The sequence below is a fragment of the Arthrobacter glycogeni genome (assembly GCF_054511155.1).
The window spans coordinates 54,984-112,103 of record NZ_JBTNDE010000009.1 but is presented as its reverse complement, the minus strand read 5'-3'; the positions used below and the strand labels follow the sequence as shown (position 1 = coordinate 112,103).

Annotated in this window: 51 protein-coding genes and 2 pseudogenes (2 of these 53 running past the window's edge); 25 read left to right on the top strand and 28 right to left on the bottom strand. The window is 65.3% G+C overall.

Translation table 11 applies throughout. The features are described from left to right. Positions 1-512 (bottom strand): annotated as a pseudogene (locus ACX80O_RS08200) (short-chain fatty acid transporter) (it extends 875 nt beyond the left edge of the window). Positions 513-663: 151 nt separating this feature from the next. Between ACX80O_RS08200 and ACX80O_RS08195 the strand changes: the two are divergent. Next, entirely contained in the window at positions 664-1,620 is a 957-nt protein-coding gene (locus tag ACX80O_RS08195) for a ribose-phosphate diphosphokinase (protein WP_459306663.1), read from the top strand. A gap of 42 nt (positions 1,621-1,662) precedes the next feature. Here ACX80O_RS08195 and ACX80O_RS08190 read toward each other — a convergent pair whose 3' ends face one another. After that, positions 1,663-2,403 carry a maleylpyruvate isomerase family mycothiol-dependent enzyme gene (locus ACX80O_RS08190; protein WP_459333138.1) on the bottom strand — a complete coding sequence of 247 codons (741 nt, stop codon included), beginning with the start codon at positions 2,401-2,403 and terminating at the stop codon, positions 1,663-1,665. 236 nt (positions 2,404-2,639) lie between these two features. On the opposite strand from ACX80O_RS08190, the gene ACX80O_RS08185 reads away from it, so the two are divergent. Continuing rightward, entirely contained in the window at positions 2,640-3,188 is a 549-nt protein-coding gene (locus tag ACX80O_RS08185; protein ID WP_459333137.1) for an acyl-CoA thioesterase, read from the top strand. 51 nt (positions 3,189-3,239) lie between these two features. Here the strand turns inward: ACX80O_RS08185 and ACX80O_RS08180 are convergent, their stop codons facing one another. After that, positions 3,240-5,216 carry an acyl-CoA dehydrogenase family protein gene (locus tag ACX80O_RS08180; RefSeq protein ID WP_459333136.1) on the bottom strand — a complete coding sequence of 659 codons (1,977 nt, stop codon included), beginning with the start codon at positions 5,214-5,216 and terminating at the stop codon, positions 3,240-3,242. An 80-nt stretch (positions 5,217-5,296) separates the two neighbouring features. Next, a complete protein-coding gene (locus ACX80O_RS08175) occupies positions 5,297-5,581 on the bottom strand; it encodes an acylphosphatase (protein WP_459306567.1) in 285 nt (94 codons plus the stop codon). A gap of 46 nt (positions 5,582-5,627) precedes the next feature. Between ACX80O_RS08175 and malQ the strand changes: the two genes are divergently transcribed. The 6 genes from malQ to ACX80O_RS08145 all read left to right on the top strand — a co-directional run bounded on the left by malQ (position 5,628) and on the right by ACX80O_RS08145 (position 10,874). Next, complete coding sequence (gene malQ, locus ACX80O_RS08170; protein ID WP_459333135.1) at positions 5,628-7,769, top strand: 4-alpha-glucanotransferase; 2,142 nt, start codon at positions 5,628-5,630, stop codon at positions 7,767-7,769. Between the two features lie 118 nt (positions 7,770-7,887). After that, complete coding sequence (locus tag ACX80O_RS08165) at positions 7,888-8,256, top strand: DUF7793 family protein (protein ID WP_459333134.1); 369 nt, start codon at positions 7,888-7,890, stop codon at positions 8,254-8,256. Beyond that, positions 8,257-8,400, top strand: coding sequence for a hypothetical protein (locus ACX80O_RS08160; RefSeq protein WP_459333133.1), 144 nt, complete (start codon positions 8,257-8,259; stop codon positions 8,398-8,400). It abuts the gene before it with no gap. A 3-nt stretch (positions 8,401-8,403) separates the two neighbouring features. Further along, a complete protein-coding gene (locus tag ACX80O_RS08155; protein WP_459306559.1) occupies positions 8,404-9,195 on the top strand; it encodes a class I SAM-dependent methyltransferase in 792 nt (263 codons plus the stop codon). A gap of 169 nt (positions 9,196-9,364) precedes the next feature. Beyond that, positions 9,365-10,768 (top strand): OFA family MFS transporter, encoded by a 1,404-nt coding sequence (locus ACX80O_RS08150; RefSeq protein ID WP_459306557.1) that lies wholly within the window; start codon positions 9,365-9,367, stop codon positions 10,766-10,768. A 1-nt stretch (position 10,769) separates the two neighbouring features. After that, positions 10,770-10,874 carry an MFS transporter small subunit gene (locus ACX80O_RS08145; RefSeq protein WP_459306555.1) on the top strand — a complete coding sequence of 35 codons (105 nt, stop codon included), beginning with the start codon at positions 10,770-10,772 and terminating at the stop codon, positions 10,872-10,874. Between the two features lie 112 nt (positions 10,875-10,986). Here ACX80O_RS08145 and ACX80O_RS08140 read toward each other — a convergent pair whose 3' ends face one another. Beyond that, a complete protein-coding gene (locus tag ACX80O_RS08140; RefSeq protein ID WP_459333132.1) occupies positions 10,987-11,970 on the bottom strand; it encodes an aldo/keto reductase in 984 nt (327 codons plus the stop codon). Between the two features lie 81 nt (positions 11,971-12,051). Here ACX80O_RS08140 and ACX80O_RS08135 point away from each other — a divergent pair, with 81 nt between their 5' ends. After that, positions 12,052-12,840 carry an SDR family oxidoreductase gene (locus ACX80O_RS08135; protein ID WP_459333131.1) on the top strand — a complete coding sequence of 263 codons (789 nt, stop codon included), beginning with the start codon at positions 12,052-12,054 and terminating at the stop codon, positions 12,838-12,840. Between the two features lie 21 nt (positions 12,841-12,861). Here the strand turns inward: ACX80O_RS08135 and ACX80O_RS08130 are convergent, their stop codons facing one another. Then, entirely contained in the window at positions 12,862-14,343 is a 1,482-nt protein-coding gene (locus tag ACX80O_RS08130; protein WP_459306549.1) for a glyceraldehyde-3-phosphate dehydrogenase, read from the bottom strand. A gap of 265 nt (positions 14,344-14,608) precedes the next feature. On the opposite strand from ACX80O_RS08130, the pseudogene ACX80O_RS08125 reads away from it, so the two are divergent. Both ACX80O_RS08125 and ACX80O_RS08120 read left to right on the top strand, forming a co-directional pair. Further along, a pseudogene (locus ACX80O_RS08125) lies at positions 14,609-14,710 on the top strand (amino acid-binding protein); the annotation flags it as partial. Between the two features lie 66 nt (positions 14,711-14,776). Then, a complete protein-coding gene (locus ACX80O_RS08120) occupies positions 14,777-15,733 on the top strand; it encodes an acyl-CoA thioesterase (RefSeq protein ID WP_459333130.1) in 957 nt (318 codons plus the stop codon). Here the strand turns inward: ACX80O_RS08120 and ACX80O_RS08115 are convergent. From ACX80O_RS08115 to nirD, 5 genes are all read right to left on the bottom strand, one after another. Then, on the bottom strand, positions 15,730-16,794 hold the full coding sequence (locus tag ACX80O_RS08115; RefSeq protein ID WP_459333129.1) for a thermonuclease family protein: 1,065 nt from the start codon (positions 16,792-16,794) through the stop codon (positions 15,730-15,732). The two genes, ACX80O_RS08120 and ACX80O_RS08115, sit on opposite strands and share 4 nt — an antisense overlap. A gap of 197 nt (positions 16,795-16,991) precedes the next feature. Beyond that, positions 16,992-18,182 (bottom strand): MFS transporter, encoded by a 1,191-nt coding sequence (locus ACX80O_RS08110; protein ID WP_459333128.1) that lies wholly within the window; start codon positions 18,180-18,182, stop codon positions 16,992-16,994. After that, positions 18,172-18,906 carry a GntR family transcriptional regulator gene (locus ACX80O_RS08105; RefSeq protein ID WP_459306541.1) on the bottom strand — a complete coding sequence of 245 codons (735 nt, stop codon included), beginning with the start codon at positions 18,904-18,906 and terminating at the stop codon, positions 18,172-18,174. The genes ACX80O_RS08110 and ACX80O_RS08105 overlap by 11 nt, the downstream gene beginning before the upstream one ends. A 46-nt stretch (positions 18,907-18,952) precedes the next feature. Beyond that, positions 18,953-19,765 carry a sirohydrochlorin chelatase gene (locus ACX80O_RS08100; RefSeq protein ID WP_459306539.1) on the bottom strand — a complete coding sequence of 271 codons (813 nt, stop codon included), beginning with the start codon at positions 19,763-19,765 and terminating at the stop codon, positions 18,953-18,955. Between the two features lie 42 nt (positions 19,766-19,807). Next, positions 19,808-20,200 carry a nitrite reductase small subunit NirD gene (nirD, locus tag ACX80O_RS08095; RefSeq protein ID WP_459333127.1) on the bottom strand — a complete coding sequence of 131 codons (393 nt, stop codon included), beginning with the start codon at positions 20,198-20,200 and terminating at the stop codon, positions 19,808-19,810. Between the two features lie 227 nt (positions 20,201-20,427). Here nirD and nirB point away from each other — a divergent pair, with 227 nt between their 5' ends. Genes nirB through ACX80O_RS08080 form a run of 3 tightly spaced genes read left to right on the top strand, consistent with a single transcriptional unit; the run spans position 20,428 to position 25,274 of the window. After that, entirely contained in the window at positions 20,428-23,097 is a 2,670-nt protein-coding gene (gene nirB / locus ACX80O_RS08090; protein WP_459333126.1) for a nitrite reductase large subunit NirB, read from the top strand. Between the two features lie 3 nt (positions 23,098-23,100). Continuing rightward, entirely contained in the window at positions 23,101-24,156 is a 1,056-nt protein-coding gene (gene cobA / locus ACX80O_RS08085; protein WP_459333125.1) for a uroporphyrinogen-III C-methyltransferase, read from the top strand. Beyond that, a complete protein-coding gene (locus ACX80O_RS08080) occupies positions 24,153-25,274 on the top strand; it encodes a uroporphyrinogen-III synthase (RefSeq protein ID WP_459333124.1) in 1,122 nt (373 codons plus the stop codon). The genes cobA and ACX80O_RS08080 overlap by 4 nt, the downstream gene beginning before the upstream one ends. Positions 25,275-25,286: 12 nt before the next feature. On the opposite strand, the gene ACX80O_RS08075 is transcribed toward ACX80O_RS08080, so the two are convergent. Genes ACX80O_RS08075 through ACX80O_RS08065 form a run of 3 tightly spaced genes read right to left on the bottom strand, consistent with a single transcriptional unit; the run spans position 25,287 to position 30,372 of the window. Beyond that, a complete protein-coding gene (locus ACX80O_RS08075; RefSeq protein WP_459333123.1) occupies positions 25,287-26,804 on the bottom strand; it encodes an FAD-dependent oxidoreductase in 1,518 nt (505 codons plus the stop codon). Continuing rightward, complete coding sequence (locus tag ACX80O_RS08070; RefSeq protein ID WP_459333122.1) at positions 26,801-28,960, bottom strand: molybdopterin oxidoreductase family protein; 2,160 nt, start codon at positions 28,958-28,960, stop codon at positions 26,801-26,803. Before ACX80O_RS08070 ends, ACX80O_RS08075 begins: the two co-directional genes overlap by 4 nt. Positions 28,961-28,965: 5 nt before the next feature. Beyond that, complete coding sequence (locus ACX80O_RS08065) at positions 28,966-30,372, bottom strand: MFS transporter (RefSeq protein ID WP_459333121.1); 1,407 nt, start codon at positions 30,370-30,372, stop codon at positions 28,966-28,968. A gap of 174 nt (positions 30,373-30,546) precedes the next feature. Between ACX80O_RS08065 and ACX80O_RS08060 the strand changes: the two genes are divergently transcribed. Then, positions 30,547-33,405 carry an FAD-binding and (Fe-S)-binding domain-containing protein gene (locus tag ACX80O_RS08060; RefSeq protein WP_459333120.1) on the top strand — a complete coding sequence of 953 codons (2,859 nt, stop codon included), beginning with the start codon at positions 30,547-30,549 and terminating at the stop codon, positions 33,403-33,405. On the opposite strand, the gene ACX80O_RS08055 is transcribed toward ACX80O_RS08060, so the two are convergent. The 4 genes from ACX80O_RS08055 to ACX80O_RS08040 all read right to left on the bottom strand — a co-directional run bounded on the left by ACX80O_RS08055 (position 33,402) and on the right by ACX80O_RS08040 (position 36,228). Next, positions 33,402-33,812, bottom strand: coding sequence for a pyridoxamine 5'-phosphate oxidase family protein (locus ACX80O_RS08055; RefSeq protein WP_459333119.1), 411 nt, complete (start codon positions 33,810-33,812; stop codon positions 33,402-33,404). The genes ACX80O_RS08060 and ACX80O_RS08055 overlap by 4 nt on opposite strands. Next, positions 33,802-35,397 carry a SulP family inorganic anion transporter gene (locus ACX80O_RS08050; protein ID WP_459333154.1) on the bottom strand — a complete coding sequence of 532 codons (1,596 nt, stop codon included), beginning with the start codon at positions 35,395-35,397 and terminating at the stop codon, positions 33,802-33,804. Before ACX80O_RS08050 ends, ACX80O_RS08055 begins: the two co-directional genes overlap by 11 nt. Positions 35,398-35,432: 35 nt before the next feature. Further along, entirely contained in the window at positions 35,433-35,828 is a 396-nt protein-coding gene (locus ACX80O_RS08045; protein ID WP_459333118.1) for an ArsR/SmtB family transcription factor, read from the bottom strand. 163 nt (positions 35,829-35,991) lie between these two features. Continuing rightward, positions 35,992-36,228, bottom strand: a complete 237-nt coding sequence (locus ACX80O_RS08040; RefSeq protein ID WP_459333117.1) for a PLDc N-terminal domain-containing protein — start codon at positions 36,226-36,228, stop codon at positions 35,992-35,994. Between the two features lie 85 nt (positions 36,229-36,313). Between ACX80O_RS08040 and ACX80O_RS08035 the strand changes: the two genes are divergently transcribed. Further along, the gene (locus ACX80O_RS08035) at positions 36,314-38,680 is read left to right on the top strand and encodes a phosphoketolase family protein (RefSeq protein ID WP_459333116.1); all 2,367 of its coding nucleotides are present in this window, start codon (positions 36,314-36,316) and stop codon (positions 38,678-38,680) included. Between the two features lie 16 nt (positions 38,681-38,696). Here the strand turns inward: ACX80O_RS08035 and ACX80O_RS08030 are convergent, their stop codons facing one another. The 4 genes from ACX80O_RS08030 to ACX80O_RS08015 all read right to left on the bottom strand — a co-directional run bounded on the left by ACX80O_RS08030 (position 38,697) and on the right by ACX80O_RS08015 (position 41,817). Further along, on the bottom strand, positions 38,697-39,542 hold the full coding sequence (locus ACX80O_RS08030) for a universal stress protein (protein WP_459333115.1): 846 nt from the start codon (positions 39,540-39,542) through the stop codon (positions 38,697-38,699). Next, entirely contained in the window at positions 39,539-39,991 is a 453-nt protein-coding gene (locus ACX80O_RS08025; RefSeq protein WP_459306516.1) for a universal stress protein, read from the bottom strand. Before ACX80O_RS08025 ends, ACX80O_RS08030 begins: the two co-directional genes overlap by 4 nt. A 110-nt stretch (positions 39,992-40,101) precedes the next feature. After that, positions 40,102-41,268, bottom strand: a complete 1,167-nt coding sequence (locus ACX80O_RS08020) for a globin domain-containing protein (protein WP_459306514.1) — start codon at positions 41,266-41,268, stop codon at positions 40,102-40,104. A gap of 84 nt (positions 41,269-41,352) precedes the next feature. Further along, on the bottom strand, positions 41,353-41,817 hold the full coding sequence (locus tag ACX80O_RS08015; protein WP_459333114.1) for an RrF2 family transcriptional regulator: 465 nt from the start codon (positions 41,815-41,817) through the stop codon (positions 41,353-41,355). A 204-nt stretch (positions 41,818-42,021) separates the two neighbouring features. On the opposite strand from ACX80O_RS08015, the gene ACX80O_RS08010 reads away from it, so the two are divergent. The 5 genes from ACX80O_RS08010 to ACX80O_RS07990 all read left to right on the top strand — a co-directional run bounded on the left by ACX80O_RS08010 (position 42,022) and on the right by ACX80O_RS07990 (position 47,477). Next, positions 42,022-44,493 carry an HAD-IC family P-type ATPase gene (locus ACX80O_RS08010; protein ID WP_459333113.1) on the top strand — a complete coding sequence of 824 codons (2,472 nt, stop codon included), beginning with the start codon at positions 42,022-42,024 and terminating at the stop codon, positions 44,491-44,493. Next, complete coding sequence (locus ACX80O_RS08005; RefSeq protein ID WP_459306511.1) at positions 44,490-44,936, top strand: DUF1003 domain-containing protein; 447 nt, start codon at positions 44,490-44,492, stop codon at positions 44,934-44,936. Before ACX80O_RS08010 ends, ACX80O_RS08005 begins: the two co-directional genes overlap by 4 nt. 102 nt (positions 44,937-45,038) lie before the next feature. Further along, positions 45,039-45,497 carry a universal stress protein gene (locus ACX80O_RS08000; RefSeq protein WP_459306509.1) on the top strand — a complete coding sequence of 153 codons (459 nt, stop codon included), beginning with the start codon at positions 45,039-45,041 and terminating at the stop codon, positions 45,495-45,497. Beyond that, positions 45,494-46,615 (top strand): NAD(P)-dependent alcohol dehydrogenase, encoded by a 1,122-nt coding sequence (locus tag ACX80O_RS07995; RefSeq protein WP_459333112.1) that lies wholly within the window; start codon positions 45,494-45,496, stop codon positions 46,613-46,615. Before ACX80O_RS08000 ends, ACX80O_RS07995 begins: the two co-directional genes overlap by 4 nt. Then, on the top strand, positions 46,554-47,477 hold the full coding sequence (locus ACX80O_RS07990) for a universal stress protein (protein ID WP_459333111.1): 924 nt from the start codon (positions 46,554-46,556) through the stop codon (positions 47,475-47,477). Before ACX80O_RS07995 ends, ACX80O_RS07990 begins: the two co-directional genes overlap by 62 nt. On the opposite strand, the gene ACX80O_RS07985 is transcribed toward ACX80O_RS07990, so the two are convergent. Then, entirely contained in the window at positions 47,428-47,877 is a 450-nt protein-coding gene (locus ACX80O_RS07985; RefSeq protein ID WP_459306503.1) for a pyridoxamine 5'-phosphate oxidase family protein, read from the bottom strand. The genes ACX80O_RS07990 and ACX80O_RS07985 overlap by 50 nt on opposite strands. Positions 47,878-48,014: 137 nt before the next feature. Between ACX80O_RS07985 and ACX80O_RS07980 the strand changes: the two genes are divergently transcribed. Next, the gene (locus ACX80O_RS07980) at positions 48,015-49,685 is read left to right on the top strand and encodes a GAF domain-containing sensor histidine kinase (protein ID WP_459333110.1); all 1,671 of its coding nucleotides are present in this window, start codon (positions 48,015-48,017) and stop codon (positions 49,683-49,685) included. A gap of 248 nt (positions 49,686-49,933) precedes the next feature. On the opposite strand, the gene ACX80O_RS07975 is transcribed toward ACX80O_RS07980, so the two are convergent. Then, entirely contained in the window at positions 49,934-50,599 is a 666-nt protein-coding gene (locus ACX80O_RS07975; protein WP_459333109.1) for a response regulator, read from the bottom strand. A gap of 196 nt (positions 50,600-50,795) precedes the next feature. On the opposite strand from ACX80O_RS07975, the gene ACX80O_RS07970 reads away from it, so the two are divergent. Then, the gene (locus ACX80O_RS07970; protein WP_459333108.1) at positions 50,796-51,896 is read left to right on the top strand and encodes an SDR family oxidoreductase; all 1,101 of its coding nucleotides are present in this window, start codon (positions 50,796-50,798) and stop codon (positions 51,894-51,896) included. A 36-nt stretch (positions 51,897-51,932) separates the two neighbouring features. On the opposite strand, the gene ACX80O_RS07965 is transcribed toward ACX80O_RS07970, so the two are convergent. The 4 genes from ACX80O_RS07965 to ACX80O_RS07950 form a co-directional block, all read right to left on the bottom strand. Continuing rightward, complete coding sequence (locus tag ACX80O_RS07965; protein WP_459333107.1) at positions 51,933-53,828, bottom strand: alpha-amylase family glycosyl hydrolase; 1,896 nt, start codon at positions 53,826-53,828, stop codon at positions 51,933-51,935. A gap of 183 nt (positions 53,829-54,011) precedes the next feature. Further along, complete coding sequence (locus ACX80O_RS07960) at positions 54,012-54,677, bottom strand: SDR family NAD(P)-dependent oxidoreductase (protein ID WP_459333106.1); 666 nt, start codon at positions 54,675-54,677, stop codon at positions 54,012-54,014. A gap of 42 nt (positions 54,678-54,719) precedes the next feature. Beyond that, positions 54,720-54,971 (bottom strand): hypothetical protein, encoded by a 252-nt coding sequence (locus tag ACX80O_RS07955; protein WP_459306493.1) that lies wholly within the window; start codon positions 54,969-54,971, stop codon positions 54,720-54,722. Between the two features lie 117 nt (positions 54,972-55,088). Then, positions 55,089-55,550, bottom strand: a complete 462-nt coding sequence (locus ACX80O_RS07950; protein WP_459333105.1) for a Fur family transcriptional regulator — start codon at positions 55,548-55,550, stop codon at positions 55,089-55,091. 143 nt (positions 55,551-55,693) lie between these two features. Here ACX80O_RS07950 and ACX80O_RS07945 point away from each other — a divergent pair, with 143 nt between their 5' ends. Continuing rightward, complete coding sequence (locus ACX80O_RS07945) at positions 55,694-56,761, top strand: glycerophosphodiester phosphodiesterase family protein (protein ID WP_459333104.1); 1,068 nt, start codon at positions 55,694-55,696, stop codon at positions 56,759-56,761. A gap of 32 nt (positions 56,762-56,793) precedes the next feature. Next, on the top strand, positions 56,794-57,120 hold the 5' portion of the coding sequence (locus tag ACX80O_RS07940) for an MOSC domain-containing protein (RefSeq protein WP_459333103.1). 246 nt of this gene lie beyond the right edge of the window; only the first 327 of its 573 coding nucleotides appear in the window; it begins with the start codon at positions 56,794-56,796; its stop codon lies off the right edge, out of view.

Below are 57,120 nucleotides of genomic sequence, written 5' to 3'. Positions count from 1 at the left end.
TAGCCCATGTGCCACACCACGAACCCGGAGAATCCAGCCGCCACCAGCATGGGGAAGTGCAGGGCCATGCCCCGTTCGCGCGCTTGCGCGGCAACTTCTTTGGCGAGCAGGCCACCGACGACGAGGCCGAGGCCCCACGTGATCAGCGAGGCGATCGCGGCGACCACAAACACAAAGACGTAGGCCTGCATGGGGCTCCTCGGGATGCCGCCGAGGCGGGCAAGGAGTTTCCTGACCGGCCCGGTGTGGGCGAGCGCGTGCCCCAGCAGGAGGATCAGGGCCATCTGGGTCATGAAGGCGAGCAGCCCGGCCAGGCCATCGCCCCACCCGTTGAGAACGTCGGCTGGCCCGGCGTCGGTGAAAATCAGGGCGGCCCCGGCGACCACGAGGCTGAGGACGACGGCGAACACCAGTGCGCTGGGCAGGAAGCGTTCCACGACCGCGTTAATCGGGCGCATCGCTGCTGACACCACCGACGTCTTCTGTTGTGTTGTGGGACGGGACGTTGGCATGGGTCTGTTCTCCTGGGACAGACGTCGTTGTCGGTTCGGAGGACCCCGATCCGGCATCCACGTTACTTCACGGGGATCCGCGAAGTGCCAATCTGTACGACAATGGGAGCAGCACGATCCCCACCAACTGCCGTGGAAAGGTAAGCCGTTGATCAAAGAGATCGCCGTTTTCAGTGGACAAGCAAGTGGGGGGTTCGCCAAGGAGATCTGCGGGCATTTGGGTGTCCCGCTGCTCCCCTCCCGGTTGCAGCGCTTCGCCAACGACTGCCTTGAGGTGCAACTCCTTGAGAACTGTCGGGAACGTGACGTCTTCATCGTGCAGCCGCTGGTCAAGCCCGTCCAGGAGAACCTGATGGAGCTGCTCATGATGATCGACGCCGCCCGCGGTGCCTCAGCCGGCCGGATCACCGCGGTGATGCCGCACTATTCCTATGCGCGCTCCGACAAGAAGGATGCGCCGCGGATCTCCATTGGCGGCAAGCTCGTGGCCGACCTCCTCACCACCGCCGGAGCCTCGCGGGTCCTCACCATGACCCTTCACTCACCGCAGGTTCAGGCATTCTTCGGGGTCCCGGTGGATCAGCTGCACGCGCTCCGCGAACTAGCCGCCCACTTCCAGGGCCTTGACTTGAGCAACACCATCGTGGTCTCCCCGGACCTCGGCAACGCGAAGGCCGCGACGGCGTTCTCTCGCCTGCTGGGTACCCCGGTGGCGGCGGGAGCGAAGGAACGCTTCGAGAATGACCGGGTGCAGATCACATCGATCATTGGCGATGTCCGGGATAAGGACATCGTGGTGCTCGACGACGAGATCGCCAACGGCAGCACCGTCCTTGAACTCCTCAATCACCTGGCCAAAATGGGGGCGCGGAAGGCGCGGGTGGTGTGCACCCACGGCATTTTCTCCAATGGGGCTGTTGAGCGGATTACCGAGCGCGACGACGTCATCGAGGTGCTGTGCACCGATACCGTCCCGATCGGTGCCGAAAAGGCCCATCCGAAGCTGAAGGTCATCTCGGTGGCCAGCGCCTTTGCCGAAGCGATCCGCCGCATCCACACCGGCGAGTCAGTGAGCGCGCTGTTCCAGGCGGAGGGCGTCCGGGTCTGACGGCGTTTGCTTTTCGGTGGAACCCTACGCGGTTTGTGATCGCTAGGTCGCGGAGGCCAGACGGCGCCGCAATTCATCGGCAACAGCGCTCGGCTGCGTTCCCGCCGGCAGCGGACCCCGACCCCACAGCCAGAGCAGTAGTTCTGACGGTCGGCCGCTGACCTGGGCACCCGCGCGGTCGCTGACCTGGCGCTCCAGGATGACGACATCCCTGCTGATGGCGAGGGTCCAGGCGAGTCCAGCACTGCGCAGGGTGACAGTGGCGCCGGTGGCGTCGTCGTCGGGTTTGCTCCGGACAAGCATTACGGTGAGGATCTCGTCGATGCCGTCCGTGGCGAGGTCGGGGTCGATCGGCACCGGGTCGCCAAGCGCCGATTCGAGGTCGTAGCGGTGCATCGACGTTTCGTGGGCTAGCCTGCGGATCCAGAAGCCCACACTCTGATCATCCTTGACCCACGTGAACGTTGGATCCTCCGGTGCATGGGCGTCAAACTGCTCGATCAGTCGCCCGTAGCATTGCCGCAGCGCGTGCACCGGCTCCATGTGGGCGAGCTCGGCCGGTGGCCAGATGCCGGTGGGCTTAGCTCCGGTGCGAATGGATTCGGCTTTGTGGAGATAGACCATCGCCAAATGCCGCAGCAGATCCTCGACGGTCCAGCCGGGACAGGCGGGCACCACAGCAGCAAGGGAGGACGGGGCCAGTTCGACCATGCGGGTGTAGTCGCGGGTCAGGCGTTCACGGTACCGGTCGAAGGTCAGGGCGTACGGGTATGGAGCTGTCATCACCCGAGTCTAGGCATATCTCGTGGGGAAGACCGCGAGGTCGGCTGTGGTGACCGGCTCGGGGTCCAGTCCGGTCACCACCGCTGCCCCTACGGTTATCAATTCGGACACCGGGGGTGAAAGTGGACATTCGGGTGCGACATTTCCGTCCCAGGGGTCCAGAGTGACCACCATCTGGGCTCAAAGACCCTGGATCCGCTTGCCCACCGGATGTTACTCGCCGGTAATATGGAGGCATGCATCTTCTGTTCCGGACCCTGCTAACCCTTTTCCTTTCCCGGCGACGCCCGGCGCTGAGCATCTGGGGTGAGTCATCGTTGCCGCTACGGGTGCTCCCCACGGATATTGATATTGCCATGCATGTCAATAACGGCATGTATTTTTCGCTCATGGATCTGGGGCGGTTTGACCTAATGATCCGCAGCGGTACCTGGTCCCTGATGCGCCGTCGGGGGTGGGGGCCGGTGGCCAACGGGGAGACAATCAGCTTCCGCAAGTCCCTGACGCTCGGTCAGCAGTACTCCATCGAGACCCGTATCATCGGGTTCGACGAGCGGGCAATCTACTTCGAGCAGCGCATGGTCAGCGACGGAGAGATCTATGCCAAGGCCGTGATCGCCACTCGGCTGGTCTTCAAGAAGGGGCCCGTCAGCAACGAGGACATTTTCGTCGCGCTCGGCCAACCCCCTGCTGACCTGATCCTGCCGGAATGGATCCACGAATGGCGGCTGAATAACTCCCTCCCCAGCACCCGGCGGCCCGCCCCTCACGTCTGGGCCCGCTAACCGCGTCAGCGCTGTGACAGGAACGTGCGCTGACCCAGGCGGGAGCAGGCGTCAGCGGTAGTTGCGGTGCAGATTCTCCCGCGTGGAGGGACCGTGCGGAGGGGGTGCGATCCAGGGTCCGGTTCCTTCTGACGGGTCGAGGATTCCTTCTTCCACCCAGGTGTAGCGGCCGTCGAGGAGACGTTTCGACAGACTCCGGTCGGATGAGTCGGTGTTGCTCCACAACGCGGTGAAGAGCTGATCGATCCGCCCCCTCGACTGCAGGCAGAAGGCCTCAGCCAGTTCGTAGGCGGGGGGCCCTGCGTCGGGCTCCGTGGTCCTCAACAGCTCGGCGCGGCTGCACACCGCAGCCATAGCGAAGAGCTCGGCCCCAATGTCCACCATCCGGCCGAGGAACACCTGCTTGTACTCAAGGTTCGCCTGCCACCGCCCCATCCCCAGGAACGTGTTGCGGGCCAGCCGCCGGGAGGACCGCTCGATGAACCGCAGGTGCCGGGCCAGCCTCCCGAATTCGCTGTACGCCGCAGGATTCATGCCCTGGCCAGCCATCAGTTTCGGCAGCCAGCGGGCGTAGAACCCGCTCGCGCCGAGTGCGGCCTTCGCCTTGGCCGCCAGGTCAGCGTCGGACGATGCCAGATCCCCGGCCGCTGAAAGGTGCGCGTCTACCGCCTCCCGGGCGATGAGGAGGTGCATGATCTCGGTGGACCCCTCGAAAATCCGGTTGATCCGGAGGTCGCGTAGCAACTGCTCGGCGGCGACTGCCCGTTCGCCCCGGGCGGCGAGCGAGGCTGCGGTCTCATAGCCGCGGCCGCCCCGGACCTGCACTAGTTCGTCCGCCACCCGGCACGCCATTTCGCTGGACCAGAGCTTCGCCAGGGCCGCTTCAATGCGGACGTCCTTCTGGCCGCTGTCAGCCAGCCCGGCGGACAGCTCAAACACCGCCTCAAGCGCAAACGCGGTGGCCCCAATGAACGCGATTTTCTGTCCGACGGCTTCGTGCTGGCCCACCGGGTGACCCCACTGGACCCGCGCGTTGGACCATTCACGGGAGATTTTCATTGACCATTTGCCGGCAGCGGCGCAGATGGCGGGGATGGACAACCTGCCGGTGTTCAGGGTGGTCAGGGCAATCTTCAGGCCCTGTCCCTCGCGGCCCAGCCGGTTGGCCGCCGGCACTCTGACGTTGTCGAAACGGGTGACGCCATTCTCGATACCGCGCAGCCCCATGAACGTATTCCGGTTCTCGACGGTGATGCCCGGTGAGTCGGCTTCCACCACGAACGCCGAAATGCCGCCCTTGCCGCCCGCATGAGCGGGCACCCTCGCCATCACCACCACGAGTTCGGCGATCACCCCGTTGGTAGTCCAGAGCTTGCTGCCGTTGATGGTGTAGTCGGCGCCGTCGTCGTCAAGCGTTGCCGTCACCCCCATGCGCGCCGGATCCGAACCGACGTCGGCCTCGGTGAGGAGGAACGCTGTGACCGCACCCGCAGCACACCGGGGGAGGTACCGCTGTTTCTGTTCAGGGGTGCCGAAGACTCTCACCGGTTCGGGGACGCCGATGGACTGGTGCGCCGAGATGAGGGCGCCGATGCTGGGATGAACTGAGCTCAGGAGCATCAGCGCCCGGCCATAGTAGGTCAGGGACAGGCCGAGGCCGCCAAACTCTTCCGGGATCTTCATGCCGAACACGCCGAGGGCGGCGAACCCGCTGAGGTATTCGTCGGGGATCTGCGCGTCGCGTTCAATCCTGCTGCCGTCAAGGGTGGCGGCGTAGGTGGTCAGGTCCCTGATGAACGCGTCGCCCTTCTCCTGCTCCGCCGGGAGGGGGCGCGGGTGCGGATGCACTAGCCCCAGGTCGAAGCTGCCAAGGTACAGGCCTTTGGCGAAGCTGGGGCGCGTCCATTCGGTTTCGCGGGCCGCCTCGGCGACCTCGCGGGCTCGGCGCTGGGTAACCGGCGGCTCGGCTCCCAAAGCGGTTGACGCAGCACGGGTTTCCTCGGACTGTGACTGTGGTTCGGCACTCATGGCTGCCCCCTTGTAACACGGGGCCGCCGCGGGCCGGTGACCCTGATGAAACTGTGCCCTCATGCTACTCCCCGGCCGGTTTACCCGGTTCTGAAGTCCGAAAAATTCCCGGTCGGCTCGCCGTAGGACGCATCGACGTCGTCCACCCACCCCGGGGCCGCCGCCGAAGCGAGCCACCGGGCCAGCGCTCGAACGGCACTGTCAGCACCCTCCGCAATGACCAGGACAGACCCGTCCGCCCGGTTTGTGGCGATGCCGGTCAGGGCCAACCCGCGGGCATGTTCGCGGGTGTAGTAGCGGAAACCCACGCCCTGCACGGTCCCGGTCACCGTTGCCGTGAGCCGGACCTGCGGTAGTTCGTCCATCATCCCAGCGTAGCGAAGCACTCCCAGACCCCCTAGGTTGGTGGGTATGCCAGCAACCGATACACCGCGACCACCCGAGCCTGAACTGCTGCTCCGACTCGCCGAAGCCCATCATGTGGGCACAACCTTCCGCGGTTGGGACGGCCGGGAGAAGAGCGTCAGTCCGCTGACGCTGACGAAGGTGCTCACCGCGCTGGGTGTGGCCTGCGAGACGGACGACGACGCCGCCCAGTCCCTGCACGACGTCGGGACCGCATCGTGGCGGCGGACGCTGCCGCCCGTGATCGTCGGGCGTGAGACGATCGCCCAGGACGTCCCCATCACCATGCCGGCCGGGAGCCGTCTCCGGATCCGCCTGATGCTGGAAGATGGCGGGTGGCGTGACCTCGAGATCGCGGGATCGCCGGTGGAGCGCTCGGAAATTGACGGCGTCCCGCTCGAGCGGCTGCGCCTCACCCTTCCGGAGGACATCCCGCTCGGCTGGCACACGCTGCACGCCGGATCACCCGACGGTGACGACGCCCAGTGCACGCTCGTCGTCACCCCGCAGCGACTGGATACCACTGCACGACTGACCCGGACCTGGGGGCTCATGGCTCAGCTGTACTCGGTGCGGTCCGCTGACTCGTGGGGAATCGGGGACATTGCCGACCTCGGGCAACTCGCCGAATTCTCGGCCAACAGGGGCGCCGGTTTCATCCTCATCAACCCACTCCACGCAGCCGAGCCCACCCCGCCGGTGGAACCGTCGCCCTACCTCCCATCGACCCGGCGCTTCTTCAATCCGCTGTACCTCCGGGTGGAGGACGTGCCGGAGTTCGCCGACCTGTCCGGACCCGCGAGGGCGGCCGTGGAGCTGGACGCAGCCATCCTCCGGGAGGTCAACCACCACGCGGACATCCTGGACCGGGACAGCAGCTACGCCGCGAAGCTCAGCGCGTTGGAAGCCATCCACCGGGTGCCCCTGAACGCCGGCCGGCAACGTCGTTTCGAGGAGTTCTGCAGCCACGAAGGAGCCGGGCTGGAGAACTTCGCCCTGTGGTGTGCGCTCGCCGAAATCCTCGCCCCGGGCGCCCCCGAGTGGGACGACGCCTCCTACGTCGACGCGAGGCGCGTCGAGCTGACGGACCGGATCGGATTCCATCTCTGGCTGCAATGGCTCTGCGACGAGCAACTCGCCGCCGCGCAGCAGGGTGCAGTGGACGCCGGGATGACCATCGGGATCATCCATGATCTGGCCGTGGGCGTGCACGCTCACGGCTCCGACGCCTGGTCGCTGCGTGGTGTCCTGACCGACGGAATCAGCGTCGGCGCGCCACCGGACATGTTCAACCAGCAGGGCCAGAACTGGAGTCAGCCGCCGTGGCATCCGGGCCGACTCGCCGAATCCGGGTACACGGCGTACCGCGACATGCTGCGCACCGTCCTCAAACACGCCGGCGGCATCCGGGTGGACCACATCCTTGGACTGTTCCGCCTCTGGTGGATCCCCGCGGGCGGCGGATCCGGCGACGGTACCTACGTCTACTACGATCACGAGGCCCTGATCGGCATACTGGCCCTCGAAGCGCAGCGGGCTGGCGCCGTTGTCATCGGAGAGGATCTCGGCGTGTTTGAGCCGGGGGTGCAGGATTACCTCGCCGAACGCGGCATCCTCGGCACCTCGATTCTGTGGTTTGAGCACGACGACGGCGGCCCGCGCCGCCCCGAAAACTACCGTCAGGGATGCCTGACCAGCGTCACCACCCACGATCTGCCGCCCTCCGCCGGGTATCTGGCCGGCGAACACGTTGACCTGCGGGAATCCCTCGGGCTCCTCAACCGTCAGGTGGAGGAGGAGCGGGCTGCCGACGCCGCCGCCCAGGAGTCGGTGTTGTCGCTGGTCCGGTCGGTGACCGGGCCAGCGGCTGGGGGAGCCCCCGAAAGTGTTGAGGCAACGGTCATGGCGCTCCATGAGTTCATCGTGAGAACTCCGTCGGTGCTGCTCGGCGTTGCGTTGACCGACGCGGTGGGGGAGCGGCGCACCCAGAACCAGCCGGGGACCAAGGACGAGTACCCTAACTGGCGGATCCCGCTGGCCGGTCCGGAGGGCCGAGCTGTGCTGATCGGGGACCTGCCAGGCAACGAGCGGTTTGCTGTGCTGGCCCGGGTGATGAGCACCCGAATCCCCGGTGACGCCGACCTATAGCGGGCGGCGCGCGCCGGGGTCCTATGCTGTATTCATGGTCTCAGCCGGATTGACTTCCATCGCATACCCGCGCCGCCGGGCATTCGGTGCTACGCGGTGATCCCCGGTGGGTGAGGCGGTGCCGGACCGGATCGACGGGATCGACGCCACACTGGTTCTCGGCTCCGACAACATCCTGCGGTTGCGGTGGGCCCGCGGGATCTCCATCGTCGAAGAAGACGCTCGCCTGGCGATGGGCCGGGTGAACGAATTATGCGCTGGTACCAGTCGCCCGATGCTCGTCGACATGGCCACGACAGAGGCGGTCAGCCGGGGAGCGCGGACCGTGTTTGGTTTGCCTTGCTCAGCGTCGAGGATTGCCCTGCTCGGCTCGTCGCAGGTGGATAAGGTGATCGCCAACTTCATTTTAGGGGTGAGTACGCTCCCGTGCCCCACCCGATTTTTCACCACCGAATCGGTCGCGCTCGACTGGTTACGGGAGGGGTAGATGGCCGAAAAAACAGGGTTCCTTCCGAGCGGCTATGGGCAGGGATACCGACTCGGCGGGCCAACCGAGGCGACGACGATGGGGGATCTGCTCTGTGCGGAACAGGTCGCGCCTCGCGTCGACCGGCTCAGAGACGAGCGTTGACCGGTGCCATCGCCCCTGAAGAAGTATCTATTGCTCCCAGCGATCATCAGGCTCTCCTCAGGGGTACCCAGAGATAGGAATGCTGCCTGGGAAGGCTATTGGGGTCGGATCGAGAGCACCGGGGCCGACGGCGATGTGCTGTGGGATGCTGGCAGTGACCGCGAGTTCAACAGCTACCTCCCGGCCCTGCTCCGCACCCTGAACCCGGCGCTGCCGGTGGTCGACGTCGGGTCGGGTCACGGGAGCTTCACCCGGTTGCTGGCGACCCGCTTCCCGCGGGCCATCGGAGTGGACGTTGCGCCGAGCGCCACTTCGCACGCCCTGGCCGAGTCGACGACCGAGCACCGGGTGGATTTCCGCACTGTCGACTGCACAGTGGTTGGTGCGGGGGAGCTGCTCGCAGCCGAGCTGGGGGATTCCAACGTTTTTGTCCGCGGTGTGTTCCACGTTTTGGCCCCGGCGTCCCGGGCCGCCCTCGCAGCCAATCTGCGATCTCTGGTGGGCGCTGAGGGGCGGGTGTTCCTGGTCGAAACCAACTATCGGGGCGACTCCCTGGGCTACATCTCCCGCCTGGGTGCAACCCCAAGCCAGATTCCCAAACCCCTGAAGCTGGCGATCGAAGGGTTACCCAAGCCGGGTCACTTCGGTCCGGGCGAGCGGCGAACCGCGTTCGACGACGCCGGGTGGGCTGTTCTTGAGGACGGCCCGGTGACCATCGATGCCGTCGCCATGCGTGAGAAGGACCAGCCGGAGCAGATCCCGGGATACTACGCGGCCCTCGCGCCCCGCCGCTGACCCAGACCCAAAAGACCCGACCGCTTATCGCATCGCAACTACCGTTCATCGCCGGCTGTGATCTTCGTCTAGCATAGGGAGGTTGAGTACTGAAAACTAAATTCCACGTAGCGTTAGTAGCCGCCGTCCTGGCTGCTCCCCCACGCTCTTCGTGACGAAGGAGTTATTGATGAGTTGGCTTGCCCGAGAACACACCATCGCGCCGCCGGGGTACAACCGCTGGCTGATTCCTCCGGCTGCGTTGGCGGTACACCTGTGTATTGGCCAGGCGTACGCTACCAGCGTCTACAAGACCGCTCTGGTTGAGCACTTTGATGCCAGCCTGACCCAGATCGGCGTGATCTTCTCCATCGCCATCGTGATGCTGGGTTTGTCCGCCGCCGTGATGGGTACCTGGGTGGACCGGAACGGCCCCCGGATGGCGATGTTCACCTCGGCGCTGTTCTGGACGGGGGGCTTCCTGGTTGGTTCACTCGGGATCTTCACCAACCAGTTGTGGCTCGTCTATGTGGGCTACGGTTTCATCGGTGGTATTGGCCTGGGCATCGGCTACATTTCGCCGGTCTCCACCCTGATCAAGTGGTTCCCGGACAGGCCAGGACTGGCCACCGGTATGGCCATCATGGGCTTCGGCGGCGGCGCGTTGATCGCCAGCCCGCTATCCACCCAGCTGCTTCGCATGTATGACCCCAGCTCCGGCGCAGCTGACTGGGTGGCCAGCGGCGAAGCGGTAGGCATGCTTTTCCTCACCCTCGCAGCGGTCTACCTCGTCTACATGATGTTCGGTGCGTTCACCATCAAGGTTCCGGCCGCGGACTGGAAGCCCAAGGGCTTCGACCCGTCGACGCTGAAGGCCAAGCCTCTCGTCACCTCCGACAACGTTTCGGCGAAAAACGCGATCAAGACCAAGCAGTTCTGGCTGGTCTGGATTGTGCTCTTCTGCAACGTTACCGCCGGTATCGGTATCCTCGAGCAGGCGTCGCCCATGATCCAGGACTTCTTCCGCGAATCCGATGGCACCACGGCAATCACTGTCGCCATCGCCGGTGGTTTCGTGGGTCTCCTCTCGATTGGCAACATGGCAGGCCGCTTCGTCTGGTCCTCCACCTCCGACATCATTGGCCGCAAGCGCATCTACATGGTCTACCTGGGCGTCGGCGCCCTGCTGTACACCACCCTGGCTCTCGCCGGAGCAGGCACGACCGTCCTCTTTGTCTTCCTGGCGTTCTTCATCATTTCCTTCTACGGCGGCGGATTCGCTACCGTCCCGGCGTACCTGCGCGACCTGTTCGGCACGTTCCAGGTCGGTGCCATCCACGGCCGCCTGCTGACCGCCTGGTCCGCTGCGGGCATTGCTGGACCACTGATCGTCAACGGTTTCCTCGACGCCCAGGGCACGCCCGGTGAGCTCACCGCCGCTGCCTACCAGCCGGCGCTGCTGACCATGGTGGGCCTACTGATTGTCGGCTTCATCGCTAACCTGATGATCACCCCGGTCGACTCGAAGTTCCACGAACCAAAGGCGAAGCCCACCACCGGGACGTCTACTAAAGAACCCGCTATGGAGGCATGAGATGAAGGCAGCTAGCACCACGTTCGTTTGGGCACTTGTGGTTGTGCCGTTGGCCTACGGCGTCTTTCAGACCCTGACCCGCGTGTCGGCATTGTTCGGCGTGTAAACATCAGGCTGTCGAAGGACAGCTGGTAGCAGTACCACACACTGCAGCGGCCCTCACCCGGGAATGGGTGGGGGCCGTTGTTGTCAACCGGTTGGGGATGCGCAGCCGGTGTTTACCAGCGCGGGTGGATCGCCTCCCGGAAGTGGCGGTTGTAGATGTCCCGGACGCCGTCGTCCAATCCAACGCCCAGATTGTCGGTGTCCGCCGCCGCGGCGTTGTCGCGGGCCTGGTCCGTGGTGCGGGCGCCGGGGATGACGGTACTGACGCCGTCCTGGGCCACGATCCAGGCGATGGCCGCCTGGGCGGTGGTGACGCCGTCGGGAACCAATGCCTCGAACTCCTCCACTGCGGCGAGACCAGTGGCGAAGTCCACGCCGGAGAAGGTTTCGCCGACGTCGAAGGCCGCTCCGGTGCGGTTGTAGTTCCGGTGATCGTTCTCGGCGAATGTGGTGTCCGTCGAGTACTTGCCCGAGAGCAGGCCCGAGGCGAGCGGGACCCGCGCAATGATGCCGACGCCCGCCGCTTTGGCTGCGGGGAGCACCTCGTCCAGGGGCTTGAGACGGAAGGCATTGAGGATGATCTGGATGGTGGCGACGCTGCCGTGGTGGAGGGCAGCCAGTGCCTCGTCGGTGCGTTCAACGCTGACACCGTAGTGACGGATGGCCCCTTCGCTGACGAGGGTGTCGAGGGCGTCGTAGACCTCGGCGTCGGAGTAGACCGACGACGGCGGGCAGTGCAGTTGCACCAGGTCAAGGGTGTCCATCCGGAGGTTGGTGCGGGACCGGTCGACCCACTGGCGGAAGTTAGCCAGCGTGTAGTTCTCCGGCACCTGTTCCACCCGGCGGCCCATTTTGGTCCCGACGGTCAGGTCAACGCCTGGGTTATCAGCGAGGAAAGCGCCGATGGTCTGTTCACTGCGGCCATCGCCGTACACATCGGCGGTGTCGAAGAAGGTGATGCCGGAGTCAACAGCGGAGTGGAGGATTGCAGTAGCGGCCGTCGGGTCGACGTCTCCCCAGTCGGCGCCGAGCTGCCAGGTTCCCAGTCCTACTGTCGAAACGGAGCGTGCAGTTTTGCCAAGAGTTCGTTGTTCCATCCTTCGACTCTAGCCAGCCGAGTTCCGTCACGCGACCTACGCCTGCTGGCCCGCCACGCCCGGCAGGCGTAGCCTAGGGCCATGTCACGAATAGTCGTCGTCGGGGGTACCGGTCTGGTGGGCCACCAGGTGGTCGATGAGTGCGTCAGGCGTGGCCACGAGACGCGGTCCGTCAGCCGCCATGCTCCTGCCCAACATTCCCTGCGATGGGTGTCCGGGGCCGAGTACGTTGAGGCCGATGTGACAGCCGGTGCCGGGCTGACCCAGGTGCTGGACGGCGCCGATGTGATCATCGATGTCTTGGATGGCCGTTTCGGAAAGGGCCAGCGTGCGCTCGACGACGGCGCCCTGAACCTGCTCGCCGGGGCCCGCGAAGCCAGCGTGGGGCGGGCAGTGCTGCTGTCCCTTGTCAACGCCGACCACGCGGCGTTTTCGTACTACCGGGCCAAGGTGCGCCAAGAGAAGATCTATCAGAACTCGGCAGTCCCATCAGTGGTGGTGCGTGCCACGCAGTTCCACAATTTTGTCACTGCCGTGTTCGACGGCGGGGGTAAGGCCGGGCTGCTGCCCGTCCTGAAGGGTGCGGCGTTCCAGCCGATCGCCGTCGAGGATGTGGCCGGGGCGCTCGTCGACGCGGCAACGCACGATCCTGCACCCACTAGCATCATCAACGTCGGCGGCCCGCAAGTTCTCGAGATGGCTGAGCTGGCACTGATCTACCGTAAGGTCACCGGAGCCACTGGTCGGCTCGTCACCGTGCCGTTACCTGGCGCGTTGGGGCAGTTTTTCAGCAGCGGCGACAACCTGGCCCGCGACAATCCCGTGAAGGGCCTGTCCTACGAGGACTGGCTCCGGCACCGCACCCGGTAATCGCGGCGCTGCTGCGGGAAGCTAGACCGCCGAGGACCGCACCGTGGCGGCGACGGGTTCCTTGGCGGGGAACGACGGCGGATTGACGCCGGCCATCTCCTCCATCACCCGGACCACCTGGCAGCTGTACCCGAATTCGTTGTCGTACCAGACGTAGAGCACCAGATGGGTGCCGTTGGCGATCGTCGCGAGCCCGTCGACAATCCCCGCGCGGCGTGAGCCGACAAAGTCGGTGGAGACAACGTCGGGCGAGTCGATGTAGTCAACCTGCTTGCGCAGGTCGGAGTGCAGCGAGGTCTCCCGGAGATAGGTGTTGACCTCATCCTTGGTGGTGCCATCGACCAGGGTCAGGTTGAGGATGGCGATGGACACGTCGGGGGTGGGCACGCGGATGGAGCTGCCCGTCAGTTTGCCCTCCAGCTCGGGCAGCGCTTTCGCGACGGCCTTCGCCGCACCGGTCTCAGTGATGACCATGTTCAACGCCGCCGACCGGCCGCGCCGGTCACCCTGGTGGAAGTTGTCGATCAGGTTCTGGTCGTTGGTGAACGAGTGCACCGTCTCCACATGGCCGTGCACCACACCGAACCGGTCATTGATGGCCTTCAGGACGGGGGTGATGGCGTTGGTGGTGCAGGACGCGGCGGTGACAATCTGGTCGGTGGACAGGATGGTGTTGTGGTTGATGCCATGCACAATGTTCTTCAGCGCGCCCTTGCCCGGCGCGGTCAGGAGCACCCGGGCGATGCCGTTGCTCTTCAGGTGCTGCGAGAGCCCCTCGGTGTCGCGCCACCGCCCGGTGTTGTCGACCAGCAGGGCGTCCTTGATGCCGTAGGCGGTGTAGTCAATGGTGGATGGGTCGTTCGAGTAGATCACCTGGATGTGCACGCCGTTGGCGGTGATCGTGTCGGTTTCCTCGTCGATCCGGATGGTGCCCTCGAAGCTGCCGTGCACGGAGTCGCGGCGGAGCAGGCTGGCCCGCTTCATCAGGTCATTGTCGGCACCCTTGCGGACCACGATGGCGCGCAGCCGCAGCCCGTGGCCCCCGCCGGCCTTCTCTATCAGGAGGCGTGCCACCAGGCGACCGATACGCCCGAACCCGTACAGGACGACGTCGGTGCTGGTGCGCTCGTCGGCGCCGCGCTTGTCGACGACGTCGGCCAGTTCCGCCCGGAGGAAGTCCTCCAGGGGGGCGCCGTTGCCGTCTGCCTTGAACTTTTGGGTGAGCCGGGCGATGTCGATGGCTGCGGCGCCAAGGTCAAGCTCCACGAGGGTGCGGAGCAGCGGCGCGGTTTCCTCAAGGAAAAGTTCCTCTTTGCTGATCCGGCGGGCAAAGCGGTGGGCTTTGAGGATGTTCATGGCCGACTTGTTGATGAGGCTGCGGCCGTGAATGCTGATCACCACGTTGTTCTCGCGGTACAGGCGCCCGATGACGGGGATCATTCCCTCCGCTAGAGCCTCCCGGCTCATCCAGGTGTCAAGGCATTCCGATGGGTCGCGGTGCACTGTTAGTCCTTCTTACTGCTGGGTTGGCCAGCGTTCTGTGCCGCCAGCCGCCGCTCGTAGCGGACTCGGTCTGGTTCCGTTGGCTCATTCGCGCGGCCCGCCCGGACGACGGCGTCGGGGGCGGGGATGGTGCGCGGGTGATAGGGAAAGAATAACGTCAGTGCAGCGTTTGACGGCAAATGGTCACGACGACGCAACGCAGGCGAAATAGTTGACGGGCATTCTTGACCCATGAAGCGACCCCTGTCCCGGACGGCGACGATCGATTTTGACCTGCGATCTGCGTGGCCAACTCCCTGAACCGGGTAAGACCAGGGTGACAATGGCCAACGTGGCGGTGATGCTGCCCATTGGGCTGTTGGTGCACCCAGGCTGCGAGATCTAGCCGCCGACACATAGTCCGCTGCGGCGGATGGTGCGGGATACTGGCTCAATGAACCAGACCAACTCGGTGACCCTGCGTTTCCTCGCCGCCCCCACTGATCTCGGGCACAGCGGGTCCGTCGACGCCGGCACGGTGCTGGAGTGGGTGGATAAGGCAGCGTACGCCGCCGCCGTCGGGTGGGCGAAGTCCTATTGCGTGACCGCGTACGTCGGCAACATCCACTTTTCTGACCCGGTCAACGTGGGGGACATGGTGGAGGTCGAGGCGACCATCGTGCACACCGGGCGGTCGTCGCTGCACATTCAGACTGTGGTGTCCTCGGGCGACGTCAAGGGCAGTAGTGCGTCCATGCGCAGCCAATGCCTGGTGATCTTCGTGGCGGTGGGGGAAGACGGCAAGCCCGTTCCGGTCCCGCCCTTTGTGCCCTCAACGCCAGCGGAGATCAGCCGCCGGGACGCGGCCAAAGCACGGATCGTTGTGCGCGAGGAGATCGTCGAGGCGATGCGCGGGCAGGTCTACACAGCCGAAGGAACCGCTGAGAAGGTCACCCTCCGGTTCCTCGCGGCACCCACCGACGTGAACTGGGGTGGCAAGGTGCATGGCGGCACGGTGATGGACTGGATCGACGAAGCCGCCTACGTCTGCTCCGCGCGGTATTGCGGCCAGGACACCGTTGCGGTGTTTTCGGGCGGGGTACGGTTCTACCGGCCGCTGCTGATCGGGGACGTGGTGGAGGTGGAGGCCCGGCTAGTCTATACGGGCAACAAGGGCATGCACATCGCGGTGCACGTCCGGTCTGGGGAACCGACCGAGGATGACATGCAGCTGACGACCTACTGCCTGACCGTGATGGTGGCCAGGGACTCGACCGGGACGGCCGTTGCGGTGCCGGGGTGGATCCCCCGGTCCGAGGAGGACCGCCGGTTGGAAGCCCATGCGCGCGAGTTGCTGGAGATTCGCGGGCGGGCTCCGGGGAACCGGCTGCCGAACCACCTGACGGGTTAGGGGCAGGGCTTCCAGGTTTTGCCGCCCGGGGCATAGCACCGTGGACCGGTATATCCGGGGAAGGAATCCTGCACAGCCGGTGGGGGCTGAACCACGGGAGGAGCCGGCTGTGGGGCAGGCGGGACGTGGGGCTGCGGAGCAGGAGGGACATAGGGGGCCGGGAGGTTTCGGAGGCGTTCCCGTTCCTCTGCTGCCAATCGTTCCGCTTCTACCGCGGCAGATTCGGCGGCACGCCGGTCGGCTTCGGCCCGCTCTGCGGCGTCCTTCCGTTCCTGGTCTGCTACTGCAGCAGCTTCCGCCCGTTCCTTCTTCTCCGCTGCCGCACGAGCTGCCTCCGCCTTCTTCGCTGCAGCGTCTGCCTTGGCCTCTGCCTCCTCGGTCTCAAGCGTCTTAGCTTCGGCCTTGATGGAGTCAAGTCTTGATTGCCCGGAATCGATGGTGGCGGATAGTCCGGCAAGGAGAGTTACACCGGCAGCCGTAGAGTGAGCGACCCAACGAACTGACTTCTCACCGGTCTTCAGCGCACTATGCAGGGCCTTGGCCGACGCCAAGGCCGCGGCAAGGCTCCCAACGGTTGCCGCCGCCGCAGCAGCCGTTGCTCCGGCAGGCTGTTCCATGGCCTCGGTAACGGCCGCGGCAGCCTGCTCAATTTCGGCCGGTATGGTGCACTCCGCGACCGGATCATATAGCCCCCTCTCGCTAGCGGTGGCTTCCGCCTGAGCGTCTCGAACGACATCGAAATACTTGCTGTTCGGTTCGAAGAGGACGGCAATGCCCAGCCCCTGGCGGGCTATCTCGGCATTGACCAATGTCCCGTCTTTCAGGGCGACGGCGGCAAGCACCCGGTCGTACTGGTCAATCCTCTCGACGTCGAAATCCAGGCCCACGGGGGTCCCTGGCGGAAGCATACGTTCCAGAAACGCGGTCGCCTCAGGGCCGAGGCATTCGATCGCCTTATCGGGGCGTTTTGTTTCGGGAGTGTCGACATTGAGCAGTCGGACGGTCTGGTCCTTATTCTCGAAGTTGATCACCAGGGTATCGCCGTCGACGATCCTTACCACTTCCCCGGTTTGGGCGTCCGCGCTCGCGGTACCGCATCCCGCCACACCCGCAACGACGGACGCCGCCAAAATTATCGATGTTGGGAGACGGTGGCTCTTCCGACCGAAAAGGACTGACGACGTGCTGGTTCCCGGCATTTATTCCCCATAGTGCTGATCCTGAAACGCGACTGATGAACTGATCATACGGCTGTCCTTCAGGAACGCGCGGCGGCCAGCACTCCAAGGGTCGCGACCCCGGCCATGGCCAACGCCATTGACGGGTACCCGCCCAGCAGTCCGGCGAGGATCGGTCCTGCCGCTGGGGCGAGCGCGCCCACTGCAGTCACCGGTGCCACAAAGATGCCCTGTACCGCTCCGAAGTTCGCGGTTCCCCACCGGTCGGCAACTGCCGTCGCCTGCAACAGCGTCACGCATCCGCGGACCGCGCCGGCCAGGAGGGTCACACCAATGAGGATGAACGCCGGGCCGGGCAGCAGTCCCAGGAGCCATAAGCAGGTTGCCCCGGCGGTGAACAGGAGCACCGCTCGGCGCACCGGGTTGGCCCGGCCGGGCAGCACAGCGAAGAACAGGCGGCCCACCACCTGGCCCACCCCGATCAGACTGAACGCGAGCACTGCGGTCCGGTAGTCAAAGCCCCGCTCCAGCAGGAGCGGGATCAGGTTGAAGGTCACCGCGAAGAGAGCCAAGGTTGCCGCAGCGACTGCCACCTGCAACATGATGAACCGTCGGCTCCGCGTTGTCGCCCGAACATCCCGAGTGACTGCCTGCCGCGACTGGGGCGGCGACGGAACCGTCCAATGCGCGTTGAGGAAGAACCAATGCAGCGGAATGGTGATGACAGCCAACGCGCTGGCAAGGACCAGATAGGCGGACCGCCATCCGACGCTCTCGATCAACAATGCCGTCAAGGGGGCGTAGATGGGGGAGGCGAACCCGGCCACCAGCGTCAATGTGGTGAGGGCCCGAACCCGGGCGGGCCCATACCAGCGGGTCAGCACCACGAACGCCGGTTGATAAAACACGGCGGCCTGCGCCAGGCCCGCTACCAGCCACGCAGCGACGAAGACGGGGAGGTTCGGTGCGGTCGCCACCAGCAGGAGGGCGGCGACCCCGATCAGGCTACCGGTCACCATCAGCCGGCGCGGACCACGCTGGTCCAGCAACCGGCCCACCCAGATTCCCAGTACCGCCGAAACGATCAGCCCGGCGGAGAAGGCAGCGGTGATTGCCGCAGCACTCCACCCGGTGTCCTCCGCGATCGGCACCACGGCCACCGGCAGCGAGTAGTACAACAAGCCCCAGCTCGTGGTCTGCGACATGCACATCGCTGCCAGACCGCCACGGGGGCGGCGTTCCACCAGATCGGCCATTGGATTATCGGCCACCCGAGCCGGTCACCGGATCAACCAGGTCTTCCCAGAGCGAAAGGTCATTGCCATCGGAGGCTTCCCGCAGCAGCAGCCTTCCTGTGGATTCAAGGTGGCGGCGCATCGCGAAGCCGGCCGCAGCCGGATCGCCGTCGTCGATGGCGTCAAGGATGGGCCGGTGCTCGCGATACACGTCGTCCAGAGACCGGGACTTCCTGATCGTTGACGCACCGACCAGGCGGGTGGCGTCCCGCAGGTTCTCGATGATCCGCGCAGCGTGACCGTTGCCGGCAAGGTCCAGGAGGAGCCCGTGCAACCGCTGATCGTGGAGCATGAACGCGGTCTCGTCACCAGCGAGGACCGCGGCCTCCATCGCCGAGTGCTGATCGTGCAGAGCGGATCGATCGGCGTCTGTGGCGCGGACAGCTGCCCGCTCGGCTGCGGGTACCTCCAGTGCCAGCCGGACAGCAATGATCTCGGTCAGCTCCCTCGCCCCGGGCAGCACCACCCTGAACCCACGGTTGCGCTCAAAGGCGACCATCCCGGTTTCCGCCAACCGGAGCAGCGCGTCCCGGACGGGGCTGCGGGAGACGCCCAGCTCATCGGCCAGCCGGTAGACGGAGTACAGCTCGCCCGGCACCAGGGTGCCGTTCCGGATCCCCTCCCGGACGGCCTTGATGGTCCGGTCTGTCAGGGACGGCGGCCGGGCGGCGGGGGCACGGGCGTCGGCGGCGGGTGACATGACTCCAAGAGTAATGCGAGCAGCGGCAGCTCAGGAGCGTGCCGCGTCAGACCGGCTGCGCCAGCCCGCTCCTGAAACACGTCGCCGCGCGCGCCCGGCACGGTCGAAGGCACGGGCCCGTGTCTGGCCGCGTCCCATTAAACAGGCGGGCGACGGCGTCGTCGTACCGTGACAGCGCGATCTCGGCGATCGCGGGGCTCGGCAGCAGGGGAGCGCTGACCACGTCGGCCCCGGCCTTCGCGAGCTGGTCATGGAAGAACCCGGGCGCGAGGAGGTAGGACGCCAGCGCAACCGGCGAAGAGGGGGTGCCTTCGCGGAAGGCCGCGACGGCGTCAGGCACGGACGGCGAGGCTTTCGCGCCGAACCCGGGACGCACCGTGCCTGTCCTGAGTTTCGCGAGACTCGCCTGAACCTCGGCGACGTCCTCGGCAGCGCAGGCGTCGGAGGAGCCTGCTGCGGATAGGACGACGGCATCGTCGTCGGCGACGCCGGCTTCCATCAGACGCTGCTGCAGCACCCGTGCCAGGCGTGGATCAGGGCCAAGCGGAAGCGCCGATACGGTCCCGGGCCGGCTCGCCGCCGCCCGGGCAATGTCCACCTTGACGTGGTAGCCGACCGACAGCAGCAACGGCACAATCACGGCGGGACGGTTCGGTGGAAGCGCGGCGACGACGTCCACCAGGTCGGGATCCTGCACGTCAACGTAGGCCTCGAGCACGTCAAGCTCAGGACGCAGCGCAGCCATCCTGGCGCGGACCGCATTGATCTCCCGGCGCCCCTGGGCGTTGTCCGTGCCGTGCGAGCAGGCGATGAGAACCGGTGCGCCCACGTCCGTCAGATGGGAAGTCATGCCAGCCATTGAAGCACTGATTGATTCACTGGTTAAACCATTCCCGCCCACTCAGGCGGGAAATTCGACCTCCATGAACAGTTCCACCACCCCATTGATGCACCGCACCGGATACGTCGTGAGTCCCTCGCCCCCGGAGATCGAGGCGCCGGTGGTCAGGTGGTACACCTCCTTGTGAAGGGGTGAGGCGACCGTGGGCGCGGCACCACGCGACCCGATGATGCCGCGGGCCATGACGGCGGCGCCTGTTCGTGGATCGACATTCGCTACGGCGTGGAGTTGGTCACCGGGCAGCCGGAACAAGGCAACCTGCACCGCTCCGATGAGCGCCGCCTCGCCCCAGCACTCTTCGAGGTCGTCGAGACGGCAAACCTGCTTCCAGGCCAACTCCAGCTCGGGGGAGGCCTCCGAAATGGCGGGACGGTGCAGAGTGAGCTCGGTCATGGCGTTCTCCTCGATCGCGGATGGTGCACTGGGGACAACGCTAGGGCGCGGACATGTCGCCCACGTCCCGGGGCCGTTGCGCCCGCGTAACGGACACCTCACAGGGCATCCGCCGTCCAGTGAACCGATTGTTAACGGTGCGATACATCGACGACACACAAGCGACATTCCCCCCTCATACTCTGGAGCCAAAGATGGGACCGCCCGGTCCTGACGGAAGGCACCACATGAGCGAGACCCGATCATCCCGGCCCGCTGAGGATGCCACCCCACCGCAGGAGCGGCGCATCGTCGTCATCGGCGGTGGGCCAGCGGCGCACCGCTTCGTTGAAGCGCTCTGGCGGCGTGGCACTGACGGCCTGCATTTCACCGTCCTGACGGAGGAGGCGCACGCTCCGTATGACCGGGTGGCGCTGAGCCGGCGACTGATTGACGACGTCGATCTCAGCCTCGGCGAATCCATCATGTGGCGTGAGCCCGCCATCGCCCTCGTCACCGGGGAGCGTGCCGTCCGCGTGGACCCTGACGCCCGGTGCGTCACCGGGGCCTCCGGCACGCAGTACCCGTACGACGACGTCGTCTTCGCCACCGGGTCGGAAGCGGTCCGGCTGCCCCTGCCGGGCGGCGAGCACGCGGCGGTGTACCGCACGGTCGACGACATGCACTGGCTCCGCTCGGAGACGGCCCGGCTCACCTCCGACCTCGGGAGGGCGCCGCGCGCCGTCGTCATCGGCGGTGGCCTCCTTGGCCTCGAAGCCGCGGGAGGCCTCCAGCAGCTCGGCGCTGAACCCACCGTCGTCAACCGGGCGGGCTGGCTGATGAACGCGCAGCTCGACCAGGGCGGCGGCCAGGCGCTCGGGCGCCTCATCGCGGGGAAGGGGCTGGGGGTCAACTGCGGCGCCGCGCCGACTGCCATCACCACCGACGACGACGACGGCCGCGTCACCGGGGTGACCCTGAGTGACGGCACCGTCCTCCCCGCCGACATCGTCGTCTTCTCGGTCGGCATCAGGCCCCGCGACGAGCTCGCTCGGGAGGCTGGCTTGGACGTGGCACCCCGCGGCGGAATCGTCATCAACGACGCGTGCAAGTCGGCTCGGCCTGGAGTCTGGGCGATCGGTGAGGTGGCGAGCTACGAAGGGGTCAGCATGGGGCTGGTCGCTCCGGCGAACGCGATGGCCGAGGTCTGCGCCGACGGCATCCTGGGCGGGCTGTCCACTTTCCCCGGCTTCGACACCGCGACCAAGCTGAAGCTCTCCGGCGTCGAGGTCGCGAGCTTCGGGGACGCGCTCGCGGAGACGGACGGCAGCCTCGAAATCGTCTACGCCGACCCCGCCCGGGGGCTCTACCAGAAGCTCGTGGTCACCGACGATGCGCGGACCCTGCTCGGCGGGATCTTCGTCGGGGACGCGGCACCCTACTCGGCGCTTCGTCCGCTGCTCGGCCGCGAACTCCCCGCCGAGCCTGGCGCGTACCTTTCCTCGGCCGGCACCGGCGACGCCCCAGCGTCGGAACTGCCCGACGACGTCGTCCTCTGCTCCTGCAACAACGTCACCGCCGGGGCGTGCCGCTCGGCGGTGCACGGCCTGGACGCCAACGGCGAGGCGACCGACCCGGCGCTGGACATGCCCTCACTCAAGGCGTGTTCCCGGGCGGGAACCCAGTGCGGCTCCTGCGTGCCGATGCTCAAAAAGCTGCTCGACGCCGAGCTCACCAAGGCGGGCCGCACCGTGTCGAAGGGCATCTGCGAACACTTCGCGATGTCGCGGCCTGAGCTGTTCGAGGCCATCCAGGCTCTTGACCTGGCGTCTTTCCAGGACATCATCCTCCGCTTCGGGACAACGGATGAGGCGAAAACCGGGCACGGCTGCGACATCTGCAAACCGGCCATCGGCTCCATCCTCGCCACTCAGCGCGGGGAGTACGTGCTCGACGGCGGCCGCGGCACCCTGCAGGACACCAACGACCGTGCACTCGCCAACATGCAGCGTAACGGCACCTACTCGGTGGTGCCGAGGATCCCCGGCGGAGAAATCACGCCGCAGAAGCTCGCCGTCATCGCGCAGGTCGCCGAGCAGTTCGGCCTGTACGTCAAGCTCACGGGCGCCCTGCGGATCGACCTGTTCGGGGCCCGGCTGGAGCAACTGCCGGAGATCTGGAAGATCCTCGTCGAGGCGGGGTTCGAATCCGGGCAGGCCTACGGAAAGGCCCTGCGGAACGTGAAATCCTGCGTCGGGTCCACCTGGTGCAGGTTCGGGGTGCAGGACTCGGTAGCCATGGCGATCAACCTCGAACTCAGGTACCGAGGGCTGCGCGCGCCGCACAAGTTCAAGATGGGGGTCTCCGGGTGCGCCCGCGAGTGCGCCGAAGCACGCGGTAAGGACGTGGGCATCATCGCGACCGACCAGGGGTGGAACCTCTACGTCGGCGGCAACGGCGGCTTCCAACCATCCCACGCCCAGCTCCTCGCCCAGGACCTCGACGACGCGACGCTGATCCAGTACATCGACCGCTACCTGATGTACTACATCCGCACCGCCGACCGCATGCAGCGCACCGCCCGCTGGATGGACGATCTTGACGGCGGCCTCGAACACGTGCGGGACGTCGTCATCAACGATTCGCTCGGCATCGCCGCGGACCTCGAAGCCGCGATGGCCCGCCACGTGGAGCAGTACGAGGACGAGTGGGCGGCGACGCTCAACAACCCCGACCGGCTGCGGCGTTTCAGGTCCTTCGTCAACGCACCGGCCGCAGCAGACCAGTCGATCGTCCTCGTCGAGGAGCGTGGACAGCGCCGCCCGGCCACCCCCGCAGAGCTAGAGGCCGGCGCAGGACGCGTCAACCTTGGAGCGGCGATCCCCGTTCGCACCGCAGCAGAAACCGTGGAGGGCTGAGCCGTGCACCTTGATATTGATGTGTCTGGACGCCGCGTAGTGGTCATCGGCAGTGAGCGGGCCGCCCGCCGGGCCCTGGCGCGGTACCGGGCCGCGGGGGCCGTCGTCGAGCGGTGTACCGATCCGGACGGGTGCACAGCACGCGTACTCGATGGCGCGGCGCTCGTCGTTGTCATGGAAGGGGCACCCCTAACCGGGGTGCCCACCGGTGGGCCGAACCCGGCCGGGGATGCTCTCCGGCAGCGGTGCCGCACCGCCGGCACTTTTCTCACCCGGGAGGCGTCGCCGTCAGACACGGGCCAGGTGACTCTCATTGGTGGCGGCCCTGGCGCGTTGGGGCTGTTGACGCTCGACGCGGCGGCAGCCCTCCGGGAGGCCGACGCGGTGCTGTACGACAGGCTGGCTCCCGCCGAGGCTCTTGCGGAGTTCGCTCCGGCCGCGGAACTGATCGACGTCGGGAAGCTGCCGGGCCACCACCGGGTCCCGCAGACCGGGATCAACGACCTCCTGGTCAGCCACGCCCGTGCGGGACGGCACGTGGTCCGGCTCAAGGGTGGAGACCCCTTCGTGTTCGGCCGCGGCAGCGAGGAGCTAGCGGCCTGTCTTGAGGCGCGGGTCCTCTGCCGGGTGGTCCCCGGCGTGAGTTCAGCGATTTCGGTGCCCGCCGCCGCGGGCATCCCGGTCACGCATCGCGGGGTCAGCCACCTGTTTACCGTGGTGTCCGGGCATGCCCCCTTGAGCGACGAGGAACACCTGCATCTTGCAGGGCTGGGCGGCACCATTGTGGTCCTCATGGGCGTCTCGACCCTTCCGCAGCTGGTGGCCGGACTCGGCCGGGCCGGGATGCGGCAGGACATGCCGGTCGCCGTCGTCGAGCGCGGGTATAGCCCATCCCAGCGGACGACGGCGGGGATTCTCTCGACGATCGTCACAGCCGCTGGGGTCAGCCGGTGCCAGTCACCCGCAGTCCTCATTATCGGTGAGGTGGTGCGCGTCGGACTCGAGCTGCAGGGCGGCGCCGCCCACCTCGCGCGCCTGACCGAATCTTTGGCATCATGACCGGGGCGATCCGCAGGGATGGAGCCAGCAAACAGCTAGCCGGCTTCCGCATCGGAGTGACCTCCGACCGTCGTTCGGGCGACCTCATCGACGCCCTCGAACGGCGCGGCGCCTCCGTGTTCCATGCCCCGGCCCTGAAAATCGCGCCCATCGCGGAGGACGTGGTGTTGCTGACCGACACCGCCGCCATGGTGGCCGCCCGCCCGGATATGTTCATCATCACGACCGCCTACGGGATGCGCCGCTGGTTCGAGGCCGCGGACGCCGCCGGGCTGGGCGACGACCTCCTGGGGGTGCTGGGGAACGGCCGGATCTACGTCCGCGGGCCCAAAGCCAGGGGAGCGGTACGCGCCGCCGGCCTGGATGACGCGGGCATCAGTTCCGATGAGACCACGGGGACCCTCGTCGACCAGTTACTGGAGCAGGACCTTTCCGGACTGACCATTGGCGTTCAGCTACATGCGTATGCCGACGCCCACCAACTGGATCGGCTGCAGGCCGCCGGAGCCACCCTCCTCACCGTCACGCCCTATCGGTGGGTCAAACCCGAGGGCTCCGAACGGTTGCCCCGCCTGATCGAGGCCATCTGCGCCGGCCAGCTGGACTGCGTGACCTTCACCAGCGCCCCTGCCGTGGACGCCCTGTTCAGTACCGCTGCGGAGCAAGGCCTCCACGCGGAACTGATCCAGCGGTTCCGCACCACCGTCCTAACGGCCGCCGTCGGACCGGTCACTGCCCAGCCGCTGATCGAGGCGGGAATTGAGCCCCTCGTGCCGAAACGCTTCCGGATGGGCGCGCTGATTCGCCTGGTCTGTGACCACCTGTCGGAAAATTACGTGGAACAACTGAGCACCCAGTCAGGGTGCGTCGAGGTGCGGGGCCGGGCCGTCCGCGTAAACGAGGTGGAGGTAGACCTCGCCCCGGCGCAGCTCGTCCTCTTCAAAGCCCTCGTGTCCGCGAGGGGTACTGTCCTCGGCCGCGACGCTCTGGTGGATCTCCTCGCCCGGACCGGTGGCAGCCATGCCCTCGATATGAACGTGAACCGGCTGCGGAAATCCTTGCCCGATCCTGCACTGATCGAGACGGTGGTCAAGCGCGGGTACCGACTGCACGTCTAGCCCGGCGCCGTTCTAGACCGCCACGGCGAAGTGCTGCTCGATCACGGCCCTGATGTCCTCGTGGCATCCCCGGCAGCCCGTTCCCGCCCTGGTGCTGGCTGAGACGTCGGGAACGGACGTGCAACCGTTCACCACAGAATCCGCCACCGTCCCCCGGGTGACGCCCGCGCAACGGCAGAGTGTCGCATCGGGTCCGGGAGGAATCGCCGCCACCGCTCCCTCGGCGCTGTCTAGCCGCAGCAGGCTTGAGCGGTCGGCCGGGAGCTCACTGCCGCGTTCAAAAAGCAGGACCAGTTCGGCGCCCGTCCGTGGCATCCCCACGCAGACCAAGCCCGTCAGGACGCCGTCGCGAGTGACCATTTTCACGTAGCGTCCGTGCCCCGGATCTGCCCAGACCGCCACAGCCAACCCGGGTTGAATGGCCCAGGGATCGACGTCCGTCTCGCCGGCCGTCACGGCGTCCACGCCGCGGGCCTTCAACACCAGGATCGCGTCGCGCCGCTTCGGAAGCCCGACGGCGGAGGCTGGAGCACCAGCGAATTCGGCTGCCCACGCCAGGCCAAGGTAGTCCGCCTGCTGCCAGCCTGGACCGATCAGCCCCTGCGGGGCGGTCTCGGCCGTGCACATTTGGCAGGAACTGTCCCGGCACCGCACCTCGGCGCAGTCCCCGATCGCCCAGATGCCCTCAGCGTCAACCGCGCGCAGCGTGTGATCGACCAGCACACCGTCGGCGACGTCGAGGCCGCACCCCTCAGCGATTTCGGTCCGCGGACGCACACCGCACGCGAGGACGAGCCTGCCGCCGTCGACCCTCGTCCCGTCCTGGAGGTTCAGGCCCGCGAACCGACCGTCCACCAAGTGCACCCCGATCGATGTGCCAGCGACGACGACGATCCCGGCATTGCGCAACGCTGCTGCCAGCACCAGGGCCCCTTCACCCAGTAGCCGTTCCATCGGGGAGCGGCCATGGTGCACGAGAGTGACCCGGCCGCCCTCCTCGGCGGCGGCGAGGGCCGCCTCGATGCCGAGAATGCCGCCGCCCAGCACCACGACCCGTTCCCGGGAGGCCAGGGCGGTTGCCAAGGCGCGGGCATCGTCGAGATCACGGAGGAAACTGACCCCGGCGGGCAACGCCTGCGAACCGTCAACCCCATCGAGGCACGGCAGGATGGGGCGCGAACCGGTCGCGAGGACCAGCCGGTCATAATCGATCGCGTTCCCGTCCTCCAGCAGCACCCGCCGGGATGGGCGGTCGATCCGGGTGACCCGGGTGCCGAGACGGACATCAACGCCCAGGGCCAGCAACCCTACCGGGTCGGCCAACCCGATGGCAGCCTCACGGCTACGGCCGACGGCAACGTCGGCGACGAGCACCCGGTTGTAGGCGGCGTCCGTCTCCTGGCCGATGACTGTGACGGCGACCTTTCCCGCGGCGACCAGCGGCTCGAGATGCTCAACGAGCCGGGCCGCCACGGGGCCAAAACCCACAATGACGATCCGCTCCGGAACACCAGACTCGGGCTTGCTCATGCGTTGACCTCCAACTTGTCTGCCAATGACCGGGGCGTGGGGGCGGACAGTGCCGCAACCCGGACCGGGGTTGTTTTGAACTCCGGCATGCCCGAGACGGGATCGGTCGCACTGCCGGTGAGCCGGTTGACACTGCCCGCCCCTGCGTAATGGAACGAGAGGAACACCGTGTCCTGGCGAATGTCGGCCGTCAGATCCGCCAGGGCATGGGCTTCGCCGTGTTCGCTCCTGACGACGACAGCATCACCCTGGGCAATGCCGAGATCCCCTGCCGTGGCGGGATGGAGTTGCAGGCGGGGACCAGGCCGCGCGGCCAGCAACTCGGGAACCCGCCGCGTCTGGGTGCCGGACTGGTAGTGCTCAAGGAGGCGGCCGGTCGCGAGAAGCAGCGGGGCGGGCACGCGGGAGCGGGTGGTCGCGGCCTGCGGGGCGACCCGGATCAGGGCGGCTCGCCCACCCGGATGCGCGAACTTGTCGAGGAAGAGTCGGGGCGTGCCGGAGCTGCCCACCGGGTAGGGCCAATAGGCAGCTGTCCCGCCGTCGAGCAGGTCGTAATCGAGTCCGGAGTAGTCCGCGAGGCCGCCGGCGCTGGCACGGGCGAGTTCGTTGAACATCGTCTCGGGGTCTTCGCTGAACAGCGAAGGAGCCTCCAGCAGCCGGGCGAGTTCCTGCATGATCCAGAGTTCGCTGCGGGCGCCCTCCGGAGATGGCACGGCGGCCCGGCGGCGGAGGACGCGGCCCTCAAGATTGGTGATGGTGCCCTCCTCCTCGGCCCACTGCAGGACCGGAAGAACGACGTCGGCCAGCGCCGCGGTTTCGGACAGGAAGAAGTCGCAGACGACGAGCAGGTCCAGTGAGCGCAGGCCGTCGATGACCGTCGCCGCGTTCGGTGCCGAAACGGCTACGTTGGCCCCGTGCACAAAGAGGCAACTGATTCCGCCCGGGCGACCCAGGGCGGCGAGGAGCTCGACGGCGGGAAGCCCCGGCCCGGGGATCGCGTTCTCGGGTACTCCCCACACCTCGGCGATGTGGGCGCGGCCGGCCGGATCGGTAATCGTTCGGTAGCCGGGCAGCTGGTCGGCTTTCTGGCCATGCTCGCGGCCGCCCTGGCCGTTGCCCTGCCCGGTCAGCGTGCCGTAGCCGCTGTGGGAGGTGCCGGGCAGCCCGAGAAGCAGTGCGAGGTTGATGGCCGCCGTGGTGGTGTCCGTGCCATCAGCGTGTTGTTCGATACCCCTGCCGGTGAGGATGTAGGCGCCGGGACCACCGTCGGTACCGCTGCGTGCTCCTCGCGCGAGCAGCCGTGCCGTCGCGCGGATGGATGCTGCAGGAACACCCGTGAGGCCCTGGACGCGCTCGGGCCACCAGCGTGCGAGGCCGTGAGCGACGTCGTCGTGCCCGGTGGTCCGTTCGTCAAGGAACGTGCGGTCCTCCAGGCCCTCGGCGACCACCACGTGGGCGAGCCCGAGGAGGAGGGCAAGGTCAGTGCCGGGGGTGGGCTGCAGGTGGATGCCCTTGCCCTGATCGGTGAGGTGGGCCGTCGAGGACCGCCGGGGGTCGACGACGATTAGCCCGCCCGCCGCTTGGGCGCCGCGGAGGTGCTGGACGAAGGGCGGCATCGTGTCAGCGGCGTTCGAGCCGAGAAGGAGGATCACTGAGGCAGCGTCGAGGTCTTCGAGGGGGAAGGGGAGACCGCGGTCGACGCCGAACGCCCGGTTCCCGGCTGCCGCAGCGGACGACATGCAGAACCGGCCGTTGTAGTCTATGCGGGAGGTGCGCAGGGCGAGGCGGGCGAACTTGCCAAGGGTGTAGGCCTTCTCGTTGGTGAGGCCGCCGCCGCCGAACACCGCGACGGCGTCCCGTCCCTTGTCCGCCTGGATGGAGCGGACACGGTCGCTGATGAGCTGCAGGACATCAGCCCAGGCGGCTTCCCGCAACACGCCGTCGCTGCCGCGGAGCAGCGGCGCGGTTAGGCGGTCCGGGTGGCGGAGCAGATCGGCGGCCGACCACCCCTTCCGGCACAGCCCACCCCGGTTGGTGGGGAAATCGCGCCCCGCTACAATGGCCCCGCTGCCGGTGGTGGAGGCGGTGACGGTCATGGCGCACTGGAGCGCGCAGTAGGGGCAGTGGGTAGGCTGTCCGGTGCTGGCCTGATCCATTTCGGCTAGACCTTCCCGAGGGTGGAGGACCGGCGGAGGTAGCAGACCCAGGTGACAATCAGCATCAACACATACCCGCCGACGAAACCGTAGAAGGCAGTGTCATAGCTGCCCGTGGCCCCCTTCGACGCGTTCAGGACCTGCGGAATGAGGAAGCCTCCGTAGGCGCCGATCGCTGAGATAAGACCGAGCGCTGCTGCGGATTGACGTGCCGTGCTGACTGATTCTCGCAGGTCGGTCTGCCCCGCCGGGGCCCCCCGTACCGCGAAAATCACGGGGATCATCCGGTAGGTGGCGCCATTGCCCATGCCTGCCGCAGCGAAGAGGACGAGGAACAGGCCAAGGAAGAGCCAGAAGTTGGACAGGGGGAGAGTCCAGACGACCGTGAGGGCAATCGCGGCCATGATGGCGAAGGCTGCCACGGTGATGAGCGCTCCACCGAACCGGTCAGCGAGGCGTCCACCGAAAGGTCGGGCGAGGGAACCGATCAGCGGGCCGAGGAAGGCCAGGGACAGGGTGACCGGTCCCATCGGGAGGGTGGAGAAGGCGGGGAATGAGTCGACGATGAGCTTCGGGAAGACTCCGGCGAACCCGATGAACGAGCCGAAGGTGCCGATGTAGAGCAGCGCCATGATCCAGAAGTGCGGTTCGCGGAGGGCTGCCAGGGAGCCCGCAATGTCGCTCTTCGCGTTCGAGAGGTTGTCCATATATTTCCAGGCGCAGACGGCCGCGACGACAATGAGCGGCACCCAGAACAGTCCGGCTACCGGCAGGTTCAGGGTAGCGGCAGCGCCGAGGGCGACGACGATGGGAACCACGAGCTGCGCGACGGCGGCGCCGAGGTTGCCGCCCGCGGCGTTGAGGCCCAGCGCCCAGCCCTTCTCCCTGGTCGGGTAGAAGTAGGTGATGTTTGCCATCGAGCTGGCGAAGTTGCCACCACCGAACCCTGTTAGCGCTGCGACGGCGAGCATGACACCGAACGGTGTGTCCGGGTTCGAGACGCAGAGAGCAAGGCCGATGGTGGGAATCAGGAGGAGCAGGGCGGAGACCACCGTCCAGTTCCTGCCGCCGAACCGCGGCACCATGAAGGTGTAGGGAATGCGGAGGGTCGCTCCGACAAGCGACGGCATCGAGATCAGCCAGAAGATCTGCGACGTGGAGAAGGTGAAGCCGGCCGCGGGCAAGTAGACGACGACGATCGACCAGAGCTGCCAGACCACGAACCCGAGGAACTCACACGCGATGGACCACTGCAGGTTGCGCTTGGCGATCGGTTTTCCGACGGTGTTCCACTGCGTGGTGTTCTCGGCGTCCCAGTTGTCGATCCAGCGGCCGGGCCGGTGGGCGAGGGGTGGTGCGGTCGCGGCGGGTGGAGCGCTCAGGGCCAAAGGTGATGCTTCGTCAATGCTCACAGAGTCCTCCAGGGTTGGTGTTGCTACTTCCCCTGACGGTACGGAGTCCGCGTTTCCACTCGTGGCGTGCCACGTAAACGCCTCGTGACGTTCACCTATCCGGGCGTGCACGGTGTTGTGAGAACTTATGTGACTGGACCACGCGTACCCTGAACGGTGAGTAACATGTTACTCATGGCGACGACGCTCACAGCCCCCACCTCCCTGGTTTCCGAACTCCACGCCCGGGGCGTTTCCGACGCGCGGGCCGACGCGACCTCCCGGGCGGCCTATTCGAGCGACGCCTCCCTGTACCGGGTGCAGCCCACCGCCGTGGTCTTCCCGCGGCATCTGGACGAGGTGCTCGCCACCCTGGAGGTCTGCCGCGAACGCGGGATCCCCTTCACCTCCCGCGGCGCCGGCACCTCGTTGGCCGGCAATTCCATCGGGACCGGCGTCGTGATCGACTTCAGCCGCCACCTCAACCGGGTTCTCGAGTTCGACGCCGAGAGCCGGACCGCCGTCGTCGAACCAGGCGCCGTCCACGCCACCGTGCAGAAGGTCGCGCTGGCAAGCGGGCTGAGGTTCGGGCCCGACCCGTCCACCCACACCCGCTGCACCGTCGGCGGAATGATCGGCAACAACGCCTGCGGGTCCCGGGCGCTCGCGTACGGGCGGACCGCCGACAACGTGACGCACCTCGACGTCGTCACCGGGTCCGGCGCGCGGCTCTACCTCGGCGCGGATGGCACGCCGTCCTCGCCGGAAACCGACGCGCTGCGCTCGCTGGTGGGCGCGGAGCTCAGCACCATCCGCACCGAACTCGGGCGCTTCGGGCGACAAGTGTCCGGCTACTCCCTCGAACACCTCCTTCCGGAACGCGGATTCGACCTGCGGCGGGCGCTGGTGGGCAGCGAAGGCACCCTCGCCGTCGTGCTTGAAGCGGGAGTGCGGCTGGTCGCCGACGCGCCGCATAAAACCATGGTGGTGCTCGGGTTTGAGACCATTGGCGACGCCGGCGACGCCGTCACCAGCGTCCTGCCGTTCCAGCCCACCGCCTGCGAGGGCCTAGATTCACGGATCGTCGAGGTGGTCCGCACCCGGAAGGGCCCGCAGGCGGTACCCGAACTGCCCGGCGGTGCAGCCTGGCTGTTCGTCGAAATTTCCGGGGACGACGCCGTCGAGGTCGCCGATCGCGCCGGACGCCTCAGCGCCATCGCCGAGGCCAGGCACGCACGGATCATCACCGACCCGCGGGAGGCGCTGGCGCTGTGGCGGATCCGCGAGGACGGCGGCGGACTGGCCGGCCGGTCGCCGACGGGAGCGCCCGCCCACGCGGGCTGGGAAGACGCCGCAGTGCCACCGGAACGGCTGGGCGATTACCTCCGGGAGTTCGACGAACTGCTTCTGGCCCACCATCTCACCGGGTTCCCGTTTGGGCACTTCGGAGATGGCTGCGTGCACATCCGCCTCGATTTCCCGCTGGCGCACCACGGCACCACAGTGTTCCGCGCGTTCCTCACCGACGCGGCGCAGCTGGTGGCCCGCTACGGGGGGTCCCTCTCCGGGGAGCACGGTGATGGCCGCGCCCGTAGCGAGCTCCTGCCCTATATGTACTCTCCCGCGGCCATCTCGCTGTTCGGGAAGGTCAAGGGCATTCTCGATCCGGACAACATCCTTAATCCGGGCATTCTCGTGAATCCTGTTCCGCTGGACGTCAACGTCCGGGTGGCGGAGGCGGGGCCGCTGCGGTCGCGATTGGGTTTCGGGTATCTGGACGACGACGGCGACTTCAGTCAGGCGGTCCACCGGTGCACCGGAGTGGGGTTATGCCGGGCGTCGCACGCTGACAACAGTTCGGTGATGTGCCCCTCGTACCTCGCGACGCGCGAAGAGAAGGACTCTACCCGGGGTCGGGCCCGGGTCCTGCAGGAAATGATCAACGGCAGCGTGACCGGCGGCAGCATCACCGGGGCGAAGGGAGGGACGCCGAACTGGCGGGCGCCCGAGGTGCACGAAGCCCTGGACCTCTGCCTCTCCTGCAAGGGGTGCGCCTCCGATTGCCCAACCGGGATCGACATGGCCGCGTATAAGGCGGAGGTGCTGCACCAAAGTTATCGGAACAGAATCCGGCCCGCCGCGCACTACTCACTGGGGTGGTTGCCCCGCTGGGCGAAACTCGCGTCGATCGCCCCGAGACTCGTGAATGCCCTGGTGCGGCTGCCTGGTGCACGCCAGCTGGGGTTGCGGCTGGCGGGGGTCGACCAGCGCCGCTCCATCCCGGCCTTCGCACCGCAGACCTTCCACGCCTGGTTCAACGAGCGTTCCACCACACCATCCGCAGACCGACCGCCGGTGCTCCTCTGGGCGGATTCGTTCACCGAAAATTTCTCACCGGAGGTAGGAAAAGCAGCGGTGCGGGTGCTGGAAGCGGCAGGCTACGAGGTCAGGATCCCCGACGCACCGGTGTGTTGCGCCCTGACCTGGATCTCCACCGGTCAGCTCGATTCGGCTCGAAGAATTTTGCGCTCCACCGTCGACGTGCTGGGCGCCTCGGTGGAGCAGGGTATTCCGATCGTTGGCCTGGAACCCTCCTGCACGGGGGTGCTCAGGTCAGACGCCGTCGAGCTGCTCGGACACGATGCCGCCGGACAGGTTGCCGGCGCCACTCATACCCTCGCTGAGTTCCTCGCACAGACGCCGAACTACACGCCACCGTCGCTGGCGGGAACCACCGTCGTCGCGCAACCGCACTGCCACCACCATGCGGTGATGGGCTGGAGCCCCGATGCGGCACTGCTGGAGAATGCCGGCGCCACGCTCCAGAAACTCGGCGGGTGTTGCGGCCTCGCCGGGAACTTCGGCGTGGAACGCGGCCACTACGAGATCTCGGTAGCCGTTGCCGAGCAGCAGCTCCTGCCGGCGGTGCGGGTGGCGGCCGACGACGCCGTCGTGCTGGCCGACGGCTACTCCTGCCGGACCCAACTGGAGGATCTCAGCGACCGCCGCGGTATCCACCTGGCGCAGCTGCTGGACCCGGCGAACCGAGATTAGTTGGGTCGGTGTCCTGGCCCGACCGCGCGGTAGTACGAACTCATACCGTGCTTCACGCCCAGACGGACCGTAGCACCAGCCAGTTGGGTTATGGGGGCTCTAATGCACGGGGAGGAGTCGCCGGCCGCTGATTTTTCGCGGGCTGATGCCGAAGAAGACGTTGCGTTGGCCCGGCGCCCAGGGCTCGTCCGCACGGCTGCCCCAGAGTGTTTCAGAAGGGCTGGGTCGGTGATCCGGTTAGCGGGCCCGTTGACCAGAACGGTCCATCCGCTGCGAGCGGCAAGGTCGATGTGGTCGAGCTGGAACGTGGCCTGCGTCAGCTGGCTCCGGGCGATCATTCCATCCTCTGAGGTGCGGAAGTACACGCCGCCGTCGTGAATGTGCTTGCGGCGTGATTCATCGGGCATCACGGGCAACGTGGCTGCGCGCATGGTCAATCGCTGGTTCCAGTGTGGCGAAAAGGTGCTTCTGGTGACGCAATGACTCCAGGACTCCGACTTTCGTGATCAGATCCAGGTGTCGGTCCTGGACTCCCTTGATCAGGACAGTGATGCCGCGTCGCTCAAGAGCAGTCACCAGATCGGTGATCACCCGTGCGCCGGTAGCGTCGAGTGCCTGCAGCTGGGACATGCGGAGGATCACCACGTCTACGTTGCTGATGTCGCTGATACGTTCCAGCAGACGTTCAGCAGCCGCAAAAAATAGGGCACCGTCAAGACGATAGAGGGCAATCCGGGAGTCCCCGTCCTGGCCCGGGCCCGGAATCTCTTCACGGTGGACACCGCTGGACTTGACCAGGGATCGCAGCGCAAAGAAGGCGGCCACAAGAACTCCGATTCCCACCGCCTGAATCAGGTCGAGCGAGACGGTAACAACGGCAGTGACCACCAGGACAATGGTGTCCCCGCGGGTCGACCCAATCACGCTGCGCAGGGTAGGTATGGAGACCATCCGCACCGCAGTGACCATCAGGACACCCGCGAGCGCGGCAAGTGGAATGCGGGACACCGGGCCGGTGGCCAGATAGACCACTAGCAACAGGACGATCGCGTGGGTGACCGCAGCGACCCGGGTACGTCCTCCCGATCGAATGTTCACTGCAGTGCGGGCAATCGCGCCGGTGGCCGGCATACCCCCGAACACCCCGGATGCCACGGACGCCAAGCCCTGGCCGAAAAGTTCACGGTCGGCGTCGTACGGCCCCGTATCCGATATCGAAGCTGCCACCCGCGCCGACAGCAGCGACTCGATCGCTGCCAGGGCGGCGATAGTCGCCGCAGGGCCTGCGAGCACGACAATCAGTCCCCAGTCCCAACCGGGGACGGATGGTGCAGGCAGGGAACTGGGGAGAATACCGATCCTCGCGATCGGCATGGCCAGGGCTTCGGCGATAACGCTCGCGACCACAATCGCGACAAGGGATCCAGGGATCCGGGAGTGGATGCGCGGCGCTACGATCATGATCACGATGACTAGCGTGACGAGCCCTACCGCTGCCAGATAACCCGAAAGGGGAGCGGTTGACAGGGCCTGGATGGCCGATATTGCGGCGTTACTGCTGGGCCCCGCGCCGACGCCAAAAGCTGCTGGCACCTGTTGGAGAAAGATGATGATGGCGATCCCGAGGGTGAATCCCTCGATCACCGGCCACGGTAGGAGGGATACGACCCGCCCTAGCTTCAGGGCGCCCGCGGCGATCACGATCAGCCCGGCCAGAACACCTACTACGGCCAGAGCCTCAATTCCGTGAGTCGCGATGACTGGGCCCAGCACCACAACCATGGCTCCGGTCGGCCCTGAGACCTGAACATGGGAGCCGCCAAAGACTGCCGCGACCAGACCAGCCACCACAGCGGTAATCAGGCCGCTGGCAGCGCCAGCCCCTGAACTGACCCCGAACGCCAGCGCGAGTGGTAACGCGACGATGCCTACGGTAAGCCCAGCAATCAGGTCACCCTTCCAGGTGCGCGGCAGCTGGGCGTAGTCCCGCATGCTGGGCAACAGGGACTGGATCGACTGCAGAACATTCACCCGGCACTGCCTGCCGGTACGGGATTGACCGTGGATGCTCCGTGTTCAAGGTTCTGTTTGGTTGTTTGTAGCACTCCTTCGAGGAGTCCGCGGGCAACGGCCAACAGTTCGGCCACCAGCGGGCTAGTCAGTGTATAGAACTGCTGAAGGCCGCGCCGGTCGGATTTCACCAGCTGATAGCGACGCAGCACAGACAAGTGCTGTGATAGGTGCGAGGCTTCCAGTCCTGTCGCGGTCAGCAGTTCCGACACAGACACCTCGGGCGCTGCGGAAAGCAACTCCAGGACCCTGATTCGGACAGGGTGGGCGAGGCCCTTGAAGAGATTCGCCTTGACCTCGTAAAGGGGCACCCGGAAGTCATCGACTTTATTCACTCGAAGGTCGTTCTCCATCGTCACTCATCCTACTATTTGATTACTTGATGTTTCTATCATGCAACAGGAAAGCAGGAAAGGGAAACTGCCGACCAGCTTCAAGGATGCACTGCGACGGGAATGTGGCGCGGTGCCGTCGGTGAGGGTGGGGTGGGGTGGGGCGAGGTGAGGGTGTCGGCGCTTAGCGTCGGATGCCCTTGACGAAATAGAGCACCGGGCCAAAGAAGCTGACTGCGATAACCGCGGACCACACAGGCTTGGATCCGTGCACCCGGGCAGGGGACCGCTTCGCCAGATCCGCCCAGGCGGTGGCGGCGAGCGAGAGCTGAATGGAACCCAGCACCAGGGTCAACGTCTTTTGCCGGTCAGTAAGGTCGTTCCATTTGCGGGATGTCCTCCTGCTGACCGTGGTGTTCATTTGCTCACCGTAGCTCCCGGACGGTAAGTAAATTAGGGACTTTTGGCACTGGAATCTGGCTTGCTTTGGCCACAGGCTGAAAACCATGAGCCAGCAGCCGGTCCTGAATCCTGCCCAACTGTCGAACCTCAACGCCTGGTGGCGTGCAGCGAACTATCTGTCGGTGGGGCAGATCTATCTGATGGATAATCCGCTCCTTAAGGAACCTCTCCGGCCGGAGCATATCAAGCCCCGGCTACTGGGCCACTGGGGGACCACTCCCGGACTGAACTTCATTTACGCACACCTCAACCGGGCCATCATGGCGCGTGACCTGGACATGATCTACATCATGGGACCCGGTCACGGTGGGCCTGCGGCCGTTGCCGCAGCCTGGCTTGACGGCACCTACAGCGAAACGTACCCGGACGTTTCCGGGGACGCCGTCGGCATGCGACGACTATTCCACCAGTTCTCCTTCCCCGGCGGCATTCCCAGTCACGTCGCCCCGGAAACGCCCGGGTCGATCCATGAGGGCGGAGAGCTGGGGTACGCTCTCTCCCACGCTTACGGCGCAGCGTTCGATAATCCGGACCTCACGGTCGCAGCGATCATTGGCGACGGCGAAGCTGAGACCGGACCGCTCGCGGCCAGCTGGCATTCCAACAAGTTCGTTGACCCCCGCCGGGATGGTGCAGTCCTGCCGATCCTGCACCTCAACGGCTACAAGATTGCCAACCCCACGGTCCTGGCGCGGATTAGCCGCGAGGAATTGGATGCGCTGCTCCGCGGGTACGGGCACACCCCGTATTACGTTGAAGGCTCTGACCCGGAACAAATGCATCAGGACTTCGCTCGTGTGCTGGATGGCTGCCTCGACGAGATCCGGGACATCCAGCGTCGGTCGCGCGCTGAAGGCGACACCGACCGTCCCCTCTGGCCCATGATCGTGCTGCGCTCGCCGAAGGGCTGGACCGGCCCCGCCGACGTCGACGGGGTCAAGGTGGAGGGTACCTGGCGTGCCCACCAGGTGCCCTTCAGTGGGGCGCGCGAAAACCCTGCGCATCGGGAAGTTCTCGAGAAGTGGCTGCGCAGTTACCGCCCGGAAGAGCTATTTGACGACGACGGCGCCCCTGTCCCCGCTATCCGCGGCCTCCACCCTGAGGGGGCGCGGAGGATGAGCGCCAACCCTCATGCCAACGGAGGAATCCTCCTTCGTGACCTGCAGATGCCCGATTTTCGGGAATACGCGGTTCCGATCGCGTCGCCCGGAACCGGGTCCGGCGAATCCACCAGAGTGCTGGGGACCTTCCTCCGGGACGTCATGACGGGGAACATGGAGTCGTTCAGGGTCTTCGCGCCAGATGAAAACAACTCGAACCGGTTGGACAACGTTCTTGAGGCCACGGACAGGACCTGGAACGCCGGGGTGGTCCCCGGCGACGATCACCTGGCCCGCGACGGCCGGGTCATGGAGATCCTGTCCGAACACACCTGTCAAGGCTGGCTGGAAGGGTATCTCCTCTCCGGCAGGCACGGGTTTTTCTCCTGCTATGAGGCGTTCATTCATGTGGTCGACTCGATGTTCAACCAGCATGCCAAATGGCTGACCACCACCAACGACATCCCCTGGCGTCGTCCGATCGCTTCCCTGAACTATCTGTTGACGTCCCACGTCTGGCGGCAGGACCACAATGGGTTTTCGCATCAGGATCCGGGGTTCATCGACCATGCGGTCAATAAGAAGGCCGACGTTATCCGGGTCTACCTGCCGCCCGACGCCAACACGCTCCTGTCGGTGGCCGATCATTGCCTGCGCAGCCGGCAATACGTGAACATCATCGTCGCGGGCAAGCAGCCCCAACTGCAGTACCTCGACATGGAATCGGCGATCAAGCACTGCATCAAGGGTGTCGGCATCTGGGAGTGGGCCAGCTCGGACGCGGGTGAGGAGCCCGACGTCGTGATGGGTTGCGCGGGTGATGTGCCGACCATGGAAACCCTTGCCGCCGTCGAAATCCTGCACACCCATTTCCCGGACCTGCGGATCCGGGTGGTCAACGTGGTGGACCTGATGCGTTTACAGGACCAGAGCAGCCATCCGCATGGGCTGTCGAGCCTCGAATTTGATGCGGTGTTCACGCGGGATAAACCGGTGATCTTCGCCTATCACGGCTACCCTTGGCTCATCCATCGGCTGACCTACCGCCACACGAATCACAACAACTTCCATGTGCGCGGCTACAAGGAAGAAGGCACCACCACCACGCCGTTCGACATGTGTGTGATGAATCAGATCGACCGGTTCAACCTGGCGATCGACGTGATTGACCGGGTGCCGAGGCTCCGCGACATCTCCTCCCACGTGCGGGAAGAGCTGAAGGACAAGTTGATCACCCACCACCAATACATCAGGACCGCCGGGGAGGACCTGCCGGAGGTCAGGAACTGGCAGTGGACGGCCAGGACGTAAGCGCTGAATCTCAGCTTCAGGGCCGTCGGGAAATCAGGATGTTTCCCTTGGCGTGGTGAAGAATTGTTTGTGCGGTGGACCCGACCGAGCCAACGAACCTCCCTTGTCCGGTTTCGCCGACCACCACGATGCGGGCGGAGCCGGCATCGTCGAGGATGGTGCCGGCCACCGAGTGGCCCGTGACCAGTGCCGTCTCGATAACCAGGCCCGGAACTGCCGCTCGTGCCCGAACCACGCCTTCGGAGAGGATCTGCATAGCCCTCACGTCCGATCCCGGGTACGAATGGTTACGACCGAACAGGCGGACGTCGTCTCTCACATGCATGATCTTCAGGGGTGCATTCCACAGCGTTGCCAGGGCGATCGCATCGTCTAGCGCCGTCTCGCTTTTGGCCGACCCATCGATGCCGATCAGCACCGGACCGTCGGGCGCCTCCTTGGCGCGCACCACCACCACGGGGCACTGGGCAGTGGTCGCGAGCTTAAGGCTGACCGAGCCGACCAGCAGACCCAGGAACCCGCCCAGCCCGCGGCTACCTACAACCACCAGGTGTGCATCCTGAGACAGGCGAGCAAGGACCTCCGAAGCGACGCCGGCGATGAGGCTTGTCTGGACCTGAAGTTCTGGCGCAAGCTGTCGCGCCAACGTTGTGCCTTCGGCGAGAGCTGTTTCCGCAGCATGCTTGAGTCCGCTGTCCGCGACTCCCTCCACCGGACCCAAATCGTGGGTGATCAGAGGCCAGATCCAGCAGTGCACCAGGTGCAGTGCGCGGTGTTCCAGTACGGCCTGCGCCGCGGCCCACTCAAGTGCCAGGCGTGACTGATCCGACCCGTCATATCCAACGACAATGCTGTGCTTCATTCGTTGTTGCTTTCGTTTGAAGGCAGTAATTCAGCGCCGTGCGCGATGAGTACCGGGCAGGACGCGTGCTCGGCGACGACGGAGCTCACCGAACCTAATAGCAAGCCGGCAAACCCGCCGTGTCCCCGGCTGCCGACCACCAGCATTTGCGCTGTTTTGCTTTCTTCGAGCAGCACCCGGGCTGGCGGTCCCTGACGGGTTATGGTCGTGGCGTCGCGGGGTGGATCGTTGTGGAAGGCTTTCTCGAGAGCCCCCGCCAGGATTGTTTCCGCGACTTGTTCTGGGTCCCAGCCGGATGGAGGGAATTCGTAGTAGGAAAAGGGGATCTGCCACGCCGCGACGGCCCGGATGCTGGCGCCGACGGCGGGGCGCAGCCGTTGGGCCCACTGCAACGCGAGGATTGATGACGGCGACCCGTCCACTCCGACGACAATATACTTATTAGCCACTGACCCAGCATGCGGCCACCGCCTGCTGCGTCACAGGGGCTTTGGTCCCGCATTCTGCAGGCGCTCGTGAAGCCCCGGGATGCGACGACTGCAGGGCGGTGGTACCGGCGTCAGGCGTTAGCGAGCCACAGATCGGAGCCGAAGACCTCATAGTGGATTCGCTCCGCAGGCACCCCGGATTGCAATGCCTGAGATCTGATGGACCGCATAAACGGCAGGGGGCCGCAGAGGTAAACGGAGGCGTCGGGTGGAATGGTCACGGCATCCAGTGACATCAGGCCGGTATGGTGATCCCCGGCCGGTTGTTCCAGCCACAACTCCAGCTCGGCGGTTTCCAGGCTCGCCGCGTCGCTGCTCATCTGTTCCCGCAGAGCCCACCTGTCCAGGCTGCTTTCGGCGTGCAGGACCAGGACCTCACGGCGCGAGTCCTTCTGGGCCAGGGATCGCAGAATCGATGCGATGGGTGTGCAGCCGATGCCAGCGGAGGCAAGGACCAGGGGGTGCTCGCCGTCGCCCAGAACAATGTCGCCACATGGGTTCGAGAGCATCAGTTGGTCCCCAACCTGGACGCTGTGATGGAGCACGGGTGTCACTTCACCGTCGGCATCGAGCCGGGTGGTGAACACTCTCACATTCGGCTCGTTCTCGGCACCCACTGAATACTGGCGCACCTGGTGAATTCCGTCGGGCATCATCACCTTGACCCCGATGTATTGGCCGGGTCGGGAAGCTGTGATGGGGGTGTCGTCAGCGGGTACGAGGGTGAACGTGACGGCGTCGCTTCCTGCTGGTTCCTTGCTTTGGACAATCCAAGGCGTCCACGGCTTGTCGCTCGCAGCACCCGCGTACAAGCCGTTTTCTATCTTGATCAAAGCGTGGGCCATCAGCCAATAAACCTCGGTCCACGCAGCAGCGATTTCCTCGGTAATGACCTCGCTGAGCTCTTCGGCAATGGCATCGAAGAGGTGCTTGTAGACGACGTCGTACTGTTCAGGCACGATCCCCAGCGAGACATGTTTGTGAGCAATACGGGCAAGCAGGATTTCCGGTGCACTGTCTGGATTCTTCACCAAATGCGCGGCAAAGCCCGCAATGCTTCCGGCGAGGGCCTGCTGTTGGGTCCCGTTCTTCTGGTTTGACCGGCTGAACAGACCATCAAAGAGCTCTGGATGGGCGGCGAACAGGCGCGCGTAAAAGTTTGTTGCAATACCGGGCATCTTCTCGCCTACCAGCGGCAGTGTGGCTTCGATGATGGGGTGTGACTGGTGCGAAAGCATTCCGGCTCCTTGCATTGAGGGCTACTGCTTTCAAAAGTAGCATGGCAAATGCCAGTTTTTTTCCGGGCTATGTTCTGCAGAGATTCAGGCGGTCGGATGCGACCGCGTCGTCAGATCCTGCAGGGCGACGAATGCCGGTCCGATGCGGCCCGGACCTGCCAGGTCAGCGATAACCACGCCATCCAGTTCCGCATAAAAAGCATCCCGGGCACGAGCAAGAGTCACCCGCAGGCCGCAGCCGGCAAGGAGCGGGCAGTCACCTTTGGGAGTCCGGCAATCAGCAACATCGTTGCGGGTGTCGAGGCTCCGCAGCAGTGCCCCGACCGTTGCCCGTCTGCCTTCCTCACTGATCCGCAGGCCGCCGGAACGCCCGCGGACGACGTCCACCAGACCCAGATCCCGCAGCCGGATCACAGCCTTGCTCACGTGGTTGTAGGGGATGTCGATCTCCGCGGCGATGACTCGCGAGGTCTGGAGCCCATCGTGCGGTGCTGACGCAAGGATCATCAACACCCGCAGGCACACGTCGGAGAAGGCATTGATCCTCATGCCTCAACACTAGATGTGTTCCGGTCCGCGATCCTGACGTCCGTCGATTGGGGTCCAAAGTCCCTTCCGCCGGGTTGGCTTCCGCATCACACTGAGGTGGTTGCCGCAATCCTGCACGCCACGTTTGGAAGGCTTTTGCATGACGTCCACACCTCCCGGTCGCTCCGGGATACCGCGTGTCCTCCTGGCCGCCTGTTTCGAGTGATGTCTCTGCCTGAGAATGGGACCAGAGAATTGGCCAGGGCCTTTGTCCCTGTGGCGCTGGAATCGGTGGGTCCGGGCCTCACCGCCGCCGACGTCGCCGTCCGGGTCGACGCTGGGCTGACCAATGAGGCGCCCGACCAATCCAGCCGAAGCCTGTGGGACATTTTCAGGGCCAACGTCCTGACCCTGTTCAACGCGATTGTCGCCGGGAGTTTCGTACTGCTCCTTTTGCTCGGTCAATGGCGGGACGCTCTCTTCGGTTTCGCAGCCGTCGGTAACGCACTGATCGGAGTGATCCAGGAATATAAGGCCAAGAAGTCTCTTGATCACCTTGCACTTCTCAACGCTCCACGCTCCCGGGTGCTTCGGGACGGCGTCGTTCAGGACATCGACTTCTCGATGGTTGTGCAGGACGACGTCCTGGTCCTTCGCGCCGGGGACCAGGTTGCCGCAGATGCAATGATTCTTGACGCCAGCGGACTGGAAATCGATGAATCGCTTTTGACTGGGGAATCGGAACCGGTGGAAAAGGATGTCGGCGCCGAAGTGCTTTCCGGTTCAAGCGTCGTCGGCGGTGAAGGCTGGGCACGAGTTACCAGGGTGGGTGCCCAATCCTTCTCGAGCCGCCTCACTGCCGAAGCCAAGCGTTTTTCCTTGGTGCACTCTGAGATCCGCCAGGGCCTCAACCAGCTCCTCCGGTGGATCACCCTGGCACTGTTACCCATCATGGCCATTGTCATCAACGGACAGATGCAGAGCCAGGGCGGCTGGCAGCTGGCCGTAGCCACCGGAAGCTGGCGACTAGGGGCGGTCGGCGCCGTCGCCAGCGTAATCGCCATGATTCCCTTGGGGCTAGTCCTCATGACAAGTGTCGCTTTCGCTGTGGGTGCGGTTCGCCTGGCCCGGCAAAAGGTGCTCATCCAGGAGCTGGCAGCGGTAGAAGGGCTTGCCCGGGTTGATGTGCTGTGCCTGGACAAGACCGGCACCCTCACCGTTGGCAAGATTGTTTTCGATGCCGCCCACGAGATCGACGCCGAGCCGCGGGCAGGGTGGAAGCAAGCGCTCGGGTGGTTTGGGGCAGACCCGAACGCCAACACCACCGCCAGATGCCTGGCTGAAGCCTTCCCGCATGATGACCCGATTCGACCGTTTTCCTCCGTGCCGTTTTCCTCCGCCACGAAGTGGAGCGCGGTGAGTTTCCCCGACCGCACCCCCGAGGCAGGGACGTGGCTGTTGGGAGCCCCTGAGGTTGTCCTCGGCGGGGGGAATCCCCAGGCCGAACGCGCGCTGGAACTGGTGGCCGGTCTTGCCACATCAGGTCTTCGTACCCTTGTTCTGGCCCACGTGCGCCAGACGGCCGTTGTTAGCCTGGACGGCGAAGCTGTGCTTCCGCCCGAACCCGCCCCGGCCGTCGTCCTCACTTTTCGTGAGCAGGTCCGTCCGGACGCCGCGCAAACCCTTTCCTATTTCAAGGATGAAGGGGTCGAATTGCGGATCATCTCCGGGGACGACCCCCGAACCGTCGCGGCGGTTGCCCGCGAGGTTGGTGTATCCACGGATGGCGGCTTCGACGCCCGTCAACTCCCCGACGATCCCGACGAGCTGGCTGCAGTGATGGAACGGCATTCCGTGTTCGGTCGGGTGACTCCCGCCCAGAAAAAGGACATGGTTCGGGCGCTGCGACGAAGCGGACACGTCGTGGCCATGACCGGGGACGGAGTTAACGACGCGCTGGCGCTCAAGGAGGCCGATATCGGCATCGCCATGGACTCGGCCGCAGCCGCGACCAAGGCCGTTTCGCGGCTGATCTTACTGGACGGGCGATTCGATAGGCTCCCCGGCGTCGTCGCCGAAGGCCGCCGGGTAATCGCCAATATTGAGCGGGTCTCAATGCTTTTCCTCGCCAAGACTTCCTACGCGGTAATTCTTTCGATAACCTTCGGGGCTCTCCTCTGGGACTTTCCGTTTCTGCCCCGCCAGCTATCCGCCACAGACGGCATTACCATCGGGATTCCGGCGTTTTTCCTGGCACTCATGCCGAACACCCGCCGTTACCGGACCGGATTCCTGAAACGCTCACTATCCTTCGCCGTACCCGCTGGGTTCACCATCGCTCTCGCCGTACTTACCATCAACGCCTACTCGCTCATCACAGGATCTGGCACGCCCGCTGAAACGCGGACAGCTTCGGCGCTGGTTCTGGCCTTGATAGCGCTATGGGTGCTGGTTGTTCTCTCGCGTCCTCTCAACCGTTTACGGGTGCTGATCGTCGGAGTGATGTACGCCGCTCTCGGTCTGGTGATCTCGGTACCGCTGCTCAAGGACTTCTTCGACTTCACAATGCCCGACGGCGACCACCTGGTGGCGACTGTGCTGGCCGCTGTTGTTGGAGCCGGAGCGATCGAACTTCTGTTTCGCTCCCATCGGCGACGCCTCAACCCCGACGGGCCGACAGCAGGGTCCAGAGCATGACCGATCAGGAGGGAACCTGGCACGATCGACATAAGGCCTCGCTCACTGCAGGCCAGCAAGCCGCCGATATCCTGCGGAACGGAATGGGTAGCTGGCCCTTTGTTGGAAGCTTCATCGGTTTCATGCTCGTCTGGGCTGCAATCAACACCTGGGCACTAATGGCCGACGCCTGGGACCCGTACCCCTACATCCTCCTGAATCTCCTGCTTTCCATGCTGGCGGGACTCCAGGGCGCGATTCTTTTGATTGCGGCTAAAAGACAGGATGCGATTTCCGCTGCAATGGCTCAGCACGATTTCGATACCAATCTCAAGTCAAAGGAAGAGATCGAGCTACTCATCACCATCAGTCGTGAACAACTCGAAATCCTTCGTGAGCTGAAAGCGATGAGTGTCTCAACAGCGGATGGTGAACGAAGGGAATCGGGAGACTATCGAAGGTAGTGACACGGAAAGGGCACAAAGACCCTAACGCTCGCCCAACTTGGCGGGCGAGACTAGGGTAGCCGCTGCGACCATGCGGCGCAGACGCTGGGAAGGCACATCATGGAAGCACCCACTACGCCACGCATCGTCGTGGGGGTTGACGGCTCCGAACAATCTGTTGCTGCATTGCGGTTCGCCAGGAAACTGACGCCGCCCTTCGGCGCCGTGATTCAGGCTGTCAGTACCTGGGACTATCCACCGGAGTACGCAGGGTACGTGCCCCTCGGGAGTGACAACTTCGAGGAAATCACCCAGAAGAAGCTTGATGCCGCGGTGCAGACGGCCTTCGGCGAGGATCCTCCCGAGGGATTGGAGAAGGTGGTGCTCTTTTCCCACCCGTCGAAAGGTTTGGTCAAAGCGGCGGAAGGCGCTGTGATGTTGGTGCTGGGACGTCGAGGGCACGGGACATTCAGGGGCTTGCTGATGGGGTCGGTGAGTGGCGCGTGCGTGGCACACGCCAAATGCCCGGTGCTCGTGGTTGAGGGGTCAACAGGGGAACTGCCGGAGGAACGCCTGTGAGGGCGTTGCAGTACCGCACGGTTGGCGCGGCCCCCGAGCTGGTCGATGTTCCTACTCCCGTCCCGGGACCGGGCGAGGTCTTGCTGCGTGTGACTGCCGCCGGGGTATGCCATTCGGACCAATTCATCATGGATCTGCCGGAGGGCCAGTACAGCTATGGCCTGCCCCTGACCTTGGGACACGAGGGGGCCGGGACCGTCGAATCCTGGGGAGCCGGTGTCACTGGCCTTCAGGTGGGCGACGCCATGCTCGTGTACGGACCGTGGGGGTGCGGCCGCTGCTACACCTGCGCCCAAGGCAAGGAGAACTACTGCGAGGTCGCGGCTGAGCAGGAGATCCAGCCCCCGGGGCTTGGTGCACCGGGAGCGATGGCGGAGTTCCTGCTGATCGACGACCCACGCCACCTCGTACCCCTCGGGGATCTCGACCCGGCGGCCAGCGTGTCCCTCACCGACGCCGGGCTGACCCCCTACCACGCCATCAAGCAAAGCTTGCCGAAACTGGTCCCCGGGTCGACGGCGGTCCTCATCGGCGTCGGCGGACTGGGGCATGTCGGTGTCCAGATTCTTCGGGCCTTGAGTGCGGCAACGATCGTCGCCATCGACACGTCAGAGCCGAAACTTGCCCTGGCGATCGACGTCGGCGCCGACTACGCCCTGCCGCCCGGCGAGGACGCCGAAGCGCAGATCCGTTCTCTGACCGGGGGGAAGGGCGCCGCTGTGGTGTTCGACTTTGTGGGGGCGCCGATCACCACCGGCTTTGCCTCCCGGGTGGTCGGTACGGGTGGTGAGATTGCCATTGTGGGCGTCGGCAGCGGCACGGTTGACGTCGGATTCTTCTCCACGCCGTGGGATGCCGCGGCCCGCGCACCGTATTGCGGATCCAGGTCTGAGCTGATGGAGGTAGTGGAGCTGGCGCGGGCGGGGAAGATTCACGTCGAAGTCGAAGAATTTCCCCTATCCGACGCACCCGCCGCGTATCAACGACTCCGGCCGGCACTCTTCGCGGCCGCGCGGTCATCGTCCCGGATTACGCGCCTACCGAAGGTAACCCCACGTGATCGAGACGCTGTCCTCATTATTCGCACCGGAGCGGCCCATTATTGTCGCGTTCCGTGACCGGGCCACCGGGCCGCCACTCCTGCGCTGGGCGGTGCAGCGTAGTCTGCTCACCGGACAACACGTCACAGTGTTGCACGCGATCCCCGACCAATCCCTGGTCCTACCTGTGGAGGCGGGGGGCACCCCCTATGGGAGCCTGATTGCCGCGGCCCGGCAGACACTCGACGACGAATCCCGCCTGGTGTGCGCCGAGTATCCTGACGCGCACGTGACAGCCAACGTTCACTGCGGGGACATTGTGGACGCGCTGGTGAGCCTTTCTGAGGACGCTTCGCTCATTGTGGTCGGGGCCGATCGCGTGGACGGACACACCGGTCAATACCTTGGGTCGGTCGGTCAGCAGGCGGCGCTGGGGAGCGCTGCACCCGTGGCGGTGATTCCGCGCCAATCCAGCATCGGCGCGGTGCACGACGACGGTGCTCCCGACGTCGTCAGGACCGGAACGGTGGTGGTTGGCGTGGACGGCTCGCTGGAATCCGACGCCGCGCTGCGGGTGGCCGCGGCCGAAGCCAGCCGATCTGGGCTACTGCTGACGGTGGTTACTTCAGCGAAGGCCCCGGATACGCCCGGCGACCCAGCCGGGCACTCGAGGTCGTCGGCGCTCGCAGACGTCAAGGAACAGTATCCGCAACTGACCATCGTGCGTGAGATCGACGACCAGCGGACCCCAGTGCAGTCTCTGATGTTTCACGCAGCAGGCGCCGATCTGCTGGTGATCGGTAGGCACGGGCGTGGCGCGCGGCCCGGGATTCTGCTGGGCTCGGTGACCCACACCCTCCTGCTGAATCCACGGTGCCCCACCCTGGTGGTTACTCGTCGCTCGCCGCCGGGATCTCCTGTCCCGGAGGCGCAGGCATGATGTCGAAGCTGCGGCCGGTGATGCTTGCTGGCACGATCCGCATGAAGCGGTCCTTGCGCCCAGGCTCCCACGGATGGAGCGGAAGGTGAATGGTTGACATCAGTTCAGCCGTGCGTTGGATGGTCGACGCTTGTCCTTTGATCACTACGCTCCAGGCCCGAAAGCCGTCGGCCAGGACGCCGTCGGCCTCGTACGCCACCAGTGCCCCCTCCGCTTCCCGCTGCTTGGATCCTTCAGAGGTGCGGAAGACCAGCGTGCCATGATCGACCTGCGCATTGATCGGGAAGATCTCCGGCTGCCCATCGATGCACAGGGCCAGACGTCCATAGGCGGCACCCCGCAGCAACTCCCAACAGGCGTGGGCGGGTAAAACGGATGTGGGTGTAGTCTCGGAGTCCATAGCCCGACACTATGGTCGGACGTCCCGTTCCACTAGGGCCAGAAGACCTAATCCGCAGGGCTTAGCGCGTGTAGGCGCCTTCACATTCGGCACCATCAGGAATTGAAGGTCAGGGTTCAACTCACTGGAGTCGCACAATGAGTCCCGCACCAACCACCCAGGTGACCGATCCCGGCGACCGACCTCTCCATAACTCAACCGTCCACGGCGGTGTGGACCACCTCCTCGCCGGCTTCGCGGCAATCGCTGAAAACCAGGGCCTGCAGACCGTCCTGGAGCGAGTGGTGGCGGCCGCATGTCGTTTGGTCGACGCGAAGTTCGCGGCTCTTGGCGTTATCGGTCCCGACGGCGCCCTCAGCCACTTCATCACCGTGGGCTTGGACCAGGACCAGATCGCCAGGATCGGTGCGCTGCCCGTGGGTCATGGAGTTCTTGGTTCGCTCATTAGCGAGCCGAAGCCGCTTCGCCTCGAAGACTTGCGAGACCATCCGGCAGCGTCTGGTTTCCCCCCGGGGCACCCGAAAATGACATCGTTTCTCGGCGTGCCGATCAGAGTGCGTGACACAGTGTTTGGCAACCTCTACCTCACCGAGAAGAACGGCGGCGGCGACTTCAGTCAGTCCGACGAAGATCTGACGGTGGCTCTCGCGGCCGCCGCAGGGGTCGCGATCGAAAATATGCGGCTCTTTGAAGCAGAGACGCGCCGGTCCCGGTGGCTCGAGTGCGGCCAGGACGCCGTCCGTGCCCTGTTGAACACCTCACCCGATCGAACCCTTAGCGACGTCGAACTCGTTGCGGAACACGCAAAGGCAGCTTCCGGATCGGCCCTGGTGCTCATCCTGACCCGGTTGGAATCTGACGAGTCTCTCTACTGCGAGGTGGCGCTCGGATTGCACGGCGATGACCTTCGAGGGCGGCTGGTGGGCGATGGTGCTGTCCTGCGGACGATGATGCTTCAGTTCGGTGACGTTTCAGTGCTGAATGGGCATGAACTACACGACGTGCTGCCTAGTCGGGAGGCCGAAGTCTTCGAAGCCGCCATCTATACGCGAATTACAGACAGGGGCACTCACGCCCGGTTTCTGGTCATGGCCCGGACCCGTGACGACCCGCCGTTTTCGCCGGTGGACCAGCGCATGGCAGCAGCGTTCGCCTCCCAAATCTCGACGGCCTTGGAACTGACCCAGATGCAGATTCAGCGCGAACAGGACGCCGTTTTCGGAGACCGCGACAGGATTGCGCGTGACCTGCATGACCTCGTGATCCAGCGGATGTTCGCGGCTGGACTGAGTATCCAGAGTCTCCGCAAGCACGTAGTGGGCGAGGAGCCGCTTGCACGCATAGCCTCGGTGACTACTGAGCTCGATGCGACGATCAAGGAACTGCGGGATACGATCTACTCGCTCCAGTCGGCAACGCGCAGTGAAGCAGCGCTCAGTTCGCGGATTCTCGCGTTGGTCCGTCAAGTCCTCGACGGCTCCGAGGTTGAACCAGTCGTCCATTTTTCTGGACCGCTCGACACAGCCGTTCGGGAAGCAACCGCCGCCCAAGTGGAAGCCATCGTTCGGGAGGCGCTCTCCAACGCATTGCAGCATTCATATGCCACCACCATCATGGTGTCCTTGTCCGCCGGCAAACAATGTGTCAACCTGCGGATCGCGGACAACGGACGAGGGTTTGAGCAGAACGGGCGTCTCAGCGGCCTGCGGAACATGCAGCAGCGTGCGGAGGATCTCGGGGGACAGGTCACGATCGAATCCTCACCCGGCCAGGGCACCGCGATCGACGTGTCGCTGCCGCTCACCTGAGCCCATTGTCTCTGCACCTCCCCAGATTCACTTTGCTCCCGTCGCCCCTGCACCTCTCCGGACTCCCCTCGCTACCACCCGTCGTCTCATGGCGGTGAGCAATCTGGACTCAGGGGGTCAATGTCGACAATCCGGGCGGAAATGTCGGGCACCGAGGTCCAGATTGACCACCGAAACGGGCTCTCGGGGCCGTGCGCGAGGGGTCGTGGAGGATGGCTGCGACGACGACGACGGCGACCGGGCTGGCGTCAGCGCTGCGGGCTCGCCGGTCGGGAGATATAGACAGCCGCTTGCGTGCGGCGCTGGAACCCCAGCTTCGCCAGCACCGACGACACGTAGTTCTTGATCGTCTTCTCGGCCAGAAACAGTTCGGCGCCGATTTCCCGGTTGGTCATCCCTGCCCCGATGAGAGCGAGGACTTTCTTCTCCTGTACCGTCAGACCCGCCAATCGGGAATCCTCTGGCTGGACGGCTGTGAAGCCAGCGATGACCTTCGCCTTGACCTCTTCGTCGAAAAGCGACTCGCCTCTCGCTGCGCGGCGCACCTTCTCGAGCAGGTCCGAACCGACAATTTCCTTGAGAATGTAGCCAGCCGCGCCGGCCAGAACGGCACCCCGCATGGCGTCGTCGTCGTCGTAACTGGTAAGGATCACGCATTGCAGCGACGGATCCACTGACCGCACGTCGCGGCACACCTCAATGCCGTTCCCGTCAGCAAGCCGGGCATCCAGAATGGTCACATCCGGGGCAAGTGCAGGAATGCGGCGGACGGCCTCAACCGCTGAACCGGTCTCGCCGGTCACCGCGAATCCCTCGCCCTCCAGGAGGTCGCGAAGGCCGCGTCGAACCAGTTCGTGGTCATCGAGCAAGAAAACCGTCACCGGGCGGGGCGGCGTTGCCGTATCTACAGTCATCATCGTCTTTCATCATTCGTCAGTTGTTCAATCATCGGCCGCGACACTCCGCACCGGCAGTGCCATAAGACCCGGTCCATGATTTAGCCCACGGAATTATTGGTTGACCAGGTGGCTTGCCGTAGGTAGGACAGTTCACCATCTTCACGACGGTGGCCCCGGGCCATCCGTGTTTCCACTGCAAGGAGAACGCTCAATGAATCACAACAAATTGACACCCCAGGCGGGGAACCCCGGCGGTGGCACCGCATTGGTGGTGGGCGCCTCAGGTATCGCGGGGTCAGCCCTGGTGGAGAAGCTCGCCGGTGAGGGATGGCAGGTGCTCGCCATGTCACGCAACGCAGGAACGCCCAGAGCCAACGTGCGCTACGTTCCCGCCGACCTGTCCTCGCCCCAGTCATTGACGACGGCGCTTGCCGCCGAAACCCCGACTCATGTGTTCTTCACGGCCTGGGCCCGCCAGGACACCGAGGAAGCGAACATTAGGGTGAACGCCGCCATGCTGCGGAACCTGCTTGAGGCGTTGGACAACAAGCCGGTGGTGCACGTCGCGCTGATGACCGGGCTGAAGCACTACCTCGGGCCGTTCGAAGCCTACGGTGAGGGTGACATGCCGGACACCCCGTTCCATGAAGAGGAACCCCGACTGCCGGTCAACAACTTCTACTACGCCCAGGAAGACGAACTGTGGGCGGCGGCCGCAACGCAGGGGTTCACCTGGTCGGTGCACCGTGCGCACACGGTGATCGGCCATGCCGTGGGAAATGCCATGAACATGGGCCTGACCCTCGCCGTCTACGCCGCCCTGTGCAAGGAATCCGGCCGGCCGTTCATCTTCCCCGGATCCATCACCCAGTGGAACTCCCTGACCGACATGACCGACGCCGGTCTCCTCGCCGATCACATGGTGTGGGCCGCAACCTCACCCGGCGGCGCTGACGAGGCATTCAACGTGGTCAACGGAGACGTGTTCCGGTGGCGCTGGATGTGGCAGCAACTCGCCGCCTACTTCGGGGTGCAGGCCGAAGGATTCAAGGACGAGCCCTGCCCGCTCGAGGTTCAGATGGCCGGCGCCGAGTCGCAGTGGGAGCATCTCGTTGCAGCAAACGCCCTAGCGGAACCACGCCTGGATCGGGTGGCGTCCTGGTGGCACACTGACGGGGATCTGGGCCGCAACCTTGAGGTGGTCGCTGATATGAGCAAGAGCCGCGTAGCCGGGTTCACCGGGTACCGCCGCACCCTCGACGCCTTCACAGGCCTGTTCGAACGCTACCGCGCGGAGAAGCTCATTCCCTGAGTAACGTTCGTGGGCTTAACGAGCGGCGTGCCCGCCCTACCGGGCCTGGACCCTCAACCAGAGATATCCGCGCGGCCCGAGGGTGATTCCGCCGTCGAGCCGCAGCGCAGTGTCGGTCAGGAGATCGACGACGTCGGGCACGAACCCGCTCAGCGTGGTTGAGGTCACCGTCTGCGGGTCGTCGCTGAAATTCGCCAGCACCAGAACCGTCAAATGCTCGCCGGGCCGCTGGTACCCCAGCACACTGCGATTGCCGGTGGCGAAGTCGACCAGCCGGGTCCCGGCCAGCTCCGGGCTGGCCGCCCGGACCGTGATCATCCGCCGCAGGCCCGAGTAGACAGCGCCCTCCGGCGTCGAGGGATCGTGGCGGCGGGCGTACCGTGCTGCCGGATAACGCGGGCGGTGCACCCACCGGCTGTCCGCCGCATGACCAGCCTCCAACGCGTACTGATAGTCGTTGAGCTGGCCCACCTCGTCGCCCAGGTACAGCAAGGGGATCCCGCCAGTGCTGAAGGTGATCGAGTGCGCCAGTAGGATACGGTCGACGGCGGCGGCCTCACCGCCCTGCAACCCGCACAACGACGCCGTCGTGCCCGAAATTCTGCAGTCGCCGGTTCGGGGGTTGTCCTGGAACGGGACGCCGCGGGCGAAGCTGCCGGGAAAGCGGTTGACGTAGAAGGAGTTCAGGAACCTGCGGTGGTCGAACCCGTTGATGCCCAGTTCCGCGGCGTCGTCGTCGGCGAAGGTCCACCCGATGTCGTCGTGGCTTCGCACATAGTTCACCCAGGTGGTGCCGTCCGGGATGGCGTGCCGGCGCTGCAGCGCCTGGGCGAGGAGCGATACGTCCCGGGTGGCAAGGGACTCCCAGATCAGCGCCATCTGTAGCGGGTTATAGGAGAGCTGACACTCGGCCGGGTCGATGTAACGCGCCACCTCATCGGGGTGGACGATGGCCTCGGACTTGAACAGCAGCGACGGGGCAGCCATTCTGCAGACCGCGTTGAACGCCTGCAGGAGCGCGTGCGCCTCTGGGAGGTTTTCGCTGGTGGTGCCGAGCTGTTTCCAGATGAAGGCGACGGCGTCCATCCGCAGGATGTCGATGCCCTGATTGGCGAGGAACAGCATCTCGCCGGCCATGGCCCTGAACACGGCTGGGTTGGAGTAGTTCAGATCCCACTGGAAGCTGTGGAAGGTAGCCCACACCCAGCGCCCATCCGGGATGCGGACGAACGAGCCGGGATGGTCATCGGGAAAGATCTCCCGGACGTGCTGTTCAAAGGCGTCCGGCATGGAGCGGTCGGGGAAAATCCAGTAGTAGTCGCTGTAGGTGGGGTCGGCGGCTGCCGCTTTGCGCGCCCATTCGTGTTCGTTCGAGGTGTGGTTGAAGATGAAGTCCACCACCAGGGAAATCCCGTTGACCCGCAGGTCTGCGGCGAGGGCCCGGAGCTGTTCCATCGAGCCGAGTGCGGGGTTCACTTCGCGATAGCTGGAGACCGCGTAGCCGCCGTCGGAATGCGGTTCGGGGGCAAGGAATAATGGCATTAGGTGCAGGTAGGTGAGGTCCAGTTCCTTGAAGTAGGGGATCTGGGCGCGGACACCATCCAGGTTGTTCGCGTAGCGATCCACGTAGCAGACCCCGCCGAGCATGGAATTCGACAGGAACCAGCCGCTGTCCTGCTCCTTCGCGTCGTCAACGGCCTTCAGCTCCGCGGGGCGTGCCTGCCAGGAACGGGTCGCCTCCAGTACCAAGGCGGTGAGCTGGTCCAGCCAGTCGCTTTGCGGTCCGTAGAGGGAATAAAAGAGCTGGCACAGGTTCGGGAAATGGCGATCGAACCGGCGGAGGAAGGCGTCGTCGTCGTCCATCCGGTCCGACTGGGCGGCGAGGGCCGCGAGTACCTGTTGCCGGGCCTGCTGGCCGACCTGCTCTTCCACGACGTGGCGTCCCTCCGCTGATGAGTGCTGTCAGCCCTATCCTGTCATCCGATCTGAGGCCTCTGGTTCGATAGTGGTGCCGGGCGGCGATGATGACGAGGTTCCCATCGTCAGCGGCATAGACGATTCGGTGCTCGATCTGGATCACGGGTGCCTTTCCCGCCCGCCGACAGCCGTGGAGCTTTAGTCTTCGCTAACCTGATGGCGGAACCGGTCGCGCTTGGTGTGAAGATCCCAGAGGATTCCGGCGAGGACGTCGGGGTCCTTCTCCGGGTCGCCGGCGACGATTCGCCCGCCGATGATCAGCTGGGAGACCTGGATGCCTTCCTCGCCGAGAACCTCGTTGAGGAGTTGGGCGTAGGCGGCCTGGCCGGCGAACGCCACCGAGGTTCCGGTGACACCGCGACCGGGCTTGACCGCCGAGCCGCCATTGACGAACAGGATGGTGCCTCGGTTTTCGCCGAGGAACCGCATGCCGGGCACCACCTGGTGAACGGCCGCGACGGGGCCGTAGATGGAGAATTCGATGGGGCCGACCAGGTCTGCCGGGGTGGTTTCCAGTACCGGCCGCATGAAGTCTTTTTGTGGCAGCGGGCTGTACTGCAGAACCTCGATGGGCCCGAGGGTCTCGGTCACCTGTTCCAGGGCCTTCGCAATGGAGGCGGGGTCCCGCACGTCGGCGGTGAATCCCTTCGCGTGCACTCCCTCTTTGGCGAGGTCGTCAGCCAGCGCGTCGAGGCGGCCCTGATTGCGCGAGATGAGTCCGACTGCGTACCCTTCCGCGCCAAACTTCCGCGCGACGGCGGCTCCGAGTCCTGATCCTGCTCCGATGATTGCAATAGTTGTCATACTTCATGCAAGAGCTCAGTGGGCTGATGTATTCCTTAGGCCCTAGCTGCGGTCGGTGTAACGACCCTCTGATTGTCCGCTGATGGACCGGTTTGAGGAGGTCACGTAGGTGCCGCGGGTCTGGAGCGAGCCGCCGTCGCGCGTCGTGACGTAGGTTCCCTCGGCCAGCGTCCCGGGGTTGCGGGTAGTGACGTAACGCCCTCCGAGGAGGGGGAGTGGCCGGGCGACCGGTGCTGACGCCTCATGGGCGGTGGTGGTCGAGCGGGCGGGTGCGGTCCGGTTCAATAATGACATGGTAAATCTCCTATTTTTGGGCGCGGCGGAAGAGCCGAGCAGTTCAGCGTTGAAGTGGTGGTGGCCAGCGGCAATCGCGGAGTGATGCGATCGTGGGCCGTAAGTGAGAGCGGTGGCTTAACCGGTAGCGGGAGAGCCGTTGGTTTGGCAGCTGCGGCATAGTCCGTTGAAGGTGACTTCCGCCGAGTAAATAGTGAAGCCCGAATCATCGGAAGGGGTGAGACAGGGTGCCCCGCCGATGACGCAGTCAACGTCCTTAACCAACCCGCACCCAACACACGACAGGTGGTGATGATTGTCTCCGACTCTGCATTCGAACAGCGCCGGGGAGTTCGGTGGATCGAATCGTCGGACCAGTCCGGCGCCCGTGAAGGATGCGAGGATGCCGTAGACCGCCTGAGCGGACGTTCCGCTCAAGGTCTTGCGCACCTCGGCGAAGACCTGTTCGGCACTTGAGTGGGGAGCGTGCCGGAGAACTTCCAGCACGGCAACCCGAGGCACTGTCACTTTCAAACCCGAGCCCCTGATGATCCTCTTTAGAGCATCGGGGTGGGTCTGCGAGTCAGTGCCGGTGGCCATGACACAACTGTACCAGTTGTTTTGACTAGTTCAAAACAACTATGACTGGCAGGCGTTCATCAGTCGTTTGTCCGCAGATCGTGCGGGGGCCATCTGCGGACCCTAGCGTGGGGGAACCAGTCCCAAACCCGAAGGACCTTTCAATGCAGATGCGACTACCCGCCATCCTGATCACTACGGCTCTCGCGCTCTCGGCAGTGGGCCTGAGTGCCCCGCCGGTGCAGGCCGGAGGTCTGAAGGATCGCTTCGACCTCCAGGCGCACCGCGGAGGTACCGGCCTTTACACCGAGAGCACGCTGGAATCCTTCGCCAACGCGTTGAAGCTCGGCGTGACGACACTGGAACTGGACACACAGGTGACTGACGACGGCGCCGTCGTCGTGACCCACGACCGGCAGATCAGCGCGACCAAGTGCCGCGACACCGCCCCAGCGTCACCGGATGACCCGGAATTTCCGTATGTGGGGAAGTACATCACCAACTTGACGCTCGCCCAGGTGCAGACCGTTGAGTGTGGTTATGCGCCGCTGCCACAATTCCCGGATCAGCAACTGTCGCCGGGACCGATCGTCGAACTGGCCGATGTTTTCGCTCTCGTGAAGCAGTTCCGTGCGAAGTCGGTGATGCTCAACATTGAGACCAAGGTTGAGGCGGGTGCACCGGAGCAGACTGCTCCGCGGGATGAGTTCGTGTCCGCAGTGCTGCAGGAAATTGACGAGCACAAGATGGGTCGGCAGGTCAGCGTCCAGAGCTTCGATTGGGGCGCGCTCAGGGTGGTTGAAGAGCTCAACCCCCGCCTCCCCCGCGTGGCCTTGACCAACGGCGACTTCCTGCAGGTGGGTCAGCCGGGAGCGTCCCCTTGGCTAGGCGGTCTGGACGCCGACGATTACGACGGCGATCTCGTAGCGCTCGCTTCCGAGCTGGGCGTCGAAGCCATCTCACCGGTGCACGGCAACCCACAGGGAGGAGCCGTAGGGGATGAGGGGTATACGCCATACGTGACAGCACAAATGGTTGCAGACGCCCACGACGCGGGGCTGAAGGTCATCCCGTGGACGGTGGATGACCCAAACACCATGCGCTACCTGATGGACCTCGACATTGACGGGCTGATTACCGACCGCCCGGACCGACTCCGGGCGATTATGGCCGAACGCGGTCTGAAGCTGCCGAAGCAGTTCGCCGGGCCGGGTTCACGCTCGGACGACTGATTCGTCGGTTCTGCCCCCGGTAGCCTTGGACCGTGACTGAGAACTACAGGTACGACGTCGAAGTGCTGCACCTGCTCGTATCGCCTGCGCACGCGTATTTCGGTCGTGCCCGCGACGGCGCCGCTGACGTGCCCACGAGTGACGCCGACCGGGTGGACCTGGTGGCCGGCAAAGGGATTGTGGGGGACAGGTTCTTTGGCAAGGCCGCCCACATGGACGCCGCCGTGACGCTGATGGCTGTGGAGGCGCTCGAAGACATCGCTGCGGACCTGGCCGCGGCACCCTTCGACCCGCTGCTGACCCGGCGGAACGTTATCCTGCGGGGCGCCCAGCTGCATCCGCTGCTAGGTCTGGAGTTC

Coding starts and splice junctions, on each gene's coding strand:
- ACX80O_RS08010 (WP_459333113.1), top strand. CDS start 42,022: ATGTCTCTGCCTGAGAATGGGACCAGAGAATTGGCCAGGGCCTTTGTC.
- ACX80O_RS08040 (WP_459333117.1), bottom strand. CDS start 36,228: ATGAACACCACGGTCAGCAGGAGGACATCCCGCAAATGGAACGACCTT.
- ACX80O_RS08120 (WP_459333130.1), top strand. CDS start 14,777: ATGAACCAGACCAACTCGGTGACCCTGCGTTTCCTCGCCGCCCCCACT.
- ACX80O_RS08000 (WP_459306509.1), top strand. CDS start 45,039: ATGGAAGCACCCACTACGCCACGCATCGTCGTGGGGGTTGACGGCTCC.
- ACX80O_RS08160 (WP_459333133.1), top strand. CDS start 8,257: ATGGCCGAAAAAACAGGGTTCCTTCCGAGCGGCTATGGGCAGGGATAC.
- ACX80O_RS08050 (WP_459333154.1), bottom strand. CDS start 35,397: ATGCGGGACTACGCCCAGCTGCCGCGCACCTGGAAGGGTGACCTGATT.
- ACX80O_RS08020 (WP_459306514.1), bottom strand. CDS start 41,268: ATGCTTTCGCACCAGTCACACCCCATCATCGAAGCCACACTGCCGCTG.
- ACX80O_RS08190 (WP_459333138.1), bottom strand. CDS start 2,403: ATGACAGCTCCATACCCGTACGCCCTGACCTTCGACCGGTACCGTGAA.
- ACX80O_RS07960 (WP_459333106.1), bottom strand. CDS start 54,677: ATGACAACTATTGCAATCATCGGAGCAGGATCAGGACTCGGAGCCGCC.
- ACX80O_RS08080 (WP_459333124.1), top strand. CDS start 24,153: ATGACCGGGGCGATCCGCAGGGATGGAGCCAGCAAACAGCTAGCCGGC.
- ACX80O_RS08150 (WP_459306557.1), top strand. CDS start 9,365: ATGAGTTGGCTTGCCCGAGAACACACCATCGCGCCGCCGGGGTACAAC.
- ACX80O_RS07985 (WP_459306503.1), bottom strand. CDS start 47,877: ATGGACTCCGAGACTACACCCACATCCGTTTTACCCGCCCACGCCTGT.
- ACX80O_RS08070 (WP_459333122.1), bottom strand. CDS start 28,960: ATGGATCAGGCCAGCACCGGACAGCCTACCCACTGCCCCTACTGCGCG.
- ACX80O_RS08135 (WP_459333131.1), top strand. CDS start 12,052: ATGTCACGAATAGTCGTCGTCGGGGGTACCGGTCTGGTGGGCCACCAG.
- ACX80O_RS08045 (WP_459333118.1), bottom strand. CDS start 35,828: ATGGAGAACGACCTTCGAGTGAATAAAGTCGATGACTTCCGGGTGCCC.
- ACX80O_RS07970 (WP_459333108.1), top strand. CDS start 50,796: ATGAATCACAACAAATTGACACCCCAGGCGGGGAACCCCGGCGGTGGC.
- ACX80O_RS08055 (WP_459333119.1), bottom strand. CDS start 33,812: ATGCCCGATGAATCACGCCGCAAGCACATTCACGACGGCGGCGTGTAC.
- ACX80O_RS08100 (WP_459306539.1), bottom strand. CDS start 19,765: ATGGCTGGCATGACTTCCCATCTGACGGACGTGGGCGCACCGGTTCTC.
- ACX80O_RS08060 (WP_459333120.1), top strand. CDS start 30,547: ATGGCGACGACGCTCACAGCCCCCACCTCCCTGGTTTCCGAACTCCAC.
- ACX80O_RS08180 (WP_459333136.1), bottom strand. CDS start 5,216: ATGAGTGCCGAACCACAGTCACAGTCCGAGGAAACCCGTGCTGCGTCA.
- ACX80O_RS08030 (WP_459333115.1), bottom strand. CDS start 39,542: ATGAAGCACAGCATTGTCGTTGGATATGACGGGTCGGATCAGTCACGC.
- ACX80O_RS08145 (WP_459306555.1), top strand. CDS start 10,770: ATGAAGGCAGCTAGCACCACGTTCGTTTGGGCACTTGTGGTTGTGCCG.
- nirD (WP_459333127.1), bottom strand. CDS start 20,200: ATGACCGAGCTCACTCTGCACCGTCCCGCCATTTCGGAGGCCTCCCCC.
- ACX80O_RS08035 (WP_459333116.1), top strand. CDS start 36,314: ATGAGCCAGCAGCCGGTCCTGAATCCTGCCCAACTGTCGAACCTCAAC.
- malQ (WP_459333135.1), top strand. CDS start 5,628: ATGCCAGCAACCGATACACCGCGACCACCCGAGCCTGAACTGCTGCTC.
- nirB (WP_459333126.1), top strand. CDS start 20,428: ATGAGCGAGACCCGATCATCCCGGCCCGCTGAGGATGCCACCCCACCG.
- ACX80O_RS07945 (WP_459333104.1), top strand. CDS start 55,694: ATGCAGATGCGACTACCCGCCATCCTGATCACTACGGCTCTCGCGCTC.
- ACX80O_RS07975 (WP_459333109.1), bottom strand. CDS start 50,599: ATGACTGTAGATACGGCAACGCCGCCCCGCCCGGTGACGGTTTTCTTG.
- ACX80O_RS08140 (WP_459333132.1), bottom strand. CDS start 11,970: ATGGAACAACGAACTCTTGGCAAAACTGCACGCTCCGTTTCGACAGTA.
- ACX80O_RS08005 (WP_459306511.1), top strand. CDS start 44,490: ATGACCGATCAGGAGGGAACCTGGCACGATCGACATAAGGCCTCGCTC.
- ACX80O_RS08175 (WP_459306567.1), bottom strand. CDS start 5,581: ATGGACGAACTACCGCAGGTCCGGCTCACGGCAACGGTGACCGGGACC.
- ACX80O_RS07955 (WP_459306493.1), bottom strand. CDS start 54,971: ATGTCATTATTGAACCGGACCGCACCCGCCCGCTCGACCACCACCGCC.
- ACX80O_RS08075 (WP_459333123.1), bottom strand. CDS start 26,804: ATGAGCAAGCCCGAGTCTGGTGTTCCGGAGCGGATCGTCATTGTGGGT.
- ACX80O_RS08105 (WP_459306541.1), bottom strand. CDS start 18,906: ATGTCACCCGCCGCCGACGCCCGTGCCCCCGCCGCCCGGCCGCCGTCC.
- ACX80O_RS08185 (WP_459333137.1), top strand. CDS start 2,640: ATGCATCTTCTGTTCCGGACCCTGCTAACCCTTTTCCTTTCCCGGCGA.
- ACX80O_RS07980 (WP_459333110.1), top strand. CDS start 48,015: ATGAGTCCCGCACCAACCACCCAGGTGACCGATCCCGGCGACCGACCT.
- ACX80O_RS08015 (WP_459333114.1), bottom strand. CDS start 41,817: ATGAGGATCAATGCCTTCTCCGACGTGTGCCTGCGGGTGTTGATGATC.
- ACX80O_RS07950 (WP_459333105.1), bottom strand. CDS start 55,550: ATGGCCACCGGCACTGACTCGCAGACCCACCCCGATGCTCTAAAGAGG.